Consider the following 44,339-nt stretch of genomic DNA (forward strand, 5'->3'; position numbering starts at 1 on the left):
CCGGTGTACGGGCACCCCTTGCGGGTGCCCTTGCGGGTGCCTTGGCGGGGTGCATACACGGAAGATGCAATCGCCCTAGGGGGGAGGACGAGGCTCGGCGGTGGGCCTAGTCGTCGGGTGGGCTCGCCAGGCGCGTCTAGGTGGGATAGCATTCGCCACCATACTGATTCGTGAAAACCAGGTTGCTTGTGTGGCGAATGCTTCGGCCTTACACTACCTTGTGTTGGACGGCCAGACCGACGGCTTCGGTGCGGTTGGCAGCAGACAGCTTGCTGAGGATGTTGTGGACGTGATGGCGCACGGTGTTGCGACTGATGAAGAGTTGCTCGGCGATCTGCTCGTTGCTCAAGCCGGCAACCATTAGACGTAGCACCTCGCGCTCGCGCTCGGAGAGGTCGCCACCGGGGATAGGCGGGGCATTCAGGGCGTTCACCAAAGCTCTGGTGACATCGGGGCTGAGCACAGGTGCACCGGCGAAAGCCGCACGAATGGCTGCGACCAGATCGCTGCCCTGGGCGTCTTTCAGGAGATAGCCGATCGCCCCGGCTTGCAACGCCTGCTGGACGATCTCACCTTCGCCAAAGCTGGTCAGTGCTAGGACACGTACCTGCGGAAAGCGCCGCCGTAGTTCGCGCGTGGCTGTAATGCCATCCATCACCGGCATCATCATGTCCATGATGACCACGTCGGGGGCGAGTTGCGCGACGAGTTCCAGCGCTTCACCACCGTTTGCGCCCTCGCCGACAATCTCAATATTGTCGGAGCTTGCGAGGAAGAAGCGCAGGCCTCCCCGCACCACAGCATGATCGTCAACTAAGAGTACCCGAATAGGTGGGTTGGTCATAAACTCCTCCGCGCTGCGCATGTGCGCTCAGTCTCAACGGGCAACGGTACGATGGTTTAAGTGTAATGGATTTTCATCAAAAGGGTGAAGTCGTCACGCGGGTTCATCCTTCCTGCGCTTGTGCGTCAATCCAACGCTCGGCGGCGTCCATTGCTTCCTGGAGCGCCTGACCAACGCGTTCGTCCACGATGAAGATGTTTCTTCGGCCAAGGGCATGCAACAGCCCCGTGCGCTCGAGCTGAGTCTCGACGGAGGGGGCCACCCCTGAAAGCATCAACCGACTATTTTGCCCGCGCAGCGCCTCGGCATAGCGAGCGATTACATCCATGAAGGTGCTGCCCAACTCTGTCTCGCCCCGCAGCACCAGAATGACGACTGCGTTGCGTGAGCTTTCCGTCACTGTCGGAAGTTGCGCGTTGAAGACCGGGGCGGCGGCGAAGAAGAGGCTGCCGTAGGGAACCAGAATGGTCACCTGGCGACCGGGCACCTCTGCGGGTGGTTCACCCTCGACCGGGTACTGCCCCGGCTCGATCTGCAGGGCCACGACTCGTACGCGGTTCGACTGCTGGAACACGTACAACAGCACTGCCAGGCCTACGCCCATCAGTACAGAGTATTGTAACGGAACGAGCAGGCCGGCGCTAAAGGTCAGGAGCATCACGGTCTGCTGAACCACCCCGGTCTTCCAGACCGTCACTACCTGGCTGAGCCTGAGCGTACGGAAGCCGATGACGATCAGCAGTCCCGCGAGGGCGGGCATCGCTATTAGGCCCACCAGCCGCCCGAAGAGCAGGATGCCCAGGGCGATCACGACGCCGGCCACGATATTGGCCAGGCGTGAACGGGCGCCCGCCCCGATGACCAGCGACGTGGCCGACATCGATGCGCCGACCGGCATGCCCTGAAGTACGCCGGCGACAATGCCCGCCGCCCCTTGCCCAACGAAGTCGCCCGACGCATTCGGGAAGCGGCCATCGGGGTTGGCAACTGATGCGCTGATGCTCGCGCCCTGCACCAACCCGACAAAAGCGAGCGAGAGCGCGGGGATGAGCAGCACGGGGACAAGCGCCAGCGACGGCAGCACGGGCATGGGCAGTGAACTAGGGATGTCGGCGAGATCCTTCGCCAGAGCAATCTGCTCGGCGCCGGCCAGAGGGACGATCAGCGAGACAAAGAAGAGCGCGACCACCATCCCCAGGGCCTTCAGGCGCGTCTGTTCGAGGGTCAGGATCAGAATGATCGTCAGCACCCCGGCCGCCAGGGTTGGCACATGAATCTGCTCGAGGTTGCGCAGGAGATCAAAAGTCCTGACCACACGGTTCGGCCCCGAGCTATTGTAGCCAGTGAAGTCATCCAATTGCCCCAGGATGATCAGCAGGGCGACGGCGTTGACGAAGCCGACCATCACCGATTTTGGCACAAAGCGCACCAATTGGCCAAGCTTGAACAAGCCCGCCGCTAGCATGAGCACGCCGGTCAACACCGCCAATGTGAAGAGCGGGACGTTGGGATCCGACGCCTGCGTCACCAGGGGCACGCTGGCGATGATCAGCGCCATGGCACTGGTGGCCTGCACAGACATAAAGACCGAGCTGGTGAAGAACGCGCCCGTGATTACGCCGGTCATGTAGCTGTAGAGGCCGTAGACTGGATTGACCAGCGCAAGCAGGCCCGCGGCCAACCCGCCGGGGATGCTCTGGATGCCGAGCACCAGGCCGGCGCTGAGATCCTCGCGGACGGTGGCGGGGTTAAAGAATTTGCGGCGTGGGAGCGGAAGGTTCATAGTTGTCGCTTTTCCAATCAGCCACCGATGTCCGGGAAGACCTGACGCCAGTCGTCGCGCATGCTGATGACTGTCCAGCTCTGGGTACGGGCCGCATCTAGGGCGTGCTCGGCCCCGGCTGTATAGGCGAACTCGCGCTCGTCATCGTCGTGCAGCACGAGGAGACGCAGCGTTGGCAGTGCTGAGCCGCTTGCATACTGGAGCATCGCCAGGTCGCCGTTGGAGTTGCCTGCGGCAAGGATAGGGCGGCGACCAACAACACCCCAGATCTGGATGGGCTTGTTCGGCCCGTCGTCAATCACATCAAGCTCGGCCTTCTGCACGATTGTTCCGACACCGTCACGCAGTTCGTAGGCATAGGCTACCGTGCTACCGATCACGCGGTCACGGGGGATGGCATAGAGTGCCTCGGCGATGCCGCGCAGAAACTCGCGCCCGCTCCCCGAGACGATGTAACAGGTGAAGCTATGGCGCTCAAGAAAACGCAGGAGTTCGAGCATCGGTTGGTAAACCACTGCGGCATAGGTACGGCCGAGGGTGAGGTGCTGTTCGTGGGCGACAAAGGCCGCCGCTTCGGCTTCAACCTCCTCGACGGCGCGGCCATCAGCGAGGGCCAGCACCGCCTCCACTACGAGCTTGACATCGGTGTCATCACCCTGGTAATAGCGCGTGATCGCCCCACCTAGCCAGGCGTAGTCTTTGTGGTAGGCTGCCTGCCACGGCTGCTGTTCGCGCAGCACCGGGTCGTGCTCGGCCTGCGCGGCAAATTTGCGCAGCAGCAGGTCGAGTTGCGCGTACAGCGGTTTTTCACACCAGAGCGTGCCGTCGTTATCGAAGACAGCAACGCGTTCGGCGGGCGGCACGTAGTGCGAACTAGTTTCGTCGGTCACGGCGGCCACGAAGGCGAGGATCGCCTGGCGGGTCGGCGTGTCGTTCCAGTTGGGGAGAGTGGTATCTGTCATAGATGAAGGGAGGGTGGGAGAACCTGGTTCTCCCACCCCATAATTTAGTTGTTGCTCAACGCATCTTCCATCTTCGCCATGACCTGGTCAATGCTAAAGCTCGCCGCCTTCATGCGAGGCGGGAACTCAAGGAAGCTGGACAGGAACTGTTGCACGACAAACTGGGCCGCATAGATCATGTAGGCCCGGTCGATCATCCAGTCCCAGTAGGTGTTCGAGGTGATGTCCGCCCGCTCATACGGGTCAGTGCGCAGGTTGAAGATCTTGGGGATGCGCAGGAAGACGAACGGCTCGGCCCAGATCTGGACAGTTCCGGCCATGCGCTGCTCGGCAAAGACCACCTTCCAGTTGTCGTAGCGCAGCGACACCAGGTCACCATCGTCCGAGAAGTAGAAGAAGCCCTGACGCGGCCCCTTCGCCTCCTCACCAGTAAAGTGCGGCAGGAAGTTGTAGCCGTCTAGGTGAACTTTATACGTCGTGTCGCCAACCTGATGACCCTCCTTGAGCTTGGCCCCAATCTCTGGCTCACCGGCGGCGGCGAGCAGCGTGGGCAGCCAATCTTCGAGGCTAATGATCTCGTTGGAGACACTGCCCGCCTTGATCTCAGCAGGCCAGCGCACCAGCATCGGGATGCGATAGGCACCTTCCCAGTTCGAGTTCTTCTCGTTGCGGAAGGGGGTCATCGCACCGTCAGGCCAGGTGTTCATATGCGGGCCGTTGTCGGTCGCGTACATCACGATCGTATTGTCAGCGATGCCGAGCTCGTCGAGCAGATCGAGCACGCGGCCTACGTGTTTGTCGTGTTCGACCATGACATCGTGGTACTCGGACTGCCAGCGCCCAGCCTGGCCAAGCACATGGGCCGGCGGGTGGACGCGGAAGTGCATCCAGGTGGTATTGAGCCAGGCGAAGAAGGGCTTGTCGTCGGCATGGGCGCGTTTGATAAAGTCCTGGGTCGCGTCGACAAACTCGACGTCGCAGGTCTCCATGCGCTTGCGGGTCAGGGGGCCGAGCTCTTCGATGCGCTGTTTGCCGACGCGCCCCCAACGCGGATGCTCGGTCGGGTCGTCCTCGTCGGTGGCCCACGAGTGGATCATGCCGCGTGGCCCGAACAAGGCCTTGAAGTTGGGGAAGTCCGCCTCGGGCGGGTAGTCCACGTGCTCCGGTTCCTCTTCGGCGTTGAGGTGATAGAGGTTGCCAAAGAACTCGTCGAAGCCACGGGCGGTGGGCAGATACTTGTTGCGGTCGCCGAGGTGATTCTTGCCGAACTGGCCGGTCGCGTAGCCCAGCGGCTTGAGTAGCTCGGCGATGGTGGGATCCTCAGGCTGAATGCCCTTGTCGGCCCCCGGCATGCCCACTTTGGTCAGACCGGTGCGGTAGGGGCTCTGGCCGGTAATGAAGCACGAGCGGCCCGCAGTGCAACTCTGCTGACCATAACTGTCGGTAAAGCGCATCCCCTCGTTGGCGATGCGGTCAATGTTGGGCGTACGATAGCCCATCAACCCGTCGCTGTAGCAACTCAGGTTGGTGATGCCGATATCGTCGCCCCAGATGAGCAGGATATTCGGTTTCTTGTCGGTCATCTGCAAGTCCTCACTTTCCGGATAGAGCTAAGACACATTCGAAAACGGGCAGTAAATAGTTCCGTGTGGGCGCTTCCCTACCAGAGCTTGCCCCTACGCACAGGGTTGATGCAAAGTCCTTCTGATCGTCCGCAGATTACGCAGATTACGCAGATTAGGGCTTCCGCATCTGCGTAATCTGCGTAATCTGCGGATGCTATCTAACCCTACTGGGACTTTGCATGAGCCCTGCGCCCGCGCAGGCAGTGCCGTTAGCGTGACGCTTGCTCAGCTTGGCGTTTCATCGCCAGTTCTTGCTGGAGTGCGAATCGCGAGCCCGGCTTGGCTGGTAGGATCGCGCCGATCAGCCAGAGGATGGGGAAGAAGATTCGGTTGGGCCAGGCAAATGATGCTGGATAGCCAATTGTCGGTCAAGAAAACGATAGGTTATACCAATTCCGCTTGAAGGTGCCACATTGTCATGCTGAGCGCAGCGAAGCATCTGTGTCGTCGGGACGCCCGAGACCCTTCGCTTCGCTCCTGAGAAACAAACCTCATGGTCGGATCGCAACGCCTCTGCGGTCATTCCGAACGAAGCCGCAGGCGCAGTGAGGAATCTGCCCTGATCGTCATGGAAGACCCCTCACGTTCGTTCGGGGTGACATGGGCAGGGTTCGGGGTGACATGGGCGGGCCGGTGCAACACCCTGGTTGCTCACGGCATCACTGGCCCGCAGGCCATGTGGTACTCAGAGTGACAATGCGGCCTCCTCAACGGTAAATGGTATTAGTGGGCGAGTCCGCCCCGGTCTTCGCCCGAGCAGGCTGCGCCCCGTGACAGTGCTTGAGCTTGCGCCCACTCCCGCAGGGGCAGGGGTCGTTGCGCCCTGCTTTGGCCAGGAGGCGCGCAAACTCGGCGTCGGCGCGCGCGAGGATCGGCATGACTTCGGCGGCGCTGCGCCCCTGACGAAGCAAGCCAGCGATGATCTGCAACGGCTGATCGATATGAGTGAAAAAGGCTTTGTAGCCCGCGCAGAGGTAGTTCAGCCCCGGTTCGCCATCGGGGGTCAGGATGAAGCGGTTCTTGGGACACTCGCCGTTGCAGGCGAAGCGCACCGGGCATTGCTGGCACATCTGCGGCAAAGTGTCGCGTTTGTCCTGGCCGAACTTCTGCATCTGATCCGAACTCACCAGTTCGATCATTGGTACGTCTTTGATGTTGCCGAGCTTGTGCTTTGGCTCGACAAAGTGATCGCAGGTGTAGAGGTCGCCGTTGTGTTCGAGGGCCGGGCCGAGGCCACAGGTCTGGTCAAAGACACACATCCGCGGGCTAAGACCGAGCCAGCTACGAGCGGCTGCCTCGAAGGTCTGCACAAAGACCTTGCCCACGTCGTGGCGAACCCACTCATCGAAAATCGTCGTTAAGAAGCGCCCGAACTGCTCGGCACCTACCGAGCGCTCCGAGACGGTATTGCCCTCCTGAAGCAGCGTACGCCCGTCGGTGTTGATGCGCTCGACCACCGGGATGAACTGGATCCAGTCGGTGCCAACCTCGTCGCGCAAGAAGCGATAGACCTCGAGCGGATGATCGGCGTTGGCGCTGTTGACCGTCGTGAGCACATTGAAGTCGACGCCGTGCTGCTGGAGCAAGCGCAAGCCGCGTATGACCTTGTCGAACGTCGGTTTGCCGCCCTTGTCATAGCGATAGATGTCGTGCAGGTGGGCGGGACCGTCGAGGCTAATGCCAACGAGGAAGCCGTGCTCCTTGAAGAAGGCACACCACTCGTCGTCGAGCAGCGTGCCGTTGGTCTGAATGGTGTGCTCGAAGCGCATCCCTGGGCGACGGTGGCGCTCGGCGATGGCCATGGCGCGACGGAAGAAGTCGAGCCCCATCAGGGTCGGCTCGCCGCCTTGCCATGCGATCGTGACGTGGTCATTGGCATGACCGGCGATCAACTGGCCGATGTAGGCTTCCAAGACATCATCGGCCATGCGGAACCGGGAACCGGGATAGAGCTGCTCTTTGGCGAGGAAGAAGCAATAGGCGCAGTCGAGGTTGCAGATCGCCCCGGTGGGCTTGGCAAGGACGTGAAACGCGGACGGTCGCGCCCCGTTGGACGTGACCGGCGCGGTGGTATTGGCACCTGTGCTGAGGGCGACCATGCCTCCTCCTCCTATACGACAGCGTGGCTTACCAATCTTGGCTGAGCTCAGCGAGGATGGCATCGGCGGTGGCGGTCGCCTCATCAAGCGTAGCCTCGCTGATCAGTTCGGCGTCGACCAGAATGTCGATCGCCTCGGTGGCGTCGGCCTCGGTGAGCAAGCCGGCGACGACGAGGGCGCGCACGGCCTCGGCGGCGACGGTGGAACGGAACGCTTCGACGCCAACGACAGTGGTAATCGCCGAGGCCATCGCCTCGCGCTGCACCTCTTCGGCGGCAGTCAGCGTGGTAAGCGTATCAAGCAGGGCCGCGCCGCGCACTGCCGCCGCCCGCTCGATGGCGACTTCGGCCTCGACGACCGCGTTGAGCTCTTGACCAACGGCCAGCAGCGCGTCACGGGTGAGGAAGCCCTGCGCAACCATGTAGCCCCCGGCCTCAGTGATTGCAGCCCCAAGACCAAGCGCCCAGGCGTGCTCGACCAGCACGAGCGCGGCGGCTGTTCCGGGCGCAAGGTCAGTGACCGCCGCACGAATCACGTCGAGGTCGAGCCCAGCCCCGTGCTCGGGGCTCAGCATGGTCTCGGCTACCGGTGCTTGCTCGGTAGAGGCCTCGACCGTCGCGATGAGGCCGAGCAGCGGGTCGATCAGGGTACCGAAGGTACTCACACTGCCATCGGGCAAATCCCGCTCGTGGAGGGTCTGAACCGTGCCATCAGCCTCTTTCAGCACAAACTGCAGGTCGAGAACCCGGATCATGCCGTGGCTGCGCAGCTCGTCGAGCTCACGCAAAATCTGGCCCTCGAACCGGTCAACGCGGTCAAACGCAAATGTAAGCACCTGGATGGGTCCGCTTTGCATTGCTGTTCCTCATTTCTATTATCGTTGGTGGGCGAGCGAAGCTTCGCCCGCCCACCAACGGAAGATTCTATCGTCCACCGTGCGCCATCATATCGATCACAATCGCCACCGCGAGGATCAGCCCCTCGTTCTGGCCCGGCTCGACGGCGACACCATAGGTATCGCGCAGACGAAACCACTTCTTCGAGACCTCGGCAATCTTGCGGTCGCCGTCGCCGATGGTATATTCGTGGTGGAGAATATTGCCCTGTACCTCGAGGTCAGGCCCACCGCCGATCTTCACGGTCCAGCGGTCGCGCACCGGAGTGATGAGCGCCTTGCGCACCGTTGCCATGGTCTTGCCATCAGGCCCCTCGATCTCCATCGTATCGCGCACGCGGAGCATCCGCTCCTGCACGCGGCACTGCAAGTTGCCCTGAAGATCCTCAATAAGCAAGGTCTTGCGGATGCGCAGCGCCTTGCCGTCAACCTTATACGCCCGTCGACCGTCGCTATCTTCGATCCAAAAATCGTCGCCGATAGCGACCATCCGCTGGCGTACCTGGTAGCGCACCGCAGTTCCACGGCGTCCGAAAGTTTCACGCTCCTGTTGGCGATCTTCGCGCCGAGCTTGTTGTCGTCCGCGCATTGTTTACTCATCCTTTCGTTCTTGGTATGAACCAAGGTTTCAGGCTACTTCACAGTTATGTCTATGCGACGACCGAAATTCTATGTGGGAATACCAATGACGGTTCGTACCCCCGCATGGTCATGCTGAACGGAGCCGCAGGCGCCGTGAGGAATCTGCACGGATCGGCGTGGTTGTGCCCACTGAGTGTACCGCAGGCGCGTTCGTAGCGGATGAACTGTTTGCTTGGTTTGCTGATGGCTCTGGTAGATAGCGAGAATGGGATAGATGAGGACAAGCATCCGCCTATCCAAGAGGATAGTCCGTCCTCCGTTATACGACCTTATACTTATGCTATGCACAGCTCCACAGGTTCTCTCATACGTGCATACATGTGCGTCACACGCTGGGCGGTAGTTGTCGTCCTGATGCTGATGCTGCTTGTCCCTGTCCACAGCGTCGGTGCGGGCGAGGCGGCTATGGCTGCGGGGCAATTAAAGGTGTGGATGCTGAGCATTGCCGAGGGACTTCCCCACCCCGCGGTGTATGCCATTGCGCGCGACCCCTTCGGCTTTCTCTGGCTCGGCACCCTCGAGGGTTTGGCACGCTACGACGGCCATCGTTTTGTCGTGTACCGTCCCGATCCAACCAACCCGAACACGCCCGTCAGTGGTCAGATCGAAACGCTCTATACTGACCGTGAGGGTATGCTCTGGATCGGCACGCTCGCGAGTGGCCTCAACCGCTACGACCCGCGCAGCGAGCAATTCACACTCTACCATCACGATCCTGCCGATCTGTCCAGCCTAAGCAGCAACGCTGTGCGGGCCATCTACGAGGATGCCGTAGGCACCCTCTGGGTTGGCACGCTGGACGGTGGTTTGAACCGGCTCGACCGTGCGACGGGGCGCTTCACCCGGTACCGCCACGACCCGAACGACCCGTTCAGCCTGAGCGATGATCGGGTTACGGATATGCTCGACGACGGGCGTGGCGGGCTCTGGGTTGCCACAGGGGGCGGGCTGAATCGGTTCGAGCCTGCGACTGGACGGTTCACGACCCATCGCCAGAACCCCGCCGACCCAGACGCGATCGGCGGCAATGCGGTTGCGACGCTCTTTCGCGACAGCGCCGGTACGCTCTGGGTGGGCGTCACCGGTGCCGGCCTCTACCGCTATGACGAGGCAACCCAGCGCTTCACCAGCTACGCGGGACTGCCAAACAGCAACGTGGTAGATCTTGCCGAGACAACCCCGGGCGAGCTCTGGGTCGCCACGTATGGCGGCGGTCTTGTCCAGTTCGACGTAGCGAGTGGGCGCTTCACTAACTTCAATAGCCTCGTGGTGCAAGGTGGTGGGCTAGCAACCGAGAACATCGAAAGCCTCTTTCCGAGTGGCGATGGGCTGCTCTGGGTCGGAACGGAGGATCGTGGCGTTGCGATAGTTGATCTAGTGCCTGGATCCTTTACCGTTCACACGGCCAACCCGAACCCGGCCAGTGCGCCCGACGCCCTCTGGCCTGGCGTGATCCGGGCTGCCGTCGAGGATCTTGACGGTGCGTTATGGCTCGGCGTAGCCGACTCGGGGCTTGCCCGCTTTGAGCGTGAGCGGGGCGTTGTGACGCACTATCGTCACGATCCGGCTGATCCCAACAGCCCCGCTGGCAACCGCCCCCAGGCTTTGCTGCTCGACCAGCGTGGGACGCTCTGGATCGGCTACCACACGGGGCTCGACCGTTTTGACCGTGCCAACGAGCGCTTTATCACCTACCCGGTCAACCCTGCTGACCCGGCGGCCCTCAGCCACGGCGACATCTACGACCTGTACGAAAGCCGCGACGGGGCCATCTGGATCGGCACGCGGGGCGGCGGACTGCTTCGCCTCGATCCGCAAACCGAGCGCTTTACCCGGTATCGCCACAATCCTGACGATCCGACCAGTATCATCTCGGACAACGTCGGCGCGATCGTCGAAGACCAATGGGGCAACCTCTGGCTCGGCCACGAGGGTGCCGGGGTGAGTCATCTCGACCAGGTGACTGGTCGCTTCACCAACTATCGGCACAATCCAAACGATCCAAACACACCGGGGTCGAACACTGTACTGGCCCTCTATGCCGACCCGGCGGGCATGCTCTGGGCGGCTACCTGGAATGGCGGGCTGAATGGAATCGACCCGGCGACGGGAAGCTTCACGCGCTACACCGTCGCCGACGGGAGGCTGAGCGCCAAGCTGAACGGGATCCAGCCCGATGACGAAGGCAACCTCTGGCTCACCTCAAACCAAGGTCTGATCCGCTTCGAGCCGCGCACCGGTAAGAGCTTGGCCTATACCGCTGCCTCGTCAGGCTTACCACCAGGGGGCTTCCCGCTGAACGGCTCGGCACGCACGCGCTCTGGCGAACTTATCATGGGCGGGTTCGACAACTTGGTCACTTTTTTTCCTAGCGACGTGCGACCGCAGACCGACGTTGCACCGGTGGTGTTTACCAATGTGCTGGTCGCCAACCAACCGCTTGTTGTTGGCCCGACGGCCCCCCTGACCACCACGATCAATGCGGCAAGCGAACTGAACCTCACCTATCGCGATCAGGTGCTCAGTCTGGAATTCACCGCCCTCGACTATCGCGCGCCTGATGCGGCACGCTACCGCTATCGGCTGGTCGGCTTCGCGCCAGAATGGGTCGAGGTCAACAGCGAGCGCCGCCTCGCCACCTATACAAACCTGAACCCGGGCACGTACACCTTCGAGCTTCAAGCCGCCAACAGTGAGGGCGTCTGGGGTAACGCGCTACGGCGGCTACGTATCACCGTTGTACCGCCCTGGTGGCAGACGTGGTGGTTTACCATGCTGACCGGCATGCTCCTCATGGGGAGCGTCGTTGGTGGGGTGGGTCTGCGGTTGCGTGGGGAGGAGCGCCAGCGGCATCGGCTCGAAGCCGAAGTCGCCGCACGCACCGCCGCCCTGGCCAGCGCCAACAGCAGCCTGGAACGCCAGGTGCAACTCGAGCGCACGCTGATCATGAGCCTCGATCTCGATACCCTACTCGGCGGCATCCTCGATCAGATCAGGGAAGTGGTACCCTTTAGCACCGGAGCGATCTTCACGCTCAAAGAGCAGACGCTCACCCTCCGCGCCTTGCGGAGCCAAAAGGTCGCGCAGCGCAGTGAGCCCCTGCACCTTCATCTCGATGAGATCCCGTTGCTCCGTCAGATCCTCACCATAGGAAAAACACAGGTGCTCAGGACTGCCGATATTGACAGCAACGCCCTGGACTATGTTAGCACCATGCTCGGGCAGTCGGTAAGCGCCCAAGCCTGGCTGGTGGTGCCCCTGCTCGTGCAAGAGCGGGTGATCGGTGTCCTAGTGCTCACGCACCCGCAGCGAGACAGCTATGGCTCGTTGGAAGTGACGCAACTCGAGCCCTTTGTCAGCCCGGTCGCGCTTGCGCTTGAGAATGATCGCCTACGCGAACACGCCCGCAATGCCGCGACCCTGGCAGAGCGGGCCCGCGTGGCGCGTGAACTGCACGACGCGGTGACCCAGACCCTCTTCTCGGCCAGCCTGATCGCCGAGGCGCTGCCTGATGCCCTAGCGCGTTCGCCCGAACGAGCGCTTGTTGGTGCGGAAGAGTTGCGCCGACTGACCACCGGTGCGCTGGCCGAGATGCGTACGCTGCTGCTCGAGTTACGGCCCAAAACCCTAACCGAGATGTCCCTGGGGCGGCTCGTCCAGATCCTTGCCACCTCGCTGCGCAGCCACAGCGCCGTCACGATCACCGTGACCATCATCAACGACTGCACCCTGGCCCCGGCCGTGCAACTGGCCTGCTACCGCATCGCGCAAGAAGCGCTCAACAACGCGGTGAAGCATGCCGCCGCCGCGACGATTGCGGTGAACGTCGATTGCAACCAGGATGAGGTCTGCTTACGCGTGACTGACGATGGCCGTGGTTTTGAGCCAACGCACGGGGCGCACAGCGGCCTAGGCCTGGGCATTATGCAGGAGCGAGCGAGCGAGATCGGGGCGCACCTCACGCTTGACAGCAAGCCCGGCGGGGGCACGACGATCAGCTTGCACTGGCAAGCGAAAAACGTCAGGCAATACGATTAGATGCGGCGTTCGGCAGGGCCTGGGATGGCAACCTGCGGATGACTCCCGACGAATGCCGCCAGGTGCTCGCCGGTCAGCGTCGCTCGCGCCGCCACCAGGTCAGCCGGCGTACCTTCAAAGACGATCCGTCCACCGTCGTGGCCTGCGCCCGGGCCGAGATCGATGATCCAGTCGGCGTGCGCCATCACCGCCTGGTGATGCTCGATCACGATGACCGATGTCCCCGCTTCGACGAGCCGATCCAGCAGATCGAGCAACTGCTTGATGTCGGCCAGGTGCAGCCCGGCGGTCGGCTCGTCGAGCACGTAGACCCTGGCGTCGCCACCCATGTGCGTTGCGAGCTTGAGCCGCTGTCGCTCACCGCCCGATAGCGTCGTGAGCGGTTGGCCGAGCCGCACGTAGCCCAGTCCTACGTCGGCCAGACGTCGGAGAATCGCTTGCGCAGCCGGCGTACGCGCCGCGCCTTCAGCGAAGAAGCCGACCGCCTCATTGACCGTCAGGTCGAGCACCTCGGCAATGTTGAGCCTGCCGAGCCGATACTCCAGCACCGACGCTTGAAACCGGCGGCCTTCGCACTCCTCGCAGACTGTGGTGACGCCGGCCATCATCCCCAGGTCGGTATAGATCACCCCGACACCATTGCAGGTAGGGCAGGCGCCCTCGGAGTTGGCGCTGAACAGCGCTGGTTTCACGCCATTGGCTTTCGCAAACGCCGTGCGAATAGGGTCAAGCAGGCCAGTGTAAGTCGCCGGGTTGCTCCGTCGCGAGCCGCGGATCTGGGCTTGTTCGATCGCCACCACGCCGTCCCGCCCCGACACCGAGCCGTGGATCAGCGAACTTTTGCCCGACCCGGCCACGCCGGTCACGACGACGAGCACGCCGAGTGGCAGGTCAACATCGACATGCTGCAAGTTGTGCGTACACGCACCGCGCACCTCCAGCACGCCCGATGGCGTCCGTACCGATGCTTTCAGCGCGGCCCGGTCTTCCAGATGACGCCCGGTGAGCGTGCCGCTGGCCCGCAACCCCTCGACCGTGCCCGCGAAAACCACCTCACCACCGGCGGTACCGGCGCCAGGACCGAGGTCAACGACGTGGTCGGCGATGGCGATCACCTCTGGCTTGTGCTCAACGACCAGAACCGTGTTGCCCTTATCGCGCAGCCGCAGCAGCAGGTTGTTCATGCGCTGGATGTCGTGGGGGTGCAGCCCAATCGTCGGCTCATCGAAGACGTAGGTCACGTCGGTGAGCGACGAGCCGAGGTGCCCGATCATCTTGGTGCGCTGCGCCTCGCCACCCGACAGCGTACCCGACGGACGGTCGAGGCTGAGGTAGCCCAGCCCGATCTCCACAAACGAATCGAGCAGGTGTTGGAGCTTGGCGAGCAGCGGGGCCACCGACGGCTCGTTCAGGTCGCGCAGCCACACGGCCAGATCGTTGATCTGCATCGCGCAGACGTCGGCGATGTTCTTGCCGTTGATCATGGACGACCTGGCCCCTTCATTGAGGCGGGTACCTTTGCAATCAGGACAGGTTGTGAACGTCACTGCCCGCTTCACGAAGGCACGAATATGCGGTTGCAGCGCCTCGATATCCTTGGAGAGAAACGATTTCTGCACCCGAGGTACGAGCCCTTCGTAGGTCAAATTGATGCCGTTGAACTTAATTTTAACCGGCTCCTTGTAGAGAAAGTCGTGGAGCTCCTTTTTGGTATATTGGCTGATCGGCTTGTTCGGGTCGAAGAAACCCGATTCGGCGTAGATCCGCACTTCCCAACCACCCGCCTTGTAGCCCGGAATCGTGAACGGCCCCTCAGCGAGCGACTTGCTCGCATCGTACAGCTGGCTCAAGTCGATGTCGCTGATGCTGCCCATGCCCTCACAGCGCGGGCACATGCCGCCGTGGTAGACAACGTCGCGCACCACGACTTTCTCGCCTTTGCCCTTGTCAACGCTCATTGACCCGCTGGCAGTACGCGTCGGGACGTTGAACGAATAGGCGGTCGGAGGCCCAATGTGCGGCTGACCAAGGCGGCTGAACAGGATCCGCAGCATCGCGTTGGCGTCGGTAGCGGTGCCGACAGTGGAGCGGGCATGCGCGCCCATGCGCTCCTGGTCAACGATGATCGCAGTCGTCAGCCCTTCCAGCACATCAACCTCGGGCCGCGCCAGGGTTGGCATAAAACCCTGCACGAACGCACTGTAGGTCTCGTTAATCAGGCGTTGCGACTCGGCGGCGATCGTGCCAAACACCAGCGACGACTTGCCCGACCCCGAGACCCCAGTAAAGACCGTCAGCCGACGCTTGGGGATCGCGACATGGACATCCTTCAGATTGTTCTCGCGCGCACCCTTGACGCGAATCAGATCGTGGCAATCGGCGGGGTGCTGATTGGAAGGAGCCATACAAACCTCCGCAGGGAACCATTACATGGTGCAAACCGCTATACTTCGCGGCATTATAGCACATATGAACGCACGGCACACCCTCAGCCGCCAATTTCACTAGGGCGATTGCATCATACGAAACCGGATACAACGGGGCACCCGCAAGGGGCGGGCACCCGCAAGCGGCGGGCACCCGCAAGGGGCGGGCACCCGCAAGCGGCGGGCACCCGCAAGGGGTGCCCCTACCGGGCCGGGGGTCGGGCCCGGTGTAGGGGCACCCCTTGCGGGTGCCCTTGCGGGTGCCCTTGCGGGTGCCCTTGGCGAGGTGCATACACGGAAGATGCAATCGCCCTGCCAATGTCACCGGGCAACGTATGCGCGGCGGTGCGGGGCAATGGTACAATCTCAGCAAGCCGCCATTTTGTCAGGAGAGCCATGTCGTGAGCCAACCCACCAGCTTTGAGCAACTCCCCGCCGACCTGCCCGTTCCCGAGGACGACGGTGCATGCGCCCACCTTGTCGGCTGTGCCGTCCCATCACTTGCGCTCACCGCGACCGATGGAACCACGGTCAACCTTGCCGCACTGCCCAGTCGCACGCTCGTCTATTGCTACCCGCGCACCGGCGTGCCCGGCCAAGCGCTCCCTACCGACTGGGACACTATCTCCGGTGCTCGCGGCTGCACCCCAGAGGCATGTGGCTTCCGGGATCACCATGCCGAGCTTCGCGCTCTGGGTACGACAGTCTTCGGCCTGAGCACCCAGGACACCGCGTATCAGCAGGAGTTTGCGGTGCGGCTGCATCTGCCCTTCGCCATCCTCAGCGACGCCGAGCTCCGCTTGACCACCGCCTTGCGGTTGCCCACCTTCACCGTCGACGGGATGCGCCTGATCAAACGCCTGACCCTCGTGTTGCACGACGGAGTGATCGAGCACGTCTTCTACCCAATTTTCCCGCCCGACACCCATGCAGGGCAGGTTGTCGCCTGGCTCGCCGACCACCAGTGACGGAGATCGCTCGTCCCACGGCGGTCGAGCGTATGGGATCGCCTGTGATCACGCAGGCGAAACCCTTTGAGGGGGGACGATTCCACAAAAGGAGAACTATGACACTGTTGCGCAGATTCTTCGCAGGCGTTCTTTTCGTCCTTGCGCTGCTGACCTTCCTGCTCGCTGCGACCGGGACGATCGGGGCCTGGATCGCCAAAGCTACCGTCGATGAGACGACACTTGCGATGGTCGATGTCATCACCGACTACCTCGATCTGGCGATTCAGACAATGGACACCCTTGACAGTAATGTTGCTGAGGTAGAAGAGAGGCTCCGTTTGGTGCAAACCAGTTTGGCGTTCCTTCGTACCGAACGGGCCAATGGGCCAGTGGCGCAACAAATGCAGCAAGTCGTTACTGAGGAACTGCAACCTGCGCTGGAACAACTCACCTCGCGTGCCCAACGCCTTCGTGAGGGCCTAGAGCGCTTTAACCAGCGCATCGAGCAACTCAACCAGTTGCCCTTTCTCGACGTGCCCACCCTTACCAATCCGCTGACGACCCTTGATGGCGAGATCACTGCCGCCCGCGATCAGACCCGTCTTGTGCGTACGGCCATCGAAACGCGCGATAACGTGCTCCTCCTGTCTGCCACCGACCGGCTCGAAGAACGCCTGAACCAGGTGCGCGCCACGCTGGCTGAAGGCAGGGAGCGCACCAGCACCGTTCAATTGGCGCTGATCGATGTTCGCCAGGCCCTCACCTTCTGGTCAACGGTGAGTACAACCACCATCAGCGCCCTGCTGGTACTCTTTGCCCTCGGCCAGCTCAGCCTTGCCGCGCATGCCTGGGGATGGATGTTCGGTCGGCGAAAGACCCGGTAGGGCCATTCGCCGACCCTAAAAAGCATGCGTATACCAGTGAAAACGGCCAACTTCGTTGGCCGTTTTCACTGGTATACGCATTAAGTTTTTAGGGCTGCCTCCTCAGCACGCTTAACGCCACGCAACCAGAACCACGCGACGGCAGCAACGGCCAGGCTGACGGCACCTGCCAGCACCAGGGCCGAGGCGACGCCAACACTAAAGGCTTCGCGGTACGCCGCCATTAGCCCAAGACCGACGATTGCGCCCGGTGCCTGGGCAATGTCGTCGGCGGTGATCCCCTGGCGAAGAGCCGTATCAACGGCTTGCAGCGCGACGGCTTGCTGCTGCGGGGTCAGCGTCAGATCGACCATGCGCAGCTTGAAGTCGGCAGTTCCGCTCAACGCCAGGACGGTAGCGAGCAATACGCCAGACAGGCCACTGCCGATGAGCCCGGCAGCCCGGTTGAGCCCTGAACTGAGGCCGATCAGGTCGGCTGGCAGGGCCGCAAAGAAGAAGTAGGCCCACGAGGCCGAGGCGATCAGGAAGCCGATGCCGAACAGCATCATCATCGGGATAATGAACAGGTAGGGCGTATTCGGGCGCGCCAGCGCGGTGAGCAACATCGCCACGCCCATCGCCGCCAGGCCGCCGCCCACCGATACATAGGCCGGCTGACTGGTGGTAAAGCGGGCGGCCCAACGTAGGATGAAGAGATTCCCGAGGAAGACCGGTGCTAGTGCGACCCCAGCAATGAAACCCGGAAGCTGCCGTGCAGTGAAAAAGAAGCCGTACAACATCTGGGCATAGCCCACCAAGCCAAAGCTGAGAGCCGCCGAGACGAGCAGCAACAGCGACAGGAAGTGGCGCGGAACCTCGTTCGCCGCACCACGAAAGAGGTTCTGCCGACGGGCAAATTGGGTCCAGACGATCAGCAGCAGCAAGCCGAGCGCACTGAAAACGCCCGCCGTGACGGTGATCGGGTTGAACCAGGTGCCGCTAAGGCGGGCCATCACGAGGCCAAACATGGCGGCCAGAAAAACCATCGCCCATGCCGCAGCGGTGAGCGCTTCGAAACGCCCGAAGCCGCCCTGGGCACGGCTTTCTGGAACATAACGCCAGGCAAGGTAGAGGCCTACCGCACCGACAACGATCGGCAAGACGAGCGCCGCACGCCAGCCCCACCAATACTCAAACGGAATGCCAAGCAGACTCGCCAGCACCCCCACACCCGTCACAAAGGTGTAAATCACCAGCGCCCGCGTGCGCTCGGTACCCTCAAAGGTCAGGCGGATCAGCGCCAAGGTAAGCGGAAAAGCCAGGGCACCCATCACGCCAACCATCGCCCGTAAGAGGGTGAGCGCCAGCAAATTGGGGGCGAGCAGCGAGAATAGGTTGAAGAGCGTCGCCCCCACCGCGCCGATCAGCAGGATCTTGCGTCGGCCAAGCAGATCACCCAGGACGCCGCCGATAATTTGGAAGGCCACAAAGAGCAAGACACCCAGACTGGCGAGAATACGGTACTCGTTCCAGCCTGTCCCGAAGGCCGACGAAGGAATCTCGTAGCCAATCATCCATAAAAATGGCTCGGCTTGCAGGGCAAAGGCGACCGTGCAGCAAGCCGCCAGAATCCACCAGCGCTGCGGGTCGTCGTACTGGCGCGGTGATGGTACCGTCGGTACGTCCGTCACCGTTCTTCTCGTATCAGCCACATCGCCTGAATCGCTTGCCATCGTCACTCAACTCCTTCAATTGAATTGGGGTCACCAAACATCGTGTCCCACATCGGGGTCAGAGTAAAGATGACAAAAAGAGCGTATGCAAAACCTTCTGAAACATGCTTTCATTATACCTGGGAGCGCGGGCGTCCCGCCCGCGCTCCCAGGAAAGTCCGAACACTTTGTTGGCAGACTACTGATTAGTCTGTAACCTAAGTTTCTTGATCCCAACGGGGGCTTCGACAGGCTCAGCCTCTGTCCGTTCGCCACGCCCATCGTCCGCCGTTGGCTGAGCTTGTCGAAGCCACTACCGAGAGCAAAAAACGTACGTCACAAACTACTGATAGCGCCCAAGCCGTTCTTCTGATACCATAACTGTAGCCATTGCGTTTGGCTTGGATGAGGATCAACCGACACGCTGGTGACATCCGCTCCAGATGCCCTTAGCATCACACAACAGAAGGTAGCGCGATCAGTATGACCTTTGAAATCATCATCATCCTGGTATTGATTCTGGCCAATGGAATCTTTGCAGGCACAGAATTAGCCATCCTGGGGGCAAAACGGGGACGGTTGGAGCAACACGCTGCCGATGGAAGTGTCGGGGCGACGGCGGCCCTCCGGTTACAAGACGATCCTAATCGCTTTCTCTCTGCCGTCCAGGTTGGCATTACGCTGATTGGTATTCTCACCGGCGCGTTTGGCGGTGCCAGCCTTGCCGCTCGTCTGTCGCCGTTGCTAAGTAGCCTGCCTGTGGTTGGCCCGTATGCGACCCAACTCGCGTTTGGCATTGTCGTTCTGGTGATAACTTTCTTCACCCTGGTTTTTGGCGAACTGGTGCCCAAACGGCTTGCGTTGCTCAAGGCTGAGCAGTATGCCATGCTGATTGCCACCCCAATGACCTTCATTGCCCGGCTGAGTAGCCCAGTAGTCAGCCTGCTGGCCTTCTCCACCCAACTGGTACTGCGCCTCCTCGGTCTCGATAAGACCCGCCCGGCGCAGGTGACGGAAGAAGATATTCAGGCCCTGGTTCGTGAAGGTACGTCGGGGGGCGAGGTCACGTTGCACGAACAGCAACTCATTGAGAGTATTTTCGAGTTTAGCGATCAGCAAGTGCGTCAGATTATGACCCCGCGGCGCGATATTGTTATGATCGAGGCTGAGGCAACCCTGGGTCAGATCATGCATCAAGTGCTGGAGGAGGGCTACTCGCGCTTTCCGATCTATCAGGATACACCTGACCAGATCATTGGCATCGTTCATGTCCGTGATCTGCTGATGCTCTATCACCGCGAAGGCGAAGATGCGCTGGTGCAGAGCGTCATCAGTTCGCCCCTCTATGTCGCTGAACATAGTCTGGCGACCCAACTCCTGGCGACGTTTCGGAAACAGCAGCGGCACATGGCAATTGTTGTAGGCGAAGAAGGTGGCGTGGAAGGCCTCGTCACGCTGGAAGATGTGCTCGAAGAGATTGTGGGCAACATTGAAGATGAATTTGATGAACCTGAACCCGAATTCATTGTGCGCCGCGAGGATGGTTCATGGCTCATTGATGGGCGCCTCCCAACTGATGATCTGAAAGTACTCCTGGAGGTTGAAGACCTGCCGGACGAAGCGATCTATCGTTATGATACGCTCGCTGGCCTGGTCATCACATTGCTCGGCCAGATTCCTACCACAGGCGATTATGTGGACTGGGATCGCTGGCGGTTCGAGGTCGTCGATATGGACGGACGGCGCATTGACCGTATCTTGCTGACCAACAAAACCTAGAGGTGCGCACCTCTTCGCGTGCGCTTCTTTGACGCAACGGCGCAAGGGCGCAAGGGTTTTCGCGGAGGTGCGTACCTCTTCGCGCCTTCGCGTGCGCTTCTTTGAAATGGTCTTAATGGCTAGCCGAGGCCCCGATCGCAAGCGGTAGCTGCATACGAAAGGCGGAACCCTGACCCACCCAACTCTGTACCGCGACGCTGCCGCCGTGCGCTTCGACAATGTACTTCACAATCGCCAGGCCCAGGCCCATCCCACCGGTGGTGCGCGAACGTGTCTGTTCGACCCGATAGAAACGATCCCATAGATGCGGTAGATGTTCGGGCGCAATGCCTGGGCCGTTATCAATGACGGTGATGGCGGCCATATCGTTGGCAAGCGCTTCCAAGTGTACGGTCACCTCTGTGCCGGGCGGCGTATAGCGGACAGCATTCTCGATCAGGTTGCGCAAGGCCTGGGTCAAACGCTCGCGATCACCCTCGATCACGAGGCCGGGCGCGATGACGGGGGTAAAGCAGTGGGTCGCGAACAGCCGTGCACTGGTTATCGTCAGTTCGGCCACCAGCGTGTCCAGGGTCACGGAGGCACGCGCAATCACCTGCGTGGCATCGGCCTGCGCAAGGAGCAACAAATCATTGACCAGGCGGCGCATGCGCTGCGCTTCATCGCTCGCCTCATCGAGGCACAGTTGGCGTTCGGCGGGTGCGAGGTCGCGCCGCAACAAAGCGAGGTTCGCCAGTACCACAGTCAGGGGCGAGCGCAGTTCGTGCGACGTGTCAGCCAGGAGGCGACGCTGCTGTTCCAGGGTCGACTCGACGGTTGTAACAAGATCATTGATTGTTGCCGCAAGCTGGCCGACCTCATCGCGGCGCGCAGGATCAGGCAGCCGCTCGTGGTAGTCGCCAGTCGCGGCAATCGAGGCCGCCGTGCGGGTCAGGCGCGCCATTGGTGCGAGGGCGATGCCCGTCAAGACGGCAGCGCTGCTGGCAGCAAACAGCAATGCTCCGATGCCGCAGATCAGCAGCAGGATCCGCGCTTGCGCCAGCGTACGTTCAATTGGTTCAAGCGACTCGGCGACGAGCAGCAATGCATCCGGTGCAAGCGTGGCTGGCGCACGGGTAACGAGTAACCGCAGATCTTCGTGATCGCCGGCCTGGACAGTTTCAATGACCTGGGGGCCTTCCAGGGCCGTGGCGAGCAACGGCAACGCCTCTGGCAGGCGATCCGCGCCCAGATTCGGTGAAGAGGCGAGCAGATCGCCAGACGGCGCACGCAGTTCCACGTAGATGCCAGGGGCGCTGAACTCGACCAGGGGCGGCAGATTGGGCAGGTTGGTGCTCGCCCCCGACAGTTTGGCCGCAATCAACTCCTCGCGCACCAACGCTGCCCGCTCTTGGAGCCGCACATCAATCTCAGCAAGCAGGTTGGCCTGCAAGATCAGGTAGAAAATCAGGGCAAACAAACAAATGGCCGCTCCCGTCAGCACCGTGACCAGGATCGTGAGCCGGAGGCGGAGCGAGGCAGGGCGCTTCATAGGGCTTCCTCGCGTAGGCTGTAGCCAACCCCACGCATAGTGTGAATGAGGCGTGGCTCGTGATTGCTCTCGAGCTTATCCCGTAGACGTGCGATATAGACTTCGACCACGTTGCTTTCAACGTCATAGTTGCCCCAGACACGCTCCATGATCTGTTCACGCGTCAGGACATGACGTGGTGAGCGCATGAGAATGTGCAGGACAGCGAATTCTCGGGCCGTCAAATCGAGCCGTCGCTCGCCCCGGAAAGCCTCGTAGGTCGCACCATTCAGGCGTAGGTCAGCAAAGACGAGCAGGTCTGCCGAGGCAGGCTGAGTGCGGCGGAGTAGAGCACGGACGCGAGCCAGTAGTTCGTCGAAGTCAAACGGTTTGACCAGGTAATCGTCGGCACCACTGTTCAACCCTGCCACCCGATCCGGCACCGAATCACGGGCTGTGAGCATAAGGATAGGCGTGTTTGTCCCGCGTCGCAACCGCCGACAGACTTCCAGGCCATCAATGTCAGGCAGCATCACGTCAAGAATGACCAAATCCGGCGGATCGTCGCGTGCGATGCGCAAGGCTTCTGGACCATTGACCGCCGTATGAACCGCGAAGCCTTCAAAGCGTAACCCTCGACTTACGACGCGGGCAATCTTTAAGTCGTCGTCAACCACCAGGATCGTCGTCATTACCCTTCTCCTTTTAGACCCACTACCTTGCAAAGAAGGTGGCTATTTTGACGCCACGGCGCAACGGCGTCAACTGGAAAGCTCCCTGAAGCCTTGTTTTACGGTTGCATCGGAATCAAGTATAGCATGCCCCCCTGTTAGCTTCTTGTTACGTCGTATTCATCACGGTGAAAGCTTTTGTTGGTATCATATGAAGTATGCAGAGTCGCTGGATGGTGGCTGAGTTCAACACAGTGCGTATTTTTTTCGATCCGTTTTTTGATGCTACTCTTGTCGTATTAAGCAGCTTGCTCGCTGCCATGGTACTTGTTCTCGCGCATCGGCTATTCAGCTTCAACCTTTATCAGGCCTGGTTGGTGCTTCGCCAGATCGTAGGTTGGTTGTTGATCATCATTGGCATGCTGGGCATGATCTTACCAGGGCCAGGCATCCCGTTCTTCGTCCTTGGTGTCCTGCTCGTTGGGCGACGGCATCGTTTGATCCGCCGGAGTTGGGTCTTGTTGCGCTTGCACCTGCGTCGCCTGGGCCAACGTCCTGGAATGATTGGGCGTGTCGCACAGTTCGCGTATCGGCAAATTCAACGCACGCGTGCGCAGATGAGACCGATGTTCCGCAATGTGAGCGCGAGACACCACCGCCGGGGTGAGCATCGCCGCTAAGTAACACTGGTTTAAAGGATCTTCTTTTTGCAGAGCTACGGTGCCTATCAATACATATGAGTTTACTCTTTTTCATCATCTTCCTGACGCTGAGCGTCTCAGCCGTTTGTTCTGGGGCCGAAGCGGCGCTCTTCTCGGTCAGCATGGTACGGGTTCGCCAACTCGCCGAAGGCGGCGGGGCCGCAGCAAAAACCTTGTTGCAGATCCGCGAAAACATGGCACGTCCGATCAGCACGATTGTGGTGCTGAACAATATCGCGAATATCGGCGGGAGCCTGCTGATCGGTAATCTGGCGACCGAAGTCTTTGGCAGCCAGTGGATTGGCGTCTTTTCAACGTCACTCACGCTCGCCGTGATCATCTTTAGTGAGATCATCCCAAAGACGCTTGGCGAGCGCTATGCCGCGACGATCGCGCCAATCGTGGCCAGGCCTGTCCAGTTCTTGACGATCCTCTTTACGCCGATTGTCTGGCTCATCGAACGCATCGTTGCCCCGATTGTCAGCACGAACCAGGCACCCACGACGAACGAAGCCGAAATTCGCCTGCTGGCGCGGATCGGTCAGCAGGAAGGGGTCATCGAGCGTGACGAGTCAGAGATGATCGAGCGCGTCTTCCGTCTCAACGATACGGTCGCCGGCCATATTATGACCCCGCGGGTCAGTATCACCTATCTCCTCGCCGACGATACGCTTGCTGAGGCACGCGAAACGATGCTGAATGCTGAACATTCGCGGCTGGTTGTCATCGGTGATTCCATTGACGAAGTGCGTGGCATCGCGTTACGGAGTGAACTGCTCGCGGCGTTGTTAGCTGGGCAGGAACAGCAGGTCGTCGCAGAACTGATGCGCCCGGCAAACTTCGTGCCCGCCAGCATGCGGGCCGACAAACTGCTGGAAGTCTTCCGCCAGACGCGTCAGCACCTCTCGGTCGTCATTGATGAGTATGGCGGCCTTGCCGGCGTGGTCTCGCTTGAAGATGTGCTTGAGGTGCTCACCGGCGAAATTGTGGACGAAACCGACCGGGTCGCCGACCTGCAAGCCGAGGCGCGCCGGAAGAATCAGAACCGCTTTGAGCAACCATCCGAGACCTGATACGGTGAGGGTTGCCTGGATGGAACCCTCGCCGCATCTGATCGTGTGCATTGCCCCAGACCTGTGAGGAGGTTCACGATGTTTGAACGTATAGCCTTCGCGACCGACGGTTCGCCAGTATGCGAGCGAGCAGTCGACTATGTCGCCTCATTAGCGCATTGTTACGCCGCGCATGTCCTGGTGTTGAACGTTGCCGCAGCCCCACCAGTTGCGATGAGCGAGCCCTACCTCCATTATGCCTTGTTAGCCAGACGCCAGGAAGCCGCCGCCTGCGTCGATCAGGTACGCGAGCGCCTGCGTGGCATGGGGATCATCGAGGTTGAAATGGCCGTGCTTGAAGGCCGTCCTGACGAAGCTATCCTTGAACAGATCGAGCAATGGGGTGCCACCTTGCTTGTGATCGGATCGCACGGCGAGCACCCGTGGCGCGATCGGATCTTGGGCAGTGTGAGTCTGGCCCTGACGCAGCGTGCTCCATGTCCAGTTCTGGTAATGAAGTGACGGCTCCCAAGCGTAAACGCTTGGGCTTCAGAGACTGCCTCCTCCGAAGAGAACATGGGTGGGGTGTGGCCTCTTCGATGCGCTTGTCTGTGCTGACTCTCAGGTTGGCCCCTTCCGCCGAACCAGCGCGCCACATGACCATGAGCTTTTTACCCGACGATGGATTCTTCGTCGGAACGCCCAAAACTCAGTTGGAAACGTGCATGAGATGCGCACACCTCATGACGAACAAGTGTACCATGGATACGTGCTTGGTGCAACACATGAGCGAAAGCCGCTCAAGCAGGGTGCTTCATCCCAGGCGTGAACGCGCTGGGCTTTCGCACCTAAAGGCGAGCATCCGTAAAGCGAGGGGCGACCGAAGCGGCTTGCACGCGGGTGACGAACTTCGTCGGTGAGTTTGACGCCCACGCGCACTCGCCAAGATCTGCAATTCTGCGAGTAGGCCATGACCGGCGCGGCAATACGACCTATCTGCGTGATGCCGATGGCGCTGAGGTCGTGTGATCGCGGCGCAAAGCCGTGCTTACCCGCCGTGCTGGTCACGATCTGGTCACTGAGATTACGGTGCGCGAGAAGGAAATTGATGATAATCTGCCTAAGAAGCTGTCTAGATCAAAATCCTTTCGTTATAGCCAAACCGACTCCCATTAGCGACCACAACGGGCATCGCGGCGGGTCTGAAAACGCCCATCGCCCTGATTAAACCAGACCTGGCAGCCGCGCACATCCGCGACCACAATGTCCGGCAGGCCATCACCATCCACATCGCCCACGCCTACCGCGTCATTGGCGCTGTACCGAATGCGCGAACGAATTTCGCGCAACTGCCCCTGGCCGTCATTGCGCCAGACGCGTGCGCGGGTGTTGCCGGCCGTCACCAGATCCAGGACGTCGTCGCCATCAAGATCGACGAGGAACACCTGCCGGGTTGGGCCATTGTTCACTTCGCCAAGCAACGTAAAGAAGCCCTGCCCATCATTGATCCAGATCTCATCGGGGCCGGCGTTGCCGACCACGGCGTCCAGGAATCCGTTTCCGTTGACATCCCCGAGCGCCACGGCCCAACTCTCACGCTGCCCTAACGCTTGCAGGCTATCGGTAAACATGCCGTCGCCGTCGTTGAACCAGACCTCGTTGGGCGTTTCCCACACGGGGTCGCCGTGAATCTGGAGGAACGTCAACCCGTTGGCGACAAAGGCGTCGGGGCTGCCGTCGCCGTTCAGATCGCCCAGGGCGACCGCCGTACTCCCCGCGTGTCCCAGGCGCTGACCGGAGTCGTGGAAGGCGCCGTTCCCAGCATTGAAGAACACCATGTTCTCCGGGATCAAGCGGACGGGGGCACCGGCAGCAGGAAAGCTGACCCCACCGCAGCAGTTGGCGACAAAGATGTCCAGGCGGCCATTCCCATTCAGATCGGCAAGGGCGACTCCACCGCTGATCCAGCCCTCATGTTCGACGGCATGCGGGTGCGCCAACGTCCCTGCGCCATCATTCACAATGATCGTGGGGTTGGGCAGAAACACGGCGTCGATGAACTGATCTCCATCAACATCGCCAAGCGCCAGGGCGCCGAAGCTCATCTCGACCGGCAGGCGTGCGCTGGCGGTGAAGTTGCCGGCGCCGTCGTTGTACAAGATCTGATACTGGATTTCACTGGGAAACGTGTACGGCTCGCCAAAACGACCGTTTGCCACGACGATATCCTGTGCGCCGTCGCCGTTCAGATCGGCGAGCGCGACCTGTCTGACCTGCGGTGGGCGCTCAAAGAACCCGATACATCCGGTCAATACGAGGAGCGGCAACAGGAACAGCAAGCGATAGCAGCGGTTGGAGATAGCCGGCTTGACGTCATCCTCAGCCTTCAGCAAGATCTTCAGTTCATCCGCGGACTCCGTAATGGTCGGGACTATCCGGTTCATGGCACCCTCTTCGATACGAAACAGGTAGCTTCAGTTGCTGTACCGTGAAGCGGCGGTACCAGATTGGCGAAGCTAAACTGGCTTGCGCCGGCAGGGTTGTTCCACCAGCGGTTCTTGCGCTTTGGCACCAGCGCACCCGGCGTCACCCCGAACGCTTTGCGCACATGCCGTGTCAAGTGACTCTGACTGGCGAAACCCACCATGTGAACGACTTCGCTGATCGAAAGGTTCCCCACCATCAGCTTTTCTTTCGCTTCGGTTCTTCCGCGCTTTCATTGCCTGGAAAAGACGGGCATTCGGCGCGATCTGAAAGTTGGCAACAGGTGATGGTGATTGTGCATCGCCTGCGGACGGCCCACCCCCGACGCCCCCGAATTGGGTGAAATTCTTTGCCTTATGGCCGTCTACCGTGCCCCGCGCACCTCGCGCCCCAGCAGGCCCAAGAGCACGTCGTAGGGCCGGGCATTTTCGGGGTGCCACTCAAAGCGCGCCCGCTCGAAGTACTGCACTTGGTACTCGCGCCCGTCGCTTAACCGCTCGGTGATCAACCCGGTGAGCGGGACGCCAAAGAGCGCCTTGCTCTCTTCAAGGCTAAAGCCCCGCCGCGCATCAAGGTTGAGGCCGTTGGCCCGATAGACCTCAGCGAAGCGGCCACACACGTTGAAGTTTGTCTCACTAAAGAAGAGGCAGTTGGCCTGGGGGGGGTCCCGCGGCTTGCTCTGCCAATCATAGCCACGCTGCGCGAGCGCATCTTCCCACCTAGCATACCCCACTGTTGCAGCTTTGTTGCATGCAACAAAGCTGCAACAAAGCTACAACAAAGCTGCAACAAAGCTGCAACAGCGAATGGCAACCCAAACCTTGATGGGAGTGGAGAAATTTGTACTAAAATAGATATGGTACGAGCAGTTTGATGCCGACCAGTGGGATGTCCAGATTGAAATTGTTATTCGCAGCGGCGTGGTTGAGTGGCTCGAACAAGAAGTAAGGCGGGCAATGAACAAGAGTGCAATCGTTACGTTGATCCACTTCAATTTTTGGGCAAACAACCGCATCCTTGCCGCATGCGAGCGTATTTCAGCGAACGAGTTTACCCGCGAACATACCCCGGATTCCGGCTGGGGGAGCGTGCGCGGTATGCTCGTGCATACGCTCGATACCGAGTACGGCTGGCGTATGGTATTGCAAGCTCAAGACGGGGATGTTATCCTGCAGGCCGACGATGTTGACGATGTGGCGGCGCTGAAGAACCGTTGGCAGCTCGAACAAGCTGCCTGGTTCGCGTACGTAGACGGCTTGAGCGAAGACCACATCAATCAAGGGTATGGTGATGATCCACCTGAGCGGGGCCTTACTCGATGCCTTCGTATGGCCCGAGGAAGGTTGGGCGTGGCCGTGTGACATGGACATCAAGCAGGGCTTTCACCGTCGCCAAGGCTTCGCGCGCTGTGTACTGAGCCAGCACGGGCGGTGCATACCGGCCCCAATCCGGGACGCCAACGCCAACGGCATCTACCCCTAAGGCACGACAGGTATAGACGGCGCGGGGCATATGGTAGCGTTGGCTGACGAGCACGGCCTGCTCAACCCCGAAGATCGGCTGGAGCCGATAGCACGACTCGTAGGTCGAGAAGCCCGCGTAGTCGAGGGTGATGTCGCGCATCGGTACGCCGAGACTCGCAGCATAGCGGGCCATCACGGTCACCTCGTCATACGTGGCGTGGCTGTTGTCGCCCGTCATGAGAAGCTTCTCCACCCGCCCGAGGTGGTAGAGGTTGACCGCGCCCTCAATGCGTTCGGCCAGGATGCGCGTCGGGCGATCACCGCGAACGCCCGCCCCAAAGACGACCGCGACCCGCGTTGGGGGTGCGTCGGTCGGCGTGGTGACGCGGAACGGGGCTGTTGCGAGATGGCTGTAGCTCAGGGCGACGAGCGGAATAAGCAGGCTCAACCCGAGGCCCACAACGATGAGGCGGCGCAGGTTTTTGAACATGATCGGCATACATCGGTTCAGACGCTCAGGGCTCGCCAGAGGTTGCAGGCTGCGGTCGCCTTACGCTCATTGAACGCGACATCCGTCTCTGCTTTCTCTTCCCCCGGCCCTTCGCATTGCGCGTTGTGCGCGTCGTCGTCATGTGCGTGGCCTGAAGCGGCTGCGCGTGATGCGACCTGCCCATCACAGTGGGCCGTCGTCCGTGTCGACCAACCTGCTCCAGCAATCGACTGATGCGTACCTTGATCTTCGACTTTCAGGCGTGCGCCCTCGGCCTGCACGTCGCCACGCTAGCGATGGCCCTCGACCCTCAGTTCGTCGTCATCCTTTCTTTGTCGTGGGACTGGCTCTTCATATATTCGTAGGCGGCGAGCAGAAAGCCGCCGGTGCCGCACGCGGGGTCGCACACGGTCTCGCCGATTTTGGGACGGACGCATGCGACGATCGCCTCGATCACCGGACGCGGGGTAAAGTACTGGCCCGCGCCGGACTTTACCTCGGCGGCGTTTTTTCCAGTAGGCCCTCGTAAATCTGGCCTTTTACGTCCACGCCGATGCCGATCCACGGGCCTTCGCTGGCAATCAGCGAGACGATGCGCTTGAGCTTGGCCGGATCGGTGAGCTTGTTCTGCGCCTTTTTGAAGATGGTGCCGATGAGTCCCGGTTCGCTACCCAGGTTCTCTAGCGTATGGCGGTACTGGACTTCCAGCGCGTCGCCGTCCTGGGTGACCAACTGGTTCCAGCGGTATGCGGGGGATGATCGACTCCTCGCTCAGTAACTCGTTGTGCTGCTCCTCGTAGGCGTCCGTGCTCTCCTCACAGAACGGCTCACCGCGCAGCAGCATGGAATAGACCGTGCGCGCGAGCTTGTGGGCTGTCGCCGCGGTGGCCTGCTGCGGCCCCTTGCGCGCCCGCATCGCCCTGAAGTAGGCGTCAAACGAGGAGGCGGAAGGCACAGATCGCCACGTCAGGCCGGAACGAGGTCTGGAGCAGCCCAAGGGCATGGAGCTTCTGTCGCCACTGAGCGTCGTTCCAGTCGCTCTTACACCCCGGCACCATCGTGACGTGGCGACCGTTGACCAGATAGGGCGTGATGCCCCGCTGCTCCAGCAATTCGTCGATGGGCACCCAGGCGACCCCGGTCGACTCACGTGCCACGGTGTCAATACCCAGCGAGACCAGCCAGTCGACCAGGGCGTGGAGGTGAGGAGGAAACGTACCGAAAACTCGTACGGGCTCAGCACAGCGATCGGGCGCAACCACAGCCACAATCTCGGTGCCGCCGATATCGAGACCCGCGGCGTTGGGAAAGACACAGGGCATACCTTCGATGCGACCAGGCTTGGTAGGCGCGGGGACTCGAGACATTGCAGCTCTCCTGAAACAATGATGGAATGGTGACGACCAGCCCTGCCGCGTCGGGAAGGACTGTCCTGGTCGCAGGGCTGGCCGCCCTGCGAGTGGGGTCGTCTGGGTCGTCAACGTCAAGCGTTTCGGCGGCGGGAGCTGGCTGTTCAGGGCAGTGGGTCGTCATCACAACGATCCTCTCGTACCGCCCTGCATGCAACGGGTTTTTGGGAGCATGGTGTCCAAGGGTAGTCTAGCACATAGGGGGTCCAACGAATCACGGGCAACCGACGCGAACGAGCGGAGCTTATGACAACAACGGCACCACCTCCTTCACCGGACACCAGGAACGCAGCAGATGCTGATGAACCTAGTCTAGAGCGAAGGAGGGGGTGGGGAGGAAGGAACGCAACGGCAGGAGAGACCCGGATGACCTCTGAGGCCAAGCGAGGACGACGCAGCGGACGTCAGGCCGCCGCCAGTGCCTGCACGTGGGCGATCGCGTTGATCCCGATTGGGCGAATCTGCGCGGCAGGCACGGTCATCACCGCGACGGTCTCACCGCGCAGGGTCAGAAACGCGACGGTCTCCGTCGACGCTGTCAGCCGCTCGACCTGCGCCATCCGCGTGATGATCGCCGCCACGTCGGCAGGGGTGATGATCTGCTGCGTCCAAAAGAGGCGCAGGATCGCTGGTCGATCAACCACCTCGATCCCCTTGGCCTGGCCGTAGCGCACGGCGCGCTGATCATTGCTGAGCACGATCAATCGCTTCGCATTCGCCCCTGGAGCAAACAAACAACCGCTGCAGCACCGCAACGGCGTCGGCAGCATCAAGCGAACTGAGCATGTTCGTGTCCCTGACGATGCTCGCAGCAGCCCGTACGTTTTCACATGTGGCGTAACATGCAAGCCTGGGAGCGAAGGCGGGACGCCCTTGCTCCCAGGCCAAGGGTGAACCGTCACAGCAGCCCCTGGCGCACCAAACGCTCGGCACGATCATCAAGCTCATCGGCGGAACGATCTTCACCAGGGCGCTGCATCACGCCGCGCACCTGGAGCGCGTCGAGCAGATCCCAACGGGTGGTGCCCGCCAGTTCAGCGGCACGACCGAGGCTACAGGCATCGGCGAGGTACCATTCAACCGCCTCATTGAGCGTCGCGTGGTCTGGTAGCACACGAACGCGTGTGTTGCGGTGTTGGCACATCACCCCCCAGGGCGATTGCATCTTCATTGCGCTTCGGGCACGGAATGCGGCATGATACGGCCAGACGAATCCGCATGGTGTTTGGAGGTTTCGCATGCCTCCAGTTCGAGAGCTTGCCTTGGCGTCTTCTTTTGCAACCGTCAACGACCCACGGATCGAGCGCACCAAGGCGCACAACCTGCTCGATAGCATCATCATCACGCTTTGTGCCGTGATCGGTGGTGCCGATGACTGGGTCGGTGTCGCGGAGTTTGGCACGAGCAACGAGGCGTGGCTGAAGGAATGTCTGGGACTTCCCAACGGCATTCCTTCCCACACTACGTTTGGACGGGTGTTTGCGCGCATCGACCCAGAGCAGTTTCAGCAGCGCGTTCTGCCGTGGATCAAGGCCGTCCAAACGGTGCGAACAAACGTGATTGCGATTGATGGTTAAGACCCATCGGGGCAGTCACGACCGACCCAACGGGAAGGCCGCGCTGCACCTCGTCAGCGCTTGGGCAACAGAAAACCACGTGGTGTTGGGCCACATTGCGGTGGACGACCCATCGAATAAGTTGACGGCGATCTCCCAATTGCTTAACCTGCTTGACGTGCGCGGCGGTACCGTAACCCTGGATGCGATGGGCGGTCAGACCGCGATTGCGGCGGAGATTCGTGATAGACAGGGTCACGACGTGCTCGCATTGAAGGCCAATCAGCCGACTCTGTATGCCGATGTCCAGGCCCTCTTCGCCGATGCGCGGGCGGTGCTCGGAATGTAAGATGCAATCGCCCTAGTATTAAGGCACGCAATGAGCGCATAGTACAGCAAAACACCGAGCGTGCCTGAAGCAGACGCGCTCCAAATCATCTGCGACCACACGTCATCGATTACCAAGACAGGTATAGCGTGATCCCGACTATGATGACCAGCACATGCGGCAAGGCCACTGCGGGCCAGAGAAAATGGCGTCCAATACTCTTTGTACCGCTCTGTCGCCATGAGCGCACCCAAAACCGGGTAATCTGAAGGGGGCGAATACTCTGGTCGGCACTCACAAAGTGCGCTTCTATCGCCTCAATTCGCCCGTAGTACGACTGCTGAAACGTCTTCCAGAGCGCGTCAATAATCCAGAACCCGAGCGCGGCGCCGGCTGCAACCAGAAAGACCAGGGGTGCTTTGCTCACAAATGCGCCGGTGATCGCCGCGAAGCTGAACGTCACACTCCAATTTTTGATGCCAATCGACCGCTGATCGAAATCCTCCACCGTCTTCTGAAGATAAAAGTATTCTTCTTTCAGTAACTGGTTGGGTGACGGGTCGCTCATTCACTCCTCCTTAAAAATGAGTGAACCGAGGGTGCAGATGTTGATTCATCCATTTTTCTCCAACGATGAGCTAAAAGAACCCCTGATGATTCGGAGTGCCTCGTTGGATGAGGGGAAAATTGACGTGAGGGTTGTGTAACTCTGCGTCCAACGCCGCCAAGTCACGGGCCACGTTGTGCAGTACTTCCGCCGTAATCGGCGTCGGCACCACCAGGGGGAAGTTGCCCACCAACCCTGGAACCGGATCGCCTGGCACAATGATCTGGTCGTAGCCAAGGACAACTCGCGCCAACCACGTTCGTGAATGCTGATCGACCATCGGAGCGACGAAGAAGATTTTGACCTGCTGTTGCAGGAAGTTACGTTCCTCGTGGCCTTGGAGGGCAAAGGCGAGCACCGCGTTGAAAATGATTTGGCTTCCCTGACTGTAGCCGATCAGTCCGAGCGGTCGCTGTTGCTTAAAGGCATCGTAGAGCAGCGCCAAGAACGCCACCGTGGTCGGATTACCAATGGATGGGACAACGATCGGGCCTCTGGTTTGGATCGCCACCTCACCACTAGCGAGCTTGGCAAAGTTGGGCTCATTGAGCAACGACGACACAACCAAGAACGGCCAGCGCTTATCATTCAGCGCCTGGAAGACATCGAGCAGCGGGATCGGGTCAAACCTGCCACTGCGGCTATTCTCGGTCGAGGTAGGGTTGCGTCCAAGCTCGACCTGTATTTTAGGAATTAAGAGCAAATTGTCGCTCCAGTTCGGTACGGTATGTACCCGGATCCGATCACGCGCCCCCTGGCGAAAGAAACGCTCAAGGTTGTCGGCCTCGTAGAAAGCGTTATAAGCGGGGGTAAAGATGCCATTGACGTGGTACACATTCTCGCGTCGGGTACGCCCTCGGACACGCAGTCGGAAGCTGAGGATTGTACGCCAATCATCGGGATTGCGGGTGAGATGGCGAACGAACTGGTGCGGGATGGCGGCCTCTGAAATCGTCAGGGGTGCCACCCGCAGTTGCTCAGGCCGACGGTGATCGTTGTAGCTTTCGAACTTGGCTTTGAACTCAAACTGCTGGTAATCATCGCTTTCGCTGCGGCACGTTGCCTTGCCGTCGTCAGCGATCCCAAGGAGCCCCTGGGCGATACTGAGGGGATTGTCTGCACCGACGACGAGGCCCGGCTGTGACCGCACGAAGCTCAGTTTGCCAAGCACAATGGGGTCAACAACGTGGGGCAAAATCCCGGCCCAGGACTTGGCGGCGTACCCCCTGTCGCCGTCAAGATTCCAGTTTGCATAGAGCACGGCCTGGGGTAGTTGCGATTGCTGGCCAAAAGTGTTTTGAATGAGGTATGTACATAGATCGACGGCATTGCCAATCGTGCGCCCTTCCTGGCGTAAGGCTTGGCTCTCGGCGGGGCTAGCGGCCATCGCGTAGGCGTGCAGGGCCGACGGATCAAACCTCTCGTCGCGGATAAAGGCCGTCGGCCGTGCCGGAGCGCTGGGGGTACCAGTATGGAAAGCTGGGGTTGTCTTGCGACACTCGTTATTGAAGTTGGGTGGGATGAGGTGCGATTGACGCTGGCTTCGCGCCATCGGATAGGCACGCTTGGTTACGCCGGGCATGAAGTGCAACTCGGGATCAAAGATCTGAAAGAGGCTTGCGGACAGTGCATCGTCGAGATCGCTAGGTGCGGGATAGACCAACCCGTTCCATACCAAGATCTTGCGAATCCCCATGAGCATGTGGTAAAGCGCCAAGTCGATCCCATAGAGGATAGCCAGCAGAGGGGCTACGGCGATATAATTGCCCAGAGCGATGAGATCACGTAGCATACGCACCAGAACCAGGGCCGTCTCTAGGGCCCACACCACGGTTTCAGCGAGGTAGCTCATCCAGGCACCGGACCAGGCCTCTAGCGATAGTCCCGCACTCTGGAGCCCCACGAGGAGCGCTTCCAGCGTAAATCCGGGACCACCCAGAGCATTGGGGAGCAGGTTGGGGGGGAGGAGGTCGGGTGGTGAAGGCATCGGCTGGAACTCATTCAGAGCGCTCATCAGGTCGCTGAGAATCTCGGACGCGCCAGCAAATGGCTCGATCGGACGGTTGTCAGCTTGACCGCCGATTAACTTGAGAGCCTGCTTCATCAACAAGAAACTCGTCTTGAGATCACGTGCATTCAAGAACCCAGCTTCACTAGCTGGTCGCCGCCCATCCGTGTTGATCCGCAGCGGGTGCAGTTTGTTGCCGTAGGTTGCGGCGAACGCTCGACGCAACAGGTTGTTGATCTCATCAGGGAGCTCAGTGAAGGTATCGAACTGGAGATCCTCGAACAGGTGCTGATAGATCGGCTTGTCCTTACTATGCACCTGTGCATATTCCCAGGCGTCCATAAAATTCTCGACAGTGACGTGGCGCTGCACCGCTAGGCGATACGGGGCACCGACGATCTGGTTCACAAAGGGGTGGCCCACCAAATCGGTAGCGTAGTGCGTCAGATAGCCCATTGCATAGGCCTTCTGCGCGTCGGTTGTGGCTAACGCCACCAACTGAGCGGCAAAATCCCCAGTGTTGCGGTAGTGCAGCATGTCGAACCAATACCAGTCGGGCTCTTCCCGGTTGTCTTGGCACGGCGGCTTGAGAAAGTTCTCAAACATCTCGTTCAACACCCGCACAAAAGGGCTGTAGAGTGACCCGTCCTCAGCGTGAGCGGTGTCGAGGGGGGAATGGCCGACGAGCAGGCCCGCAGCAATGGTCGTGTTGAGCAACGTCTCGAAGTTATTCTCGATCGATTCCAGCTGGTCGTTGATCGTGGTGAGTACGTCGAGAGCAACGAACTCGAGCGCTTGATTGACCACCTTCTCGGCTTGATCCAACGCCGCTTCTACCCCCTCGACCAGCTGAAACAGCCTGAGCAGGTAGTCATACAGCGGCGACAAGGGATGCAGGAGACCATAGTCAGGTGCAAAGAAGAGCATATCCGGGCCGACCGCCCCAAGGTTCGTGTATGGACGATAGTGCTGCATCAAACTGGCTAGCTGCGTGGCCTCGCCACCCGCGCCCCGTAACTTCGCAATGACTTCATCAACAACGATGCTGTGGATCGCGTACTTAGGCACTCTGTCACCTCCGCTTCAGATGCTTGCACTGCTGAACACCTTACGGTGGGTCACATACAGGCGGACATTATCGAACTGCACAACCCCATGCGCACCCCGGTCAGCGATCAGCCGGATGACCGCACTCGTGGCATTCCCGTCAAGTGGCCGGCTGAACCACCAGTTGACCCAAGAGGTTCCACTCGGCGTATTCACCACGTTGATCCGCTCGGTGCTGATCGTTCCGGCCGTGCCCTGAATTTCCAGGCCGACCAGTGCCGATGCGGAGCCCTGTACCCGCGCTAGACCCGAAGCATGAACCACCAGATCACTGCGGGCGTTCAAGAACGGCGGCGCGAGGTTCGCCAAACTCACCTGCTGCTTCAGCTGGGAGCGTGCAGGCGTAGTATTGGTGGTTCCAAAGTAGTGCGCGAAATCGAGCCGCGATCGATTCCAGTTGACTGGTAGCGACAGGGGGAACGAGAGGCTTGGTCCTCGCCACGTTTGGGTCGGCGCACCTTCCCGAAAAGCGCTATCCAGATCATGCTCCTCCCAAAAGTCGTGTAGATTGCGGGCGGGCCACGCCCAGTGGAAGCGGGGATCAAATCCCGTATAGGAGAGGAGGTTGAACTCGGGCCTCAGGGCATCAACCATGGTGGTCGGCAAAGTGTCGAACAGCGGATCAAACGCCACGACTTGGTACCAACTCAGCCCCTTGGGGTAATCCTGGAGTTTCAGTTGAAACTCTTCCGTCAGGCTCCGCCATGCAGGCACTTCTGGCAAAATCTTCCGGCGCACCTCGCTTGTCTGGCCCGTCTGCCGATCGCGGACGCGCAGTTTCACCACGGTTCCATAACTCGCACTATCGCCCCGGTTGCTGATCCTGACGGTGATTTTGCCCTGGTTACGTACGAAGGTCGAGCGTGTAAAGTCCACTGCCTCTTGGTTATCGCCGACCACGTACAACTGGGGTCGTAGCACCTGGGTGTCGCGTGTGATCGGCTTACCACGGATCACATCATTGCGCACGCTGGTACGCCGGTAGCGTTGTTGAGAACGACTGCGCAACAGTTCACGTAGGGCTGTGATAATCTCTCCGTCTTTACCAATGACTTCAGGCATCAATACCTCCAGTCCCTCTCTGGCAACGCTTCACATACAACGATGCAGCTCGCACACGTGCATCACGTTCATTGGGAGCGCCTCAAGCGGGTGGTGGGATGCAATAACGACCTGGCCGAGCGTGCCGCTCGCGTCGATGATCAGTTTGAGTTCAGCAGCAACGCTGTGCAGGTTAGCCGAGGAGCGCGCGATCAGCACGAGCTGCGCACCGGCCCGCCCGAGCGCCAGGGCAAGCGCCCGGCCGATACCGCGCGAGGCGCCCGTGATGATCGCTGTTTGTTGATTGAGCTGACGCATCATTTCTCGGCCTTATCCCAACCCTACGACAGTTGTGGCAAACAGATAGCTCACGAGATGCTTGTCTTCGTCTGGGCGACGGGCCGGGCAAACTGGAAATACCCGAAGCTCAAGGCAAAGAACAGCCAGATCGCGACATTGATCCAGCCGAGTGCATTCGTCACGCCAGCAAGCTGGCCAAGCAGCAGGACGACAAAGCCGATTGTGTCCCCGACGACAACGGCGAAAACGATAGCCCGGAGGGCCGGATCGGAAGCGTCGGCGTTTCTGGCAAGCCAGAGCAACGTGCCGAGAAGGATGACCATTGCGCCTAGGAGTTGCGCGATCAGGCGTCCCCCTGGATCCAACGTGATGCCGAAGAGGATGAGGAGCGGGACGGGTGCGAGCAGCATGGGGATTCCGAACACGAAACAGACGATGGACTTGACGGCCATCAGGTTAGTGAGTTTCATAGTGGCTCCTGCTTCTCTATACCTTTTCTATCGAATAACGTTTCCCTCTCGGTAGCGGCTCGTTGGTATCAGTTACGCTGATGCTTCGGCCTTACGTACCGGGCATTTTTGCCTGCACCCTCGCGCTCTCCACGCTGCCCGGCACACAGTGCGCACGAATCCAGTCGTCGAGGCGGGTCAGGCTGAGTGGGTAGCGTTCGAGCAGCGCCGTTGCGTCGAAGGTCGTGTCGTGGATGTCGTCGTGGAGCGCGAAGGCCATGACCTGGCTGAGGCCGGGATGCAACGGCCAGAGCAGGCGTGACATGACCCGCAACACACCGCGTGGTACGTGCGTCACCTTTGCACTGCGCCCCGTCAATTGCTCGAACAGCGTCACGACTTCGTTGTTGGTCAGGTTGTTCGCGGGCGGGCCGCCGATCTCGATGGTCTGGCCCACCGCGCTTGGGTCGGCCCAGATCTGGGCGATCAGCTGGGCAATGTCCGGCACCGCGACGAAGTTCCGCCGCCCGGTGCCGCGCCCGAAGATCGTTACGTTGCCCTGCTCGATCAGCGCCTTGCCGAGCAACTCGTAGGCGTGGGTTTCGAGAAAGGCCGTCGGGCGCACGATCGTGAAGGGGACGCCGCTCGCTTGTAGGTACTGCTCGGCGGCGTACTTGTAGCGCAGAAAGGCCGAGGGATGATCCGGCGCAGCCCCGCGCGCCGAGATATGGCAGAAGTGGCGCACTCCGGCGGCCTTCGCTGCGTCGATCAGGTCGCGGTGGCCCTGGTCATCCACCAGCGCCGAGCGCTCTGCGCCGCGCCCAAAGATCGCGTGCGCCGAGGCCACTACGTGGCTGACCCCGGCACAGGCCCGCCGTAGCGAAGCAGGGTCGCGCAGATCGCCCGCCACCACCTCGGCACCCTGGGCCTTGAGGGTGGCGAGCCGCTGCTCGGGCTGCCGTGAGAGCGCCCGTACCGCCGTGCCCGCCGCCAGGGTCTGCTGGGCGACCGCGTGACCGAGCTTGCCGCTCGCACCGACGATCAGGATCATGACTGTACCTCCCTTGTGTTCTCAACACTCCGCTTCGCTCACACCCCAGCGGGGAATGGCGCAGCAGTCACGGCATACATTTGGAGATCGCGTGGTTCACCCCGCCAATCAAGCGTTGGTCGGTGGAATGTTCGATCTCCCACGCGCCAAGCCCATCTCGTTCATATTCTGCGATAAACTCATCAAGATCAGCTTGAGCCTCTGCCAGGGATTGGTAATGTGTCCAGGGTGTATAGCGATCGATTTCGGGGTCAGATGCATAGTCGAACAGGTCTTGAAGATCATCCTGCCGCAATGCCCGTAAGGTCAAGCGCGGTGTCGTCAAGGTCGGGAAGGGGGTAAACAGCGCTGAAAGGGGCGACGGCGCTTCAGGTGCAGAGATAGAGTCCGTCATAGGGAGAACTCCTCGTTGTCGTGTGCTTCTGCGCTTGCCCGATCACGCTACGATAACCGCGAGCGCACCTGGTGCCGGGAAGGGCACTTCGCCGCCTTCCTGGCGGCCTTGCGCGACAACCTCGACGTTCTAGGGTCAACTCGACGCCTAGTGTGACGTTGTAGGGTCAACTCGACGCCTGGTGTTCGCCCTACGACGTATAAAATGTTCGATACGATTTGGTGCATGTAAGGTAGCACAGCAGGCCGCAGATCGCTGTAACATTCTTGCGCTATCCTTGTCCGTTCTTGCGCTTCGGTACCAGCATACTCGGCGTCACCCCGAACGCTTTGCGCACATGTCGTGTCAGGTGACTCTGACTGGCAAAACCCACCATGTGGGCGACTTCGCTGATCGCATGGTTCCCCGCCATCAGCAACGTCTTTGCCTGCTCCACACGGCACTGCAGGACATATTGATAGGGCGGCAGACCGGTGGCCTCTTTAAACGTGCGGGCAAAGTGATAGGGACTGAGATGCGTCAGCGCGGCCAATGCCTCCAGGGTGATCGCTTCACTCAGATGGTCGTGGACATAGTTGCGGATGCGCTGCAATGCGTCCGCCGAGAGGGTGCCTTTCACCGTCACCAGGCTTGGCGGAGCGACCGCATAGGTGCGTAAGAGATGGAGCGCCAGCGTACGCAAGAGGCTTTCCAGATAGAGCATGCCAAACAGCCCCTGCGTCTGCAGTTCCCCGAGCATGGCCTGGCCGATGGCATGCACCAGCGGATCGGCACGACCGAGTTGCGGCATGAACTCGATCTGATCTGGGGCACGCCTGGTCTCCTGGACTGCGGCCTTCACGCTCAAGGCCGGCGGCACACTCACCATCAGGGCTTCGCCCGCACCACCGGCATCCCACGTACAGGTGTGACCACGTGGAATGAGCGCAAGATCGCCGGGCATCGAGTCAGTGTGCATCCATCGATCGAGCTTGATCGACAGTCGCTTGGGGATACGTAGGTGAATAATCAGCAAATCTTCCACGAAGGCCGGGGTCTCAAAGGGGGCCAAGAGATCTGGCTCGTGTCGTCCACCCCGAACTGCAACGCCCTCTGGCAGATGGGGCGGGAGTGGGTGCAAAGGTTCAGCCTTCGGCCCAATGGTATACGGATCAATCTCGGCAAATGAGCACAAATCCAGCGTTCCTGAGGTGACCATCAACCTTCCTTTCACGTGAGTCTGGGCCTCAGTCGAGTCGGAGCAGAGTGCGAAGGCGACCTGGATGCAGTTCAGGGAGGTGTCACAGAGAAGACGAAGGAGCCCGGTAGAGCGCAGATCGGCGTTTCTCCCCTTCTCGCGCAGCCGCCATACGGAGCCGGTATTGTTCTGGGTGGGTCTGGCAAAGAGGATAGCATGCGGTGCGTGATACCAGCGTGATACGGTGCGGGTCAAGCGCGCTCAGGCATGGCCGAGCGCCAGCGCCGATGCGAGCGCGCATTCCAGCAACTCCCGCGCTTCAACGGGGCGTGGCACCGCCCAGGCCTCCAGTGCCGCGACGAGCGGGACTTCTATTTCCGGTGCAAGGGCTTGCTGACCTGGGGCGAGCAGGTGGCGTGCGGCGTCGATCGCCTCGGCGTCGCGCCCCTGGGCCAGGGCGATGCCAATCAGCGGCCAGAGCGCTTGCCAGCAGAGTGGGTAGTGCCCCATGTGGGTCGCCCACGCCTGCTGCGCCTGCTGCGCAAGGCGTTGCGCTTCCGCCAGTTTGTCACGCTGCCAGGCCAGCCAAGCAAGATTCGCCAGCGCCGCGCCGCGATAGTCGTGCATCGTCTGCTGCGTCGCTGCCTGCAGCGTACGCCGGGCGTATTCCTCAACCGTTGCTGGACGCCCCTGACGTCGGAAGCAGATCGTGAGGTAGGCAAGGCAGCGCGTGCGCAGCGACAGATCGCCCGTCTGTTCCGCTTGTTCGAGCGCTTCCAGCAGCGTCTGCTCGGCTTCAGCGAGGGCGTGGTTCCAGAGCAGTTTGAAGCCAAGCCGGAATTGGTAGGCGGTGCGTTGCTCAAGCCCACTGTCGGGTGGCAGGGCAGCCATGGCGGCGTGGGTGTAGCGCACAGCTTCTTCGGACGGTGCATAGCGCAGGTGACGGCTGATTGCGGTGCCAAGTTGTGCAAAGAGCGCCGCACGTTGCAGTTGGGTGCCGTGGTGTTCGATCAGCGGCTGGACGCGAGCCAGCTGTGTTGTCATCTGCGCGGTACGGTTCCACCAGTAGAGCAGGCTGATCTGATCCAGCTGCACCTGGCACCACTCCGCCCACCAGTCGGCGCTCGCATGGTCGGCGGGTGCGCCGAGCAGCGCTTCCGCCGTCTGGTACGATCCGTCGATCTGTTCGTAAGCGGCATTGGCGGCATAAAGCACCGTGCCGATCTTGCGGTGCAGCCGCGCCTGGGCGATCACCTGCGCAGACGGAGTCGCGGCCAATGCTGTGCGGTAGCTCTGTTGCGCTGCCGCGTACGCGGCCTGCCAGTGCTGCACGTCGCCCAGGTCTTCGTAGATCTGCGTCGTCTGCTGATTCCGCTCGCCCCCTGGGGGCACATCGTCGAGCAGCGCAACGGCCCGCTCCAGGGCTGCGTGCGCCTCCGTCTGGGCGAAGATCCGCCGCGCCGCCTGCGCCGCCTGGCGATAGGCGCTCAGCGCCGGGGGTGTTTGTCCGGCCAATGCGTAGTGCTCCGCGACCTGTCCGGCGACCCGGTCAGGGGCATGGGCATACACCGCCTCCAGGGCGACAGCAACACGCCCGTGGAGTTGCCGCCGCCGCGTGCGGCTCAGCTGGGCGTAGGCAGCGTCACGTAGGCGGGCGTGGCTGAAATCGTAGCTGTCGACGTCTTGCTCACGGATAATCCGCCGCCGCCAGGCCTCATCAATGCAGGCGACCAGGCGCGCCTCAGCGCCTGTATGGGCATGCGCCAGGACGCGATACGTGAAGGCCTGCCCAATGACGGCCGCCAATTCGATCATCGCCCGCGCTTCCGGCGAGAGTTGATCCAGCCGGGCCCCAAGCACCTGGCGCAGCCGTGGGGGCAAGGTCGGGAAGGCAGGTTCGCCAGCGGCGAGTCCGGCCCGCACCAGTTCGACGACAAAGAGCGGGTTGCCTTCGGTTGCGCGATAGATCTGGGCTTGCTGCGCTGGAGCCAGCACCTGCCCGGTGAGTTGCCCAGCGAGTTCGTCGGTTGCGCCACGATTCAAGGGGCTGAGCTCGATCCACGTCACCTGCACCTGACGACTGAGGTGCGACTGCCAGGCCCGCAACCGTGCGTCGAGGGCGTGATCCTCGCTGCGCACCGTCGCCACGACGAGGATCCTGACCGCGTGCGCCGCATCGCGTTGCAGCGCGAACAAGAACTGAAGCCAGTCGAGCGTGTCGGGGTCACACCACTGCAGGTCATCGAGGACAAGCAGGAGGGTCTGGTGCCCAGTGAGCATGCCGTGGGCGAGGGCCTGGAAGAAGCGGGTACGCTGCCACGGCTCGTTGAGTGGCTCGGGTGGTGGTAGATCGGGCCGCGTGGTGAACACCTCGGGTAACAGGCGGCTCAGTTCGCGCAGCCAGGCGTCGGCCAACGTTGGCAGTGGACGCTGCTCGCGGAGCCAGGTCACCAGCGGTGCGTACGCCAACTGCTCCGTCGTCGCATAACAGGCAGCGGTAGCGACCCGCACTCCCTGGCGGCCAAGCCAGGCGGCCAGTTCTTCGGCCAGACGCGTCTTGCCGATCCCGGTCTCACCGGCAATCAGCACGAGCCCGGGCAAACCGGCGCGGGTCTGCTGCCAGGCCGCCTGCAGCGTGGCCAGTTCCGTCGCACGGCCAACCAGTGGCGCGATGGCGGTAGGCGGTGCAGGAGCTTCACGTGGCGCAACCGCGGAAGCGATCCGCTGGGCCTGCTCGTAGGCCGCGATGGTGGCAACACTGGGGCCAATGCCAAGCTCGCGCTCAAGGGTCGTGGCGCAGGTGTGGTAGGCGCGCAGGGCGCCGGCGCGGTCGCCGCTGTAAGCAAGGAGGCGGATCAATGTGCGATGGGCTGGCTCGTGGAGCACGTCTAACTGTAGCACCTGACGGGTAGCTGCGATCGCTGCCGCCGTATCGCCCTGCTGCTCGGCGAGCACGGCCAGACGCTCGCTGGCCTCCAAACAGGCGTTGCGGAACTGCTCGCGGTGGGTGAGTAGCCACTCGTCATACAGGCCGGGCAGGAGATCACCCTGGTAGAGCCGACAGGCTGTCTGGAGCTGCGCGCGGGCCGTTGGCAGATCGCCAGCCTGCTCGGCATCGTGGGCGGACGCGAGCGCGACCTGGAATGCGGCGACGTCGAGCGACCAGGGGATCTGAGCATCCCAGGTCAGGCTCTGGCGATCGCTGCGCACCAACTGGTCGAGCGGTGGGAGGGCGCGCCGTAGGCGGCGGAGCAGGCCGCGCAGGTTCGCCAGCGCCTGAACGTCACTCGAATCGGGCCAGAGCTGAAACGCGATCTGCGCACGGCTCAGGGGGGCGTCGCGATGGAGAGCGAGGTAGCCCAGTAAGGCCTGGAGGCGCGGTGACTCAAGGCCGACGAGCAGTTGTCCCTGGATGGCAACGGCACACCCGCCAAGCAAGTGGATTTCAACGGTATCTTCCATACGATCCTCAGCGGCTCTCGTGCAGCGGTACATGCTGCACGGGCGAGGCCTTCAGACCATGGGTGAAGATCGATGTCTGACAAGAATGTAGATGAGATCTAGTATACAGCTTCGAGTGGGCATGGTGCAAGCGTTTTATCACGAAAGCACCACTGGCGTCCTGGCCCGGTTCCTCGCCCGCCGCACCGTCGCCCACGGGCCGCTGGTACGCCGGATCATTGAACGGCGACTCTGCGTGCACCGACGGAACCGCCAAAAACAGCATCAGCACCAGTGTTGAATGTCAACTAGATTTGCCGCCCGTTCTGCCTCACGAACGATCTTACCACATTCATGAACGATCTTACCAGGGCGATGGCATCATACGAAACCGGACACAAAAAGACGCTCTCTGTGGCAGCATGTGCATGCAACCAGCGGCGCAAACGGCGGCACCCGGCAACAACGAGGCACCCGCAAGG

The 44,339-nt window shown here is 61.1% G+C and carries 38 protein-coding genes and 1 pseudogene; 10 read left to right on the plus strand and 29 right to left on the minus strand.

Annotation, left to right across the window (positions count from 1 at the left end):
* Positions 1–208: 208 nt before the first annotated feature.
* The 7 genes from A9Q02_RS13990 to A9Q02_RS14020 form a co-directional block, all read right to left on the minus strand.
* A complete protein-coding gene (locus tag A9Q02_RS13990) occupies positions 209–844 on the minus strand; it encodes a response regulator (RefSeq protein WP_172450980.1) in 636 nt (211 codons plus the stop codon).
* Positions 845–947: 103 nt separating this feature from the next.
* Complete coding sequence (locus tag A9Q02_RS13995) at positions 948–2,627, minus strand: SulP family inorganic anion transporter (protein WP_097653707.1); 1,680 nt, start codon at positions 2,625–2,627, stop codon at positions 948–950.
* Between the two features lie 17 nt (positions 2,628–2,644).
* The gene (locus A9Q02_RS14000; RefSeq protein WP_097653708.1) at positions 2,645–3,589 is read right to left on the minus strand and encodes an HAD family hydrolase; all 945 of its coding nucleotides are present in this window, start codon (positions 3,587–3,589) and stop codon (positions 2,645–2,647) included.
* A 44-nt stretch (positions 3,590–3,633) separates the two neighbouring features.
* Positions 3,634–5,172, minus strand: coding sequence for an arylsulfatase (locus A9Q02_RS14005; RefSeq protein WP_097653709.1), 1,539 nt, complete (start codon positions 5,170–5,172; stop codon positions 3,634–3,636).
* 749 nt (positions 5,173–5,921) lie between these two features.
* Entirely contained in the window at positions 5,922–7,313 is a 1,392-nt protein-coding gene (locus tag A9Q02_RS14010) for an anaerobic sulfatase maturase (RefSeq protein ID WP_097653710.1), read from the minus strand.
* 28 nt (positions 7,314–7,341) lie between these two features.
* Positions 7,342–8,169 (minus strand): hypothetical protein, encoded by an 828-nt coding sequence (locus A9Q02_RS14015; protein ID WP_097653711.1) that lies wholly within the window; start codon positions 8,167–8,169, stop codon positions 7,342–7,344.
* Positions 8,170–8,236: 67 nt separating this feature from the next.
* A complete protein-coding gene (locus A9Q02_RS14020; RefSeq protein WP_097653712.1) occupies positions 8,237–8,797 on the minus strand; it encodes an LURP-one-related/scramblase family protein in 561 nt (186 codons plus the stop codon).
* 371 nt (positions 8,798–9,168) lie between these two features.
* On the opposite strand from A9Q02_RS14020, the gene A9Q02_RS14025 reads away from it, so the two are divergent.
* Entirely contained in the window at positions 9,169–12,888 is a 3,720-nt protein-coding gene (locus tag A9Q02_RS14025; RefSeq protein WP_172450982.1) for a two-component regulator propeller domain-containing protein, read from the plus strand.
* On the opposite strand, the gene A9Q02_RS14030 is transcribed toward A9Q02_RS14025, so the two are convergent.
* Positions 12,885–15,293, minus strand: coding sequence for an ATP-binding cassette domain-containing protein (locus A9Q02_RS14030; protein WP_097653714.1), 2,409 nt, complete (start codon positions 15,291–15,293; stop codon positions 12,885–12,887). The two genes, A9Q02_RS14025 and A9Q02_RS14030, sit on opposite strands and share 4 nt — an antisense overlap.
* Before the next feature lie 422 nt (positions 15,294–15,715).
* Here A9Q02_RS14030 and A9Q02_RS14035 point away from each other — a divergent pair, with 422 nt between their 5' ends.
* Together A9Q02_RS14035 and A9Q02_RS14040 are read left to right on the plus strand one after the other, a co-directional pair.
* Entirely contained in the window at positions 15,716–16,282 is a 567-nt protein-coding gene (locus tag A9Q02_RS14035; protein WP_216361521.1) for a peroxiredoxin, read from the plus strand.
* Between the two features lie 98 nt (positions 16,283–16,380).
* On the plus strand, positions 16,381–17,148 hold the full coding sequence (locus tag A9Q02_RS14040; protein ID WP_097653716.1) for an AAA family ATPase: 768 nt from the start codon (positions 16,381–16,383) through the stop codon (positions 17,146–17,148).
* Positions 17,149–17,228: 80 nt separating this feature from the next.
* Here the strand turns inward: A9Q02_RS14040 and A9Q02_RS14045 are convergent, their stop codons facing one another.
* Positions 17,229–18,860 (minus strand): MFS transporter, encoded by a 1,632-nt coding sequence (locus A9Q02_RS14045; RefSeq protein WP_097653717.1) that lies wholly within the window; start codon positions 18,858–18,860, stop codon positions 17,229–17,231.
* Between the two features lie 462 nt (positions 18,861–19,322).
* Between A9Q02_RS14045 and A9Q02_RS14050 the strand changes: the two genes are divergently transcribed.
* Positions 19,323–20,618 carry a hemolysin family protein gene (locus A9Q02_RS14050; RefSeq protein ID WP_097653718.1) on the plus strand — a complete coding sequence of 432 codons (1,296 nt, stop codon included), beginning with the start codon at positions 19,323–19,325 and terminating at the stop codon, positions 20,616–20,618.
* A gap of 112 nt (positions 20,619–20,730) precedes the next feature.
* On the opposite strand, the gene A9Q02_RS14055 is transcribed toward A9Q02_RS14050, so the two are convergent.
* The gene (locus A9Q02_RS14055; RefSeq protein ID WP_097653719.1) at positions 20,731–22,149 is read right to left on the minus strand and encodes a sensor histidine kinase; all 1,419 of its coding nucleotides are present in this window, start codon (positions 22,147–22,149) and stop codon (positions 20,731–20,733) included.
* On the minus strand, positions 22,146–22,820 hold the full coding sequence (locus A9Q02_RS14060; protein ID WP_097653720.1) for a response regulator transcription factor: 675 nt from the start codon (positions 22,818–22,820) through the stop codon (positions 22,146–22,148). Before A9Q02_RS14060 ends, A9Q02_RS14055 begins: the two co-directional genes overlap by 4 nt.
* A gap of 197 nt (positions 22,821–23,017) precedes the next feature.
* On the opposite strand from A9Q02_RS14060, the gene A9Q02_RS14065 reads away from it, so the two are divergent.
* The 3 genes from A9Q02_RS14065 to A9Q02_RS14075 all read left to right on the plus strand — a co-directional run bounded on the left by A9Q02_RS14065 (position 23,018) and on the right by A9Q02_RS14075 (position 25,074).
* On the plus strand, positions 23,018–23,479 hold the full coding sequence (locus A9Q02_RS14065; RefSeq protein WP_097653721.1) for a hypothetical protein: 462 nt from the start codon (positions 23,018–23,020) through the stop codon (positions 23,477–23,479).
* Between the two features lie 56 nt (positions 23,480–23,535).
* On the plus strand, positions 23,536–24,573 hold the full coding sequence (locus tag A9Q02_RS14070; RefSeq protein ID WP_097653722.1) for a hemolysin family protein: 1,038 nt from the start codon (positions 23,536–23,538) through the stop codon (positions 24,571–24,573).
* 78 nt (positions 24,574–24,651) lie between these two features.
* Positions 24,652–25,074 (plus strand): universal stress protein, encoded by a 423-nt coding sequence (locus A9Q02_RS14075; protein WP_097653723.1) that lies wholly within the window; start codon positions 24,652–24,654, stop codon positions 25,072–25,074.
* A gap of 650 nt (positions 25,075–25,724) precedes the next feature.
* Here the strand turns inward: A9Q02_RS14075 and A9Q02_RS14080 are convergent.
* The 3 genes and pseudogenes from A9Q02_RS14080 to A9Q02_RS14090 all read right to left on the minus strand — a co-directional run bounded on the left by A9Q02_RS14080 (position 25,725) and on the right by A9Q02_RS14090 (position 27,769).
* Complete coding sequence (locus A9Q02_RS14080; RefSeq protein WP_097653724.1) at positions 25,725–26,996, minus strand: FG-GAP repeat domain-containing protein; 1,272 nt, start codon at positions 26,994–26,996, stop codon at positions 25,725–25,727.
* Positions 26,993–27,241 (minus strand): annotated as a pseudogene (locus A9Q02_RS25210) (helix-turn-helix domain-containing protein); the annotation flags it as partial. The pseudogene A9Q02_RS25210 and the gene A9Q02_RS14080, both read right to left, overlap by 4 nt.
* A 159-nt stretch (positions 27,242–27,400) precedes the next feature.
* A complete protein-coding gene (locus tag A9Q02_RS14090; protein ID WP_097653726.1) occupies positions 27,401–27,769 on the minus strand; it encodes a hypothetical protein in 369 nt (122 codons plus the stop codon).
* Positions 27,770–27,992: 223 nt separating this feature from the next.
* Here A9Q02_RS14090 and A9Q02_RS14095 point away from each other — a divergent pair, with 223 nt between their 5' ends.
* Complete coding sequence (locus A9Q02_RS14095; RefSeq protein WP_097653727.1) at positions 27,993–28,397, plus strand: DinB family protein; 405 nt, start codon at positions 27,993–27,995, stop codon at positions 28,395–28,397.
* Here A9Q02_RS14095 and A9Q02_RS14100 read toward each other — a convergent pair.
* The 6 genes from A9Q02_RS14100 to A9Q02_RS24280 all read right to left on the minus strand — a co-directional run bounded on the left by A9Q02_RS14100 (position 28,348) and on the right by A9Q02_RS24280 (position 31,563).
* Entirely contained in the window at positions 28,348–28,989 is a 642-nt protein-coding gene (locus A9Q02_RS14100; RefSeq protein ID WP_205712668.1) for a SanA/YdcF family protein, read from the minus strand. The genes A9Q02_RS14095 and A9Q02_RS14100 overlap by 50 nt on opposite strands.
* A gap of 310 nt (positions 28,990–29,299) precedes the next feature.
* A complete protein-coding gene (locus A9Q02_RS25215; RefSeq protein WP_216361522.1) occupies positions 29,300–29,554 on the minus strand; it encodes an HsdM family class I SAM-dependent methyltransferase in 255 nt (84 codons plus the stop codon).
* On the minus strand, positions 29,482–29,721 hold the full coding sequence (locus A9Q02_RS25420; RefSeq protein ID WP_216361523.1) for a hypothetical protein: 240 nt from the start codon (positions 29,719–29,721) through the stop codon (positions 29,482–29,484). Before A9Q02_RS25420 ends, A9Q02_RS25215 begins: the two co-directional genes overlap by 73 nt.
* A 200-nt stretch (positions 29,722–29,921) precedes the next feature.
* Entirely contained in the window at positions 29,922–30,356 is a 435-nt protein-coding gene (locus A9Q02_RS14115; protein ID WP_097653730.1) for a hypothetical protein, read from the minus strand.
* A 446-nt stretch (positions 30,357–30,802) separates the two neighbouring features.
* The gene (locus A9Q02_RS14120) at positions 30,803–31,132 is read right to left on the minus strand and encodes a hypothetical protein (protein WP_141508920.1); all 330 of its coding nucleotides are present in this window, start codon (positions 31,130–31,132) and stop codon (positions 30,803–30,805) included.
* 164 nt (positions 31,133–31,296) lie between these two features.
* Entirely contained in the window at positions 31,297–31,563 is a 267-nt protein-coding gene (locus tag A9Q02_RS24280) for a UPF0175 family protein (RefSeq protein WP_097653732.1), read from the minus strand.
* A 73-nt stretch (positions 31,564–31,636) separates the two neighbouring features.
* On the opposite strand from A9Q02_RS24280, the gene A9Q02_RS25065 reads away from it, so the two are divergent.
* Both A9Q02_RS25065 and A9Q02_RS25070 read left to right on the plus strand, forming a co-directional pair.
* Complete coding sequence (locus A9Q02_RS25065) at positions 31,637–31,975, plus strand: ISAs1 family transposase (RefSeq protein WP_097653733.1); 339 nt, start codon at positions 31,637–31,639, stop codon at positions 31,973–31,975.
* Positions 31,968–32,303 carry an ISAs1 family transposase gene (locus A9Q02_RS25070; RefSeq protein WP_097653734.1) on the plus strand — a complete coding sequence of 112 codons (336 nt, stop codon included), beginning with the start codon at positions 31,968–31,970 and terminating at the stop codon, positions 32,301–32,303. Before A9Q02_RS25065 ends, A9Q02_RS25070 begins: the two co-directional genes overlap by 8 nt.
* A gap of 109 nt (positions 32,304–32,412) precedes the next feature.
* Here the strand turns inward: A9Q02_RS25070 and A9Q02_RS14140 are convergent, their stop codons facing one another.
* From A9Q02_RS14140 to A9Q02_RS14180, 9 genes are all read right to left on the minus strand, one after another.
* On the minus strand, positions 32,413–32,850 hold the full coding sequence (locus A9Q02_RS14140) for a hypothetical protein (protein WP_097653735.1): 438 nt from the start codon (positions 32,848–32,850) through the stop codon (positions 32,413–32,415).
* Between the two features lie 70 nt (positions 32,851–32,920).
* Complete coding sequence (locus A9Q02_RS14145) at positions 32,921–35,965, minus strand: zinc dependent phospholipase C family protein (RefSeq protein ID WP_097653736.1); 3,045 nt, start codon at positions 35,963–35,965, stop codon at positions 32,921–32,923.
* Positions 35,966–35,980: 15 nt separating this feature from the next.
* Positions 35,981–37,066 carry a hypothetical protein gene (locus A9Q02_RS14150; protein WP_097653737.1) on the minus strand — a complete coding sequence of 362 codons (1,086 nt, stop codon included), beginning with the start codon at positions 37,064–37,066 and terminating at the stop codon, positions 35,981–35,983.
* A gap of 30 nt (positions 37,067–37,096) precedes the next feature.
* Positions 37,097–37,366 (minus strand): SDR family NAD(P)-dependent oxidoreductase, encoded by a 270-nt coding sequence (locus A9Q02_RS14155; protein ID WP_245860551.1) that lies wholly within the window; start codon positions 37,364–37,366, stop codon positions 37,097–37,099.
* A 47-nt stretch (positions 37,367–37,413) separates the two neighbouring features.
* Complete coding sequence (locus A9Q02_RS14160; RefSeq protein ID WP_097653739.1) at positions 37,414–37,815, minus strand: hypothetical protein; 402 nt, start codon at positions 37,813–37,815, stop codon at positions 37,414–37,416.
* A gap of 91 nt (positions 37,816–37,906) precedes the next feature.
* Entirely contained in the window at positions 37,907–38,845 is a 939-nt protein-coding gene (locus A9Q02_RS14165; protein ID WP_097653740.1) for an SDR family oxidoreductase, read from the minus strand.
* 67 nt (positions 38,846–38,912) lie between these two features.
* Entirely contained in the window at positions 38,913–39,239 is a 327-nt protein-coding gene (locus A9Q02_RS14170; protein WP_097653741.1) for a GNAT family N-acetyltransferase, read from the minus strand.
* 271 nt (positions 39,240–39,510) lie between these two features.
* Positions 39,511–40,437 carry a helix-turn-helix transcriptional regulator gene (locus tag A9Q02_RS14175; RefSeq protein ID WP_097653742.1) on the minus strand — a complete coding sequence of 309 codons (927 nt, stop codon included), beginning with the start codon at positions 40,435–40,437 and terminating at the stop codon, positions 39,511–39,513.
* 240 nt (positions 40,438–40,677) lie between these two features.
* A complete protein-coding gene (locus A9Q02_RS14180; protein WP_172450985.1) occupies positions 40,678–43,878 on the minus strand; it encodes an ATP-binding protein in 3,201 nt (1,066 codons plus the stop codon).
* Positions 43,879–44,339: the final 461 nt, after the last annotated feature.

The sequence above is a fragment of the Candidatus Chloroploca asiatica genome, from assembly GCF_002532075.1.
GTDB lineage: Bacteria > Chloroflexota > Chloroflexia > Chloroflexales > Chloroflexaceae > Chloroploca > Chloroploca asiatica.

Excerpts from the sequence above, each read along its gene's own strand:
- A9Q02_RS14155 (WP_245860551.1), bottom strand. The coding sequence starts at position 37,366 with ATGATGCGTCAGCTCAATCAACAAACAGCGATCATCACGGGCGCCTCG.
- A9Q02_RS14010 (WP_097653710.1), bottom strand. The coding sequence starts at position 7,313 with ATGGTCGCCCTCAGCACAGGTGCCAATACCACCGCGCCGGTCACGTCC.
- A9Q02_RS14070 (WP_097653722.1), top strand. The coding sequence starts at position 23,536 with ATGAGTTTACTCTTTTTCATCATCTTCCTGACGCTGAGCGTCTCAGCC.
- A9Q02_RS14065 (WP_097653721.1), top strand. The coding sequence starts at position 23,018 with ATGCAGAGTCGCTGGATGGTGGCTGAGTTCAACACAGTGCGTATTTTT.
- A9Q02_RS13995 (WP_097653707.1), bottom strand. The coding sequence starts at position 2,627 with ATGAACCTTCCGCTCCCACGCCGCAAATTCTTTAACCCCGCCACCGTC.
- A9Q02_RS14180 (WP_172450985.1), bottom strand. The coding sequence starts at position 43,878 with ATGGAAGATACCGTTGAAATCCACTTGCTTGGCGGGTGTGCCGTTGCC.
- A9Q02_RS14150 (WP_097653737.1), bottom strand. The coding sequence starts at position 37,066 with ATGCCTGAAGTCATTGGTAAAGACGGAGAGATTATCACAGCCCTACGT.
- A9Q02_RS24280 (WP_097653732.1), bottom strand. The coding sequence starts at position 31,563 with ATGCAATCGCCCTGGGGGGTGATGTGCCAACACCGCAACACACGCGTT.
- A9Q02_RS14075 (WP_097653723.1), top strand. The coding sequence starts at position 24,652 with ATGTTTGAACGTATAGCCTTCGCGACCGACGGTTCGCCAGTATGCGAG.
- A9Q02_RS14000 (WP_097653708.1), bottom strand. The coding sequence starts at position 3,589 with ATGACAGATACCACTCTCCCCAACTGGAACGACACGCCGACCCGCCAG.
- A9Q02_RS14165 (WP_097653740.1), bottom strand. The coding sequence starts at position 38,845 with ATGATCCTGATCGTCGGTGCGAGCGGCAAGCTCGGTCACGCGGTCGCC.
- A9Q02_RS14040 (WP_097653716.1), top strand. The coding sequence starts at position 16,381 with ATGACACTGTTGCGCAGATTCTTCGCAGGCGTTCTTTTCGTCCTTGCG.
- A9Q02_RS14175 (WP_097653742.1), bottom strand. The coding sequence starts at position 40,437 with ATGGTCACCTCAGGAACGCTGGATTTGTGCTCATTTGCCGAGATTGAT.
- A9Q02_RS13990 (WP_172450980.1), bottom strand. The coding sequence starts at position 844 with ATGACCAACCCACCTATTCGGGTACTCTTAGTTGACGATCATGCTGTG.
- A9Q02_RS25070 (WP_097653734.1), top strand. The coding sequence starts at position 31,968 with ATGGTTAAGACCCATCGGGGCAGTCACGACCGACCCAACGGGAAGGCC.
- A9Q02_RS14020 (WP_097653712.1), bottom strand. The coding sequence starts at position 8,797 with ATGCGCGGACGACAACAAGCTCGGCGCGAAGATCGCCAACAGGAGCGT.
- A9Q02_RS14140 (WP_097653735.1), bottom strand. The coding sequence starts at position 32,850 with ATGAGCGACCCGTCACCCAACCAGTTACTGAAAGAAGAATACTTTTAT.
- A9Q02_RS14060 (WP_097653720.1), bottom strand. The coding sequence starts at position 22,820 with ATGACGACGATCCTGGTGGTTGACGACGACTTAAAGATTGCCCGCGTC.
- A9Q02_RS14080 (WP_097653724.1), bottom strand. The coding sequence starts at position 26,996 with ATGAACCGGATAGTCCCGACCATTACGGAGTCCGCGGATGAACTGAAG.
- A9Q02_RS14055 (WP_097653719.1), bottom strand. The coding sequence starts at position 22,149 with ATGAAGCGCCCTGCCTCGCTCCGCCTCCGGCTCACGATCCTGGTCACG.
- A9Q02_RS25065 (WP_097653733.1), top strand. The coding sequence starts at position 31,637 with ATGCCTCCAGTTCGAGAGCTTGCCTTGGCGTCTTCTTTTGCAACCGTC.
- A9Q02_RS14115 (WP_097653730.1), bottom strand. The coding sequence starts at position 30,356 with ATGTCTCGAGTCCCCGCGCCTACCAAGCCTGGTCGCATCGAAGGTATG.
- A9Q02_RS14170 (WP_097653741.1), bottom strand. The coding sequence starts at position 39,239 with ATGACGGACTCTATCTCTGCACCTGAAGCGCCGTCGCCCCTTTCAGCG.
- A9Q02_RS14050 (WP_097653718.1), top strand. The coding sequence starts at position 19,323 with ATGACCTTTGAAATCATCATCATCCTGGTATTGATTCTGGCCAATGGA.
- A9Q02_RS14030 (WP_097653714.1), bottom strand. The coding sequence starts at position 15,293 with ATGGCTCCTTCCAATCAGCACCCCGCCGATTGCCACGATCTGATTCGC.
- A9Q02_RS14045 (WP_097653717.1), bottom strand. The coding sequence starts at position 18,860 with ATGGCAAGCGATTCAGGCGATGTGGCTGATACGAGAAGAACGGTGACG.
- A9Q02_RS14015 (WP_097653711.1), bottom strand. The coding sequence starts at position 8,169 with ATGCAAAGCGGACCCATCCAGGTGCTTACATTTGCGTTTGACCGCGTT.
- A9Q02_RS14025 (WP_172450982.1), top strand. The coding sequence starts at position 9,169 with ATGTGCGTCACACGCTGGGCGGTAGTTGTCGTCCTGATGCTGATGCTG.
- A9Q02_RS14100 (WP_205712668.1), bottom strand. The coding sequence starts at position 28,989 with ATGTTCAAAAACCTGCGCCGCCTCATCGTTGTGGGCCTCGGGTTGAGC.
- A9Q02_RS14005 (WP_097653709.1), bottom strand. The coding sequence starts at position 5,172 with ATGACCGACAAGAAACCGAATATCCTGCTCATCTGGGGCGACGATATC.
- A9Q02_RS14160 (WP_097653739.1), bottom strand. The coding sequence starts at position 37,815 with ATGAAACTCACTAACCTGATGGCCGTCAAGTCCATCGTCTGTTTCGTG.
- A9Q02_RS14095 (WP_097653727.1), top strand. The coding sequence starts at position 27,993 with ATGAACAAGAGTGCAATCGTTACGTTGATCCACTTCAATTTTTGGGCA.